This window comes from Micromonospora sp. CA-248260, assembly GCF_050942205.1.
In the GTDB taxonomy this organism is placed as follows: domain Bacteria; phylum Actinomycetota; class Actinomycetes; order Mycobacteriales; family Micromonosporaceae; genus Micromonospora; species Micromonospora antibiotica.
Genome location: NZ_CP192021.1, coordinates 4,520,428 through 4,578,098 on the forward strand (window position 1 = coordinate 4,520,428; position 57,671 = coordinate 4,578,098).

The window sequence follows — 57,671 nt, forward strand, 5'->3', positions numbered from 1 at the left end:
GTGAGCCCGAGCTGGTAGGCGACGCGTCCGGAGGCGACGCTCGCGGTGTTACCGGTGAGCAGGTGACCCTGCACCTCGGGCGGGGCCTCGTGCAGGCGGGGGCCGTAGTCCTGGTCGGTGGCCCCGACGAACACGCCGGTCGGGGTGCCACGCAGCGTCGACGGGTCGATGCCGGCCCGTTCCACCGCCTCCCAGGACAGTTCGAGCAGCAGCCGCTGCTGCGGGTCCATGCCGAGCGCCTCACGGGGTGAGATGCCGAAGAACTCGGCGTCGAAGTCCCCCGCGTCGTGCAGGAAACCACCGGTGCGGGTGTACGTGGTGCCGGGGTGGTCCGGGTCGGGGTGGTAGAGCCGGTCGACGTCCCAGCCCCGGTCGGTGGGCAGCGGGGACGTCACGTCCACCCCGTCGGCGACCACCCGCCACAGGTCCTCCGGGCTGCGTACGCCGCCGGGGAACCGGCAGGCCATGCCCACGATGGCGATCGGCTCGGTGGCGCGTTCCTCCCATTCGCGCAGCCGGCCGCGCGCCTCGCGGGCGTCGGCGATGGCCCGTCGGAGGTACTCGCGCAGTTTGTCCTCGTCCGCCACGTCAGTCCACTCCCAGTCAGGCAGGGTCGGGTGTCAGTTCTGTTCGTCGACGAGCGCGAACAGTTCGTCGTCGGTCGCGGTGTCCAGATCCACGTCGGGAACGGCCGCCGGGGTCGGACCACACATCGCCAGCAGGTCCCGCAGCCGGTCGGCGACGGCACCGGTGGGTCGGTCGGTGAGTTGACGCATCGCCTGTTCCAGCCGGTCCAGTTCGGCCAGGACGCCGGTGGGACTGCCGTCCGGTCGGGGCGGGGCGTCCAGGGTCAACTGGCCGCGCAGGTGGGTGACCAGTTCGGTCAGGGTGGGATGGTCGAAGACCACCCCGGCGGCCAGGCGCAGCCCGGTGGCGGTGCCGAGCCGGTTGCGCAGTTCGAGGGCGGTGAGCGAGTCGAAGCCGAGGTCGCGGAAGGCCCGGTCGGGGTCGACGACGCCGTCGCCGCCGTGGCCGAGCACCGCGGTCACCTGGGCGCGGACCAGGTCGGTCAGGGCGGTCGTCCGGTCCGCCTCGGTGAGCGGGGCGAGCCGGTCGGCGAGGGTGCCGGCCGTCGCCTGGCCGGTGGCGGTCTGCCGGCGGGAGGTCCGGGTGACCAGGCCGCGGAGCAGGGCGGGCAGCGCGTCACCCTGGGCGCGCAGCGCGGGCAGGCCGAGTTTGGTAGGCGCGACCACGGGCAGGCCGGCGGCCAGACTGTCGTCGAGCAGGCTCATCCCCTCCCCTGCCTCCAGGGGGCGCAGCCCTTCGCGGGCCATCCGGGCCAGGTCCGTCTCCGACAGGTGCCCGGTCATGCCGCTGGCCTGCGCCCACAGTCCCCAGGCCAGGGAGACGGCGGGCAGCCCGGCGGCGCGGCGCAGCGCGGCGAGGCCGTCGAGGAAACCGTTGGCGGCGGCGTAGTTGGCTTGTCCCGGGGTGCCCAGCAGCCCGGCGAACGAGGAGAACAGCACGAACGCGGACAGGTCCCGGTGTGCGGTCAGCTCGTGCAGGTGCCAGGCGGCGTCCACCTTGGCCGCCAGGACGGTGTCGAACTGGGCGGTGGTCAGGGCGGTGAACAGCCCGTCGTCGAGGACCCCGGCGGTGTGGAACACGGCGGTCAGCGGGTGCGCGGCGGGGATGTCGGCGAGCAGCGCGGCGAGGGCGTCGCGGTCGGCGACGTCGCAGGCGACCACCCGGGCCCGCGCGCCGAGGTCGGCCAGGTCGGCGACCAGGTCGGCCGCGCCGGGGGCGTCCGGTCCGCGCCGGCTGACCAGCAGCAGTTCGCGTACGCCGTGGGTGGCGGCCAGGTGCCGGGCGGTGAGCCCGCCGAGGGTGCCGGTGGCCCCGGTCACCAGGACGGTGCCCGCCGGGTCCAGCGGCCTCGGCACGGTGAGTACGACCTTGCCGATGGTGCGGGCCTGTTGCAGGGCCCGGAACGCCTCCCGGGCGCGGCGCACGTCCCAGGTGGTGACGGGCAGTGGGGCGAGCACCCCGGCGGCGAAGAGGTCCAGCACCTCGGCGAGGATCGTCCGCAGCCGCTCCGGTTCGGCCCCTTCGGCGTCGGGTGCGGTGACCGCCAGGGCCGTGAGGTCGTACGGCCGGTAGTCGACGGTGGGGTACGCGGCGTGCACCTCGGCGCGGTCCCGGATGTCGGTCTTGCCCATCTCCAGGAAGCGTCCCCCGTCGGCGAGCAGGCCGAGTGAGGCGTCGACGAAGTCGTCGGCAAGCGAGTTGAGCACCACGTCCATCCCTCGTCCGCCGGTGGTGGCGCGGAACGCCGTCGCGAAGTCGAGGGTGCGCGAGTTGGCGATGTGGTCGTCGTCGAGGCCGAGCGCGCGCAGCGTGTCCCACTTGCCGGGGCTGGCGGTGCCGAACACCTCGGCCCCGAGGTGGCGGGCGAGCTGCACGGCGGCGATGCCGACCCCACCGGCGGCGGCGTGGACGAGCACCCGGTCACCGGGGCGGACGCGGCCGAGGTCCACCAGGCCGTAGTAGGCGGTCAGGAACACCACCGGCACGGTGGCCGCGCGGGCGTACGGCCAGTCGTCGGGCATCCGGGCCAGCAGCCGCCGGTCGGCGACGGCGACCGGGGCGAACGCGCCGTCGAAGTAGCCGAACACGCGGTCGCCGGGGGTGAGGTCGGTGACGGCGGACCCGACGGCGAGGACCTCGCCCGCGCCCTCGGCGCCCATCAGCGCGTGCTGCTGCGGGACCAGCCCGAGGGCGATGAGCACGTCGCGGAAGTTCAGGCCACCGGCCCGCACGGCGAGCCGGACCTCGGTGGGGCCGAGTGGCTGCCACACCTGCGGGCAGGGTTCGAAGGCCAGGCTGTCCAGGGTGCCGGGGCGGGTGACGACCATCCGGTGCGCCTCGTCGGTGGGCAGTGGCACCAGGTCGGGCCAGGCGGCGGCGAGCCGGGGCACGGACGCCGTCGCGGCCCGGACCGCCACCTGCGGTTCCCCGCTGGCCAGTACCGGGCCGAGCAGGTCGTCGAGCACCGCGGTGGCGTCGACGTCGAGCAGGACGACCTGGTCGGGGTTCTCGGTCTGGGCGGTGCGCAGCAGACCCCAGACGGCGGCGGCCGGCAGGTCGGTGCCGGTGGGGCCGGCGCCGGTGGTGACCACGACCAGGCGCGCGTCGTCCGGGTGGTCGGCGGCGAGCCAGGTCCGGACGTCGTCGCGGACCCGGCTCAGGGTGGCCCGGATGTCGGCGGGGACGTCCCCGGTGGTGGCCGGGCGGACCACGAGCACCTCGGTGCCGGCCGGGACGGGTGCGGCGGCGGGCAGGTCGAGGGGTGTCCACTCCACCCGGTACAGGGGGTCGCGGGACGGTGCGGGGGCGGCGGCCGGCCGCAGCACGACCGTGTCGAGGACGGCGACGACGGTGCCGCCGGGGTCGGCGGCGACGACCCGCGCGGTGCCGTCCGCCGGGTTGCCCGTCGACAGGTGTACGCGCAGCGCGGTCGCCCCGGTGGCGGTCACCCGCACGCCCGACAGGCTGAACGGCAGACCCGCCGGCCGGTCGCCGACCACCCCCGGCAGCATCGGGTGCAGCGCCGCGTCGAGCAGTGCCGGGTGGACGAGGAACCGGTCGTCGTCGGCGGTGGGGAGCGCCACCTCGGCGTAGACGTCACCGTCGGGTCCGGTCCACGCGGCGCGCAGGCCACGGAACGACGGCCCGTAGTCGTAGCCGTGCGCGGCGAGCCGGTCGTACACGCCGTCCAGGTCGACCGGTTGCGTGCCGGCCGGCGGCCACACCAGCGGGAACGGTGGGGTGTCCGGGGTGGCGGGCGCGACGCTGCCGGTGGCGTGCAGGGTCCACGGGTCGTCCTCGGCGGCCCGGCCGTGCACGGTGACCTGCCGGACGCCGTCGGCCTCCGGCGTGCCGACCCGGACCTGCACCCGCACCGGCGTCCGGTCGGGCACCGCGAGCGGGGCCACCAGGGTCAGTTCGCGCACCTCACCGCAGCCGACCTCGTCACCGGCGCGTAGCGCCAGCTCCACCAGGGCGGTGCCGGGCACCAGGACCGTGCCGGAGAAGACGTGGTCGGCCAGCCAGGGCTGGGTGCGGTGGGACACGCTGCCGGTGAGCAGGACCGTGCCATCGGGCAGGGCGGTCACCGCGCCGAGCAGCGGGTGCGCGGCCGGGTCGAGGCCGGCTCCGGAGACCTCGCCGCGGGGTTGCCGGGTCAGCCAGTACCTGTCGCGTTGGAACGGGTAGGTGGGCAGGTCCACGCTCCGGGCCCCGGGGAACAGCGCGGTGAGGTCCACCGGCACCCCCCAGGTGTAGGCGGTCGCGGCGGCGGTGAGGAACTGGTCGAGGCCGCCCCGGTCGCGGCGCAGCGAGCCGGCGACGCGGGCGTCCGGTGCCGTCTCGGTGAGCCCGACGGCGAGCACGGGGTGCGGGCTGATCTCGACGAAGACGCCGTGCCCGTGGCCGGTCAGTTCGGTGACGGCGTCGTGGAACAGCACGGTGTGCCGCAGGTTGCGGTACCAGTAGTCGGCGTCCATCGGTTCGGTCAGCGGACGGCCGGTGACGGTGGAGTACAGCGGCACCCGGGGCGGCTGCGGTGTCACGTCGGCGAGGAGCGCGGTGAGCGACCCGGCGAGGGGTTCGATGTGCGCGGAGTGGGAGGCGTAGTCCACGTTGACCATGCGGGAGCGGACGTCCTCGGCGGCGAAGCGGGCGTGCAGGTCGGCGAGCGCGTCGGCGTCGCCGGAGACCACGGTGGAGCGTGGCCCGTTGAGCGCGGCGATGGACAGCCGTCCACCATGGCCGGCGAGCCGGTCGGCGACGTCCTCGGCCGGCAGGGCGACGGAGAGCATCCCCCCGCCGCCGGCGATGTCGCGCAGGGCCCGGCTGCGCAGCGCCACCACCCTTGCCCCGTCGTCGAGGGTGAGCGCCCCGGCGACGACGGCGGCGGCGATCTCGCCCTGCGAGTGTCCGACGACGGCGTCGGGTTCCACCCCCAGCGAGCGCCACAGCGCGGCCAACGACACCATCACCGCCCACAGCGCGGGCTGCACCACGTCGACCCGGTCGAGGGCCAGGTCCGGGTCGGTGACGTCGACGTCGAGGTACGGGGCCAGGGCGGTGGCGCAGGCCCGCATCGACGCGGCGAAGACCGGTGACTGTGCCATCAGCGGCGCGGCCATCCCCGTCCACTGGCCGCCCTGGCCGGGGAAGACGAACACGACGCCACCGTGGTCGCCGGCGGTGCCGACCACCAGGGCGGATTCGGCGTCACCGCCCGGTCCGGGCTGCGGGTCGTGGCCGGCGAGGGCGCGCAGGGCGATGGCGTGGTCGGCCAGCACGACCGCACGTTCGGGCAGGTCGGCGCGGGTGGCCGCGAGTGACCAGCCCAGGTCGGCGCTCGGGGCGTTGCCGTCGAGGAGGTCGGCGAGCTGGTCGGCGCGGGCCCGCAGCCCGGCGGCGGTGACGGCGGAGAGCACCAGCGGCACGATGGCCGGTGCGGTGCCGGGGTCGGGCGCGGTGGGCGTCGGCTCCGGTGGGGCGGCCTCGATGACGACGTGCGCGTTGGTGCCGCTGATCCCGAACGAGGAGACGGCGGCGCGGCGTACCCGGCCGGTGTCGGGCCAGTCCCGGGGTTCGGTGAGCAGCCGCACCGCGCCCGCGGACCAGTCCACGAACGGCGACGGCGCGCAGACGTGCAGGGTCGCCGGCAGTGTGCCGTGACGCATCGCCTCGATCATCTTGATGATGCCGCCGACGCCGGCGGCGGCCTGGGTGTGCCCGACGTTGGATTTCAGGGACCCGAGGTAGAGCGGTTCGACCCGGTCGTGGCCGTAGGTGGCCAGGACGGCCTCCGCCTCGATCGGATCGCCGAGGCGGGTGCCGGTGCCGTGCGCCTCCACCGCGTCGACGTCGCCGGGGGTCAGTCCGGCGTCGGCGAGCGCCGCTCGGATCACCGCCCGCTGGGAGCCGCCGTTGGGGGCGGTCAGCCCGTTGGACGCGCCGTCGGAGTTGACGGCGGTCCCGCGCAGCACGGCCAGCACCGGGTGCCCGTACCGGCGGGCGTCGGAGAGCCGTTCCAGCAGCAGCACGCCCACGCCCTCGCCCCAGCCGGTGCCGTCGGCGTCCGCCGAGAAGGACTTGCACCGCCCGTCCGGCGACAGGCCCCGCTGCCTGCTGAACTCGACGAACGTGCCGGGCGTCGACATGACGGTGACCCCACCGGCGAGGGCCAGCGAGCACTCACCGGCGCGCAGCGCCCGGACGGCCAGGTGGGTGGCGACCAGCGACGACGAGCACGCCGTGTCGACGGTGACGGCGGGACCGGTGAGCCCGAGCACGTACGCCAGCCGGCCGCTGAGCACGCTGCCGGTGTTGCCGGTGAGCAGGATGCCCTCCAGATCGCCGGGCATCGCGTCGACCGGCGGCGCGTAGTCGTGGTACATCTGCCCGGCGAACACACCGGTGGTGCTGCCGCGCAGCGAGTACGGGTCGATGCGGGCGCGTTCCACCGCCTCCCACGCCGTCTCCAGCAGCAGCCGCTGCTGGGGGTCCATCGCCAGCGCCTCGCGGGGCGAGATGCCGAAGAACGCCGGGTCGAACTCGTCCGCCCGGTGCAGGAAGCCACCCTCCCGGACGTAGCTGTGCCCGGGGCGGCCCGGGTCGGGGTCGTAGAGGTCCTCCGGCCAGTCGCGGTTGACCGGGAACTCGGAGATCGCGTCCCGCCCCTCGGCCACCAGCCGCCACAGGTCCTGCGGGGAGTCGACCCCGCCGGGGTAGCGGCAGGCCATGCCGATGACGGCGATCGGGTCGTGGGCGTCGGTGACGGTGCCGGTGCCGGTCGCCGGGCCGTCCGGGTCGGTCTCGCCGGTCAGCTCCCGCAGATGGTCGGCGAGCGCCGTGACCGTGGGATGGTCGAACACCACCGTCGCCGACAGCGCCAGCCCGGTGACCGAGACGAGCCGGTTGCGCAGCTCGACGGAGGTGAGCGAGTCGACACCGAGGTCGGTGAGCGCGGCCCGCGCCCCGACCTTCGTCCGGTCGGTGTGACCGAGGACGGCCGCCACCTCGGCACGGACCACCTCCACCAGGTCCCGGTGCGACGGGCCGTCGGTGACCGGCCGGGGGTGGGCGGCCCGGGGGCGGACCAGGCCGCGCCACACGGCGGGCAGGGCGGCCGGGTCGTTCGTCGTGGCCAGCGCGACGGTGTCCAGCAGCATCGGGACCAGTAGCGGGCCGGGCAACCCGAGGGCCCGGTCGAACAGGGCCAGGCCGTCGTCGTGCCGCAGCGGGGCCACCCCGTTACGGGCCATCCGGGCCAGGTCGGCCGTGCCGAGCGTTTCGGCCATGCCACCCTCGGCGGCCCACAGCCCCCAGGCCAGCGAGGTGGCGGGCAGGCCGGCGGCGTGCCGGTGGGCGGCGAGCGCGTCGAGGAAGGCGTTGCCGGCGGCGTAACTGGCCTGGCCGGCCGCGCCGATCTGCTGGGAGATCGACGAGTACAGCACGAACGCGACCAGGTCGAGGTCGGCGGTGAGCCGGTGCAGGTGCCACGCCGCGTCCACCTTGGGCCGCAGCACGGTGTGCAACGCCTGCGGGGTGAGGGTGGCGACGAGACCGTCGTCGAGCACACCGGCCGCGTGCACCACGGCGGTGAGCGGCAGGTCGGCGGGAATCAGGGAGAACGCGGCGGCCAACTGCTCCGGGTCGGCCGCGTCGCCGGCGGCCACGGTCACCACCGCGCCGTACGCCCGCAGTTCGTCGGCGAGTTCGTCGGCGCCGGGGGCGTCCGCACCCCGGCGGCTGAGCAGTAGCAGCCCCCGTACGCCCAGGTCGCGTACCAGGTGGCGGGCGAGTCCGGTGCCGAGCGCGCCACTGGCGCCGGTGATCAGGACGGTGCCGTCGCCGAGGTCGACCGGGGCGCTCGGGGTGTGGTCGTCGCGGCGCAGCCGGGGGACGGTCAGCGCGCCACCGGCGAGGCGTACCTCCGGTTCGTCGAGGGCGGCCACCCGCGCCAGGTCCGCCGCGTCGACCTCGGTGTCGTGGTGCAGGAGGACGAACCGGCCCGGGTGTTCGGTGCGGGCGCAGCGGACGAGCCCGGCGGCGACGGCCAGGGCCGGTGCGTCGTCGGCGACGGTGAAGACCACGGTGGGTCCGTCGTCGGTGGCGAGCGCGGCGTGGATCTCGTCGAGGACGTCCTCGGCGACGGCGTGTGCGGCGGCGGCCTGGTCCGTGCCCCGGGCGGCCAGCGCCACGGCGGTGACCGGGCGGGACGTGCCGGTGGGGGCGGCTGCCGGCACCCAGCCCCGGGTCAGCACCTCACCGCGCCGTACCGCGCCCACCGGCCGCCAGACCAGGGAGGCGACCTCGGCGACCAGCGTGCCGTCGTCGGCCACGGCCGTCATCGACAGCGTCTGCGGCCCCGTCCAGGTGTACGCCACCCGGAGCCGGCGGACGCCGGTGGCGTGCACCTGGACACCGGACCAGGCGAACGGCAACGCGGCCGGGCGGGCGTCGTCGGCCACGCCGGGCAGCGCCGGGTGCAGCGCGCCGTCGAGCAGGGCGGGATGCAGCAGGTACGGCTCCACCGGCTCGCCCGCGTCGAGGGCCACCTCGGCGAACAGACCGTCGGGGGTGCGCCATAGGCGGCGGAGTCCCTGGAACGCCGGGCCGTAGTGGTAGCCGTGTGCGGCGACGGACTCGTAGACCCCGGTCAGGTCCAGTTCCTGCGCGTCGGCCGGCAGCCGGGGGACGGCCGACGCCGGCCGGTCGGGTGTCAGGGTGCCGACGGCGTGCCGGGTCCAGTCGGTCGAGTCGGCCGCGCGGGCGTACACGGTGACGGTGCGGTGGCCGTCGTCCGTCGGCGGCCCGACGGTCACCTGGAGGGTGACGGCGGTGGGGCCGACCGGGAGGGGGGTGAGCAGCGTGAGGTCCTGGACGCGGGGGCAGCCGCATTCGACGCCGGCGCGCAGCGCGGCCTCGAGGAACGCGGTGCCCGGCAGCAGCGTCCGCCCGTCGACGACGTGGTCGGCGAGCCAGCGGTGGCTGCGGGTGGAGACGCGGCCGGTCAGCAGCACTCCCGTGTCGTCGGCGAGGTCGACCGAGGTGGACAGCAGACCGTGCCGGGTGCCGGTGGTCCCGACCGCCGGCTGGTTGTCGAGCCAGTACCGCTGCCGTTGGAACGGGTACGTCGGCAGGTCGACGGTCTTGCCGCCGCCGTAGTACCCCCGCCAGTCGACCTCGTGCCCCCGCACCCACACCTGCGCCAACCCGCTCACCGCCGACCTGGCCTCGTCCACGCCCGGCCGCAGCATCGGGACACCGTCGGCCAACAGAGACGACAAACCACCATCCGCGCTCAACTCCCACCACGAGCGAGGACCAGCCGCCTCGATCGCGTCATGAAACCGCACCGGCTCACGCACCTGCCGCACCCAGTAGTCCGGCTCCCCCAGACCACCGACCTGACCCGTCACCGTCGACACCACCGGGATCTGTGCCGGATGGAACGACAACCCCTCCACCACCGTGCGGAACTCGTCGAGCATCGGCTCCATCAACGGCGAATGAAACGCATGACTCACCGACAACCGCCGCTGCCGCACACCCAACACAGCAGCCACCGCCTCCGCCGCTTCCAAGGTCTGCTGCTCCGGGCCGGCGATCACCACCGCCGACGGACCATTCACCGCCGCAACAACCACGTCGTCGGACAGAAACGGTTGCACCGCATCAGCGGAGGCCCGCAAGGACACCATCACCCCACCCACCGGCAACGCCGCCATCAAACGAGCCCGCGCCGACACCAACGTCACCGCATCCGGCAACGACAACACCCCCGACACATGCGCCGCCGCGATCTCCCCGATCGAATGACCCACCAGAACCGCCGGACGCACACCCCACGACTCGACCAGCCGGAACAGCGCCACCTCCACCGCGAACAACGCCCGCTGCGCCACACCCGTGTCGTCCAAACCCACCCCGGAGGTCACCGCCTCCCGCACCTCCCCACCCAACAGGTCGCACACCTCATCGAAAACCGACGCGAACACCGGAAACGCCCGATACAGACCCGAGCCCATCCCCACCCGCTGACCACCCTGACCCCCGAACACCACACCCAACCCACCCGACGCCAACGCCCGGACCCCCGGAGCCAGCGACGCCCCGTCCGCGATCACCACACCGTCGAGCAGCACCGCCCGCTCGTCGAACACCGACCGCGTCGACGCCAACGACCACCCCACATCCACCGCCGACGAACCACCGACCACCCCCGCCCCGTCACCCGAACCCACAGCCAACCCGCCGAGCCGCCCGACCAACTCCCACACCCCGGCGACCGACCGCGCCGACACCGGCCACGGCGTCACCCTCGACGGCGCGGCCACCACCTCGGCGGACGACCCCACGCCGCCGACCGGCGTACCCACCCCCGGGGTGTGTCCCGACGACACGGGCGAACCGCCGCCGGCCGGCATCTCCGGCTCGTCCGGCGCTTCCTCCACGATCACGTGTGCGTTCGTCCCACTGATCCCGAACGACGACACCCCCGCCCGCCGACGACCCCCCTCAGCCACCACCCACTCCCGCGACTCCCGCACCACCTCCACCGCACCCGACGACCAATCCACCAACCCCGACGGCTCACCCACATGCAACGACCCCGGCACCATCGCGTGCCGCATCGCCAACACCACCTTCATCACCCCAGCAACACCCGCCGCATGCTGCGTATGACCAAGGTTCGACTTCACCGACCCCAACCACAACGGCACCGACCGACCCCGCCCATACGTCGCCAACAACGCCTCCGCCTCGATCGGATCACCCAACCGCGTACCCGTCCCATGACCCTCCACCACCTGCACGTCAGACACCGACACACCCGCCACCGCCAACGCCCGACGAATCACCCGCTCCTGCGACGGACCACTCGGCGCCGTCAAACCATTCGACGCACCATCCGAATTCACCGCACTACCCCGCACCACCGCCAACACCCGGTGACCCTGGCGACGCGCATCCGACAGGCGCTCCAGCACCAGCATCCCGGCGCCCTCGGCCCATCCCGTGCCGTCCGCGTCGGCCGAGAACGCCTTGCACCGGCCGTCCGGCGACAGCCCGCCCTGCCGGCTGAACTCGACGAACATGCCCGGCGTGGACATCACGGTGACGCCCCCGGCCAACGCCAGCGAACACTCGCCGTTGCGCAGCGCCGATGCCGCCAGGTCTACGGCGACCAGCGACGACGAGCAGGCCGTGTCGACCGTCAGTGCCGGCCCGGTGAGCCCGAGGGTGTACGCGATGCGGCCGGAGGCGACGCTGGGGCTGATGCCGGTGAGCAGGTAGCCCTCGGCGTCGGGGTGGGCCTCGTGCATCCGGGGGCCGTAGTCGCCCCCGGTCGCGCCGGCGAAGACGCCGACCCGGCTGTTCCGCAGGGAGGTGGGGGCGATTCCCGCGCGTTCCAGCGCCTCCCAGGAGACCTCCAGCAGCAGCCGTTGCTGTGGATCCATGCCCAGCGCCTCACGGGGTGAGATGCCGAAGAACGCGGCGTCGAAGCCGGCGGCGTCGGCGAGGAACCCGCCCGAGCCGGTGCCGAGCCGGCCGGAGTCGCGCAGCGCCGTCAGGTCCCAACCCCGGTCGTCGGGGAACTCTCCAATGACGTCGGTGCCGCCGACGAGCAGTGTCCACAGGTCTTCCGGTGACGCCACCCCGCCCGGGAAGCGGCAGGCCATCCCGACGATGGCGACGGGTTCGTCCACGACGGTCGCGGTGTCGTCGTCGGCTTCGTCGTCGGGGGCCGGGTCGCTGTCGGCCAGCAGCACGGTGAGCCGTTCGGCGAGCGCGGCGGGGGTGGGATGGTCGAACAGCAGCCCGCTGGGGAGGACCAGACCGGTGGCGGCGGCGAGTTCGTCGCGTAGCTCGACCGCCAGCAGCGAGGTGAAGCCCAGGTCGTGGAACGTGGTGGTGGGCGCGATGACGGCGGGCGCGCGTCCGCCGAGCACCCGGCGGACGAGGACGTCGATCTCGGCGGTGAGGTCGCGGTCGGCAGCCGGCCGGTCGGTCCGGATGGGTTCCGGCCGGGCACCGACCCAGTGCCGGGTGCGTTGGAACGGGTAGGTGGGCAGGTCGACGACGCGGCCCGCCCCGCCGAGCAGGCTGCGCCAGTCCACCCGGTGACCACGGGTCCACACCGTCGCGGCGGCGGTGACGATGCTGGTGGCCTCGTCGTGGTCGACGCGCAGGGTGGGGACGCCGCCGTCGATCAGGGTGGACAGTGAGCCGTCCGGTCCGAGTTCCAGCCAGGTGCCGACGTGGTACGCGGTGCCGGCCCCGGTGACGGCGGCGTGGAAGAGCACCGGTTCGCGTACCTGGCGTACCCAGTGTTCGGGGTCGGTCAGGTCGGCGGGCGCACCGGTCACGGTGGAGACGACGGGCAGGGTGGCCGGCCGGAACGTCACCGTCGACAGGACCCGGCGGAACCGGTCGCACATCGGGTCCATCAGGGGGGAGTGGAAGGCGTGGCTGACCCGCAGGTGCCGTACCCGGGCCCGGGTCGCCGCCGCGATCTCCCCGGTGACCGCGCGCAGCGGCCCGGCGGGTCCGGCGAGCACCGTCGCGTCGGGGCCGTTGACGGCCGCGACGACCACGCCGTCGCGTAGGAACGGGCGTACGACGGAGTCGGCGGCGCGGACGTTCGCCATGGCCCCACCGGCGGGCAGCGCCTGCATCAGTTCGCCGCGTGCGGACACCAGGCGCACCGCGTCCGGCAGGTCGAGCACGCCGGCGACGTGCGCGGCGGCGATCTCGCCGATCGAGTGGCCGACGAGCACGTCGGGGTGGACGCCCCACGACTCCAGCAGCCGGAACAGCGCCACCTCGACGGCGAACAGGGCGGGTTGGGTGGTGCCGGTGGCGTCGAGCCCGTCGCCGGTGCTGATCGCCGTGCGTAGGTCCACCCGGGCCAGCGCGCACACCTCGTCGAAGGCGGCGGCGAAGACCGGGTGGGCCGCGTGCAGGCGCAGTCCCATGCCGACCCGTTGGGCACCCTGACCGGCGAACACGAATCCCAGGGCGGTGTCGCCCGCCTGGCCGGTGAGCACCCGGTCGCCGACCACGACGGCCCGGTGGGTCAGCTCAGCCCGGGTGGTGGCCAGGGACCAGGCCACCGCCGCCGGGTCGGCGTCGCCCTCCCGCAGGCGCGTCACGGCGGCGTCCCGGGCCTGGTCGGACTTCGCGGACACCGGCCAGGCAACGACCGGCACGTCCGGCGTCACCGGGGCGGCCGGCGGCGCGTCGGTGGGGGCCTCGCCGAGGACCACGTGACAGTTCGTCCCGCCCATGCCGAACGAGCTGACCCCCGCCACCAGGGGCCGGTCCGGGCGCGGCCAGGGCGTCGGGTCGGTGACCACCGTCAGGCCGAGCCGGGGCAGGTCGATGTCGGGGTTCGGGGTGGCGAAGTGCAGGCTCGGGGGGAGTTGGCGGTGCCGTACGGCCAGCGCGGTCTTGATCAGTCCGGCGATGCCGGCGGCACCCTCCAGGTGGCCGATGTTGGTCTTTACCGAGCCGACCGCCAGCGGCGCGGCCGGGTCGCCGAGCGCCCGGCCCAGCGCGGCGGCTTCGATCGGGTCGCCGACCCGGGTGCCCGTGCCGTGCAGTTCGACGTACTGGACGTCGGCGGCGGTGGTGCCCGCGCGGCGGTGGGCGGCCCGCAGCGTCGCCTCCTGGGCGGCCGGGTCGGGGGTGGTGGGGGTGCTGCCCGCACCGGCGGAGACCGCGCTGCCCCGGATCACGCAGTAGATCCGGTCGCCGTCGGCGAGCGCCCGGTCGAGCGGTTTGAGCAGGACCGCTCCCCCGCCCTCGCCCCGGGCGTAGCCGTTGGCGCGGGCGTCGAAGGTGTGGCAGCGACCGTCGGGGGACAACCCGCCCCAGTCGTCGGAGATGTGGCTGCTCTCCAGTAGCAGGGCCAGGCTCACCCCGGCGGCGAGCGCGGTCGTCGACTCGCCGCTGCGCAGGCTGGCGCAGGCCAGGTGGACGGCCACCAGCGAGGACGACTGGCCGGTGTCGACGGTGACGCTCGGCCCGTTGGCGCGCAGAAAGTACGACAGCCGGTTGGCGATCATGCTGCGGTGCAGGCCGGTCATCGCGTGGCCGGAGCGCAGCGCGGTGCGGTGGCGGTGTGCCACCTGGGCGTAGTCGTCCCAGGTGGTGCCGACGAACACGCCCAACGGGGTGCCGGCCACGGTGTCGGCGGGCACCCGGCCGTCTTCCAGTGCCTCCCAGCCGAGTTCGAGCAGGAGACGTTGCCTCGGGTCGAGCAGTGCGGCCTCGCGGGCGCCGATGTCGAAGAAGGGCGCGTCGAAGGTGTCGACCTCGGTCAGGAAGGCACCCCAGCGGGCGGCCCCGGTGGCGGCGGGCCAGCGGTCCCGGACGTCCCGCACGGTGCTGCGGCCCGCCACGAGCAATTCCCAGAATCGGGCAGGGTCCGGTGCTTCGGGAAAACGGCACGCGATGCCGGTGATCGCGATGTCCGCCGTGGAATCAGTCGACTCGTATCCGTGCAGGACAGCCACGTATTTCCCCCGGGTTCGACGCGGTGGGCCCAGTGACGCGAAGCGCGTGGGAATTGCAGGTGATCGAGAGAGGTGCTTCGATCCGCTCCGCCAACGACCCGTCCAGAGTCGATCAGTGATCGATTGCCTTCAACCCCTAGATTTCCCCTAGAATCGTCAACTCTCCGTTTAATCGATGTTTATCGGCAACGCATTCTGCTCCCTTTTCGGTCACCTCCCCGCGCTGGACCCGGCCGACCCAGCGCCGCCACCGCAGCGTGCGACGACGGGCGGCAACTGACCGGTCGCCACCTGACGAACCCGGCCGCGCCGGGCGGCGATGCCGATCCAAAAGGGCCGCCGTAGTGCACTTTCCGGCCGGCGCGACTCTGGGCGGCGGCGGGGCCGGCACCCGCCCGGCCACACCGGCGGGGCGGCCGCCGCCACATCGACCACGGGCACCGGAGCACCGATACGCATGCTGATCAGAACCGGACTCGTATTGTTTCGTCATCGGCTGGCCAGTGGCGTACGACACCACGACCCTGCGGCGCGCAATTACCACGCTGGGAAAATGCTCGAAAGTGGATCAGCGGCCACCGACAATGGGGGTGGCGGCGGAAACAAGACCGTTCCCCGGCGGAAACAATTCACCGCGCCGGCGTCGACGCTCCGGGAGAACGCGAACAATCAGAGAGGGAAAGCACGCCACCGGTCGTGGACGCAGCGGACGACCGGCGCGGAAACAGGGCACGCGACCGGCACGACGATCCGACGCGCGCCCGGCCCTCCGCGCAGCAGGACGGGGGCTGCCCCGCGCGGGGCCACGCCCCGGCGAGCAGAACGGGCCAACTCCGGGCGACGAGCGACCGGGTCCGGGGCACGGCAGACGGTCGATCCGAGGAGACCCGGGGTCACGTACCCCACGCGCGGGATACCTCCGGCGGGCCAGCGGCCAGCGGCCAGCGGCCAGCGGCCAGCGGCCAGCGAATCTACCCTCCAGCCATGGGCGGACCGCTGTGCCGTGCCGAATGCCAGAGCCGGGACCAGGAACCAGGCGCGGCGGCGGCCGAGGCGGTGGATGTCGGCGGTGCCGTTGGCCGCGGCCGGCGGTTTCCCAGCCGCAGGCCCGGTAGCCGGGCACTCCGGTCGACCTGCCGCCCTGTCATGCTGCGGCCGCCGCCACCGGCTACCCCTCGCACCGGGGGCCGGTGGCGGAGGCCGCAGCCGGCCCGGGCTTCAGTCCTGTGCCGGCACAGGGGTGGGTCCGTCGTGGACGGTCGACCCCGGTCACGGGACCCCCGGGCCACCCGCCCGGTCGGCTGCCGCGCCCATTGCGGGCAGCCGACCGGGCGGGTTCCGGCCCGCGTCCAGGCGGCCGGGCGGGCGACGCCCCGCGCCGGCTACCACTCGTGCCGGCCCGGACGCGGCGTTCCGGGCCGACGGTCAGGACGCGGTGTGCTCCGCGCCGGAGCTCAGTAGGCGACGGCGAAGTGCGTGCGCGGGTGTGCGCCCTGCTCGGCCTCGTCGAGGACGGCGATGGCGAAGTCGCGGTAGGAGATGCGGCTGGCACCGTCGGCGTCGGCAAGCATGCCGGTGTCGCCCGCGCGGTACGCCCCGGTCCGCTCGCCCTCCGGGTCGAACTCCATCGCCGGCACCACCACCGACCACTCGACCGTCGCCGGCGCCTCCCGCAGCACGTCGAGCGCCGCCGCGTGGGCCTTGGCGAAGTCCTGGAACTGCGCCGGGAAGCCGGGGGTGTCCATGACCCGGACGCCGGGCGCGGCGTCGAGGTAGGCCGACAGGCCGATGGCGACCAGGCGGCCCCCGCCGGTCTCGGCGACGGCGTTGACGAGCGCGCCGGCGGCGGCGGCGAAGAACGTCGCCATGTTGTCCCCGGCACCGGGGGCGACCGCGTTCACCACCGCGCCCGCGCCCTTGACCAGGGCGGCGACCTGCGACTGGTCGGTGACGTCGCCGGCGACCACCTCGACGCCGGAGCCGGAGAGGTCGGCGTACCGGGTGGTGTCCCGGACGACCGCGACGACCTCGTGCCCACGGCTGGCGGCCTCGGCCACGATCGCCCTGCCCGCCTTGCCGCCTGCGCCGAACACTACGATCTTGGTCACTGGTCGTCCCTCTCTCGCGATGCCGATGTTCCGGTTTGCCGCCCACGCGTACGGGCTGTACGGCTGCGAACGGCGCCGGCGTGCCACGGTAACGAGCACCGAGGTTTCTTCCGGGAAACCTCGTTAGGCTGGATCGGTGACGGACTCCACCTCGCGCTTCGATCCGGTCTGCCCGTCCGGCATCGCGCCGATCCACATCGGCGACAAGTGGACGGCGATGGTGATCTCCCTGTTGGCCGAGGGACCGATGCGGTACTCCGACATCCGGGCGCAGATCGGCCCGGTCACGGCGAAGGTGCTGACGGCGGCGCTCCGCGGCCTGGAACGGGACGGCTTCGTCGCCCGGATGGAGCAGCCCGGCCCGCCGCGCAGCGTCCACTATGGCCTGACCGAGCTGGGTCGGACCCTGCTGCCCGCCATCGAGCTGGCCGTCCAGTGGGCGCACGACCACCTCGGCGCGATGCTCGACGCGCAGGAGGCATACGACCGCGAACATGCCCGACAGGGCCGGGTGGAACTGCGCTGATCAGGCATTTCTGCATTGATTCGGGGTGCCGGCCGGATAGCTCAGCGTATCCATTACCGTCGACTCAGGTGATCCAGGACACAATTCCCCTAGGGGAGATCTAGGGGTTCTGGCGAGCGCTTCGACCGTTGGCTGCGGCGAAATTCCCATAGTAAGGTTACGGTCCGTTCGACAGGTGGCGAGCGCATCGCCGCGCGCCCCCATTGACGTTTCTTCGCCGGGCCTCGACGCATCGGGCGCGGTGTCCACCCCACATTCACTCAATTCCAGGGGGAAGCTTGTCCCGGTTGAGCCGTAGGCGGTTGATGTCCGGTGTCGGCACCGTCATCGCCGGCGCAGGTGCGAGCACGCTGATCGGCGACCACGTGGTCGCCGCGCCCGCCCAGGTCGACAGCCTGGCCGGTGGGCAGAAGACTCCCGGGCCGGTGACGATCGGCCCCACCGACCGCCGTTACGCCGACGCCCTCCAGCGCGGGTTCAACCGCCGCTTCGTGGGCAGCCCGGAGGCGGTGCGGATCGTCAGTACCACCAAGCAGGTCGTCGCCGCGGTGCAGGCGGCCGTGACGGCCGGCAAGAAGGTCGTGGTCCGCAGCGGCGGGCACTGCCTGGAGAACTTCGTCGACGACCCGGCGGCGAAGGTCGTTATCGACCTGGTCGAGATGCGCTCGGTCACCTTCGACACCACCCGTAACGCCTTCTGCGTGCAGGGCGGGGTCACCCTCGGCGACCTGTACCGGCGGCTGGACTGGGGGTGGGGCGTCACCGTCCCCGGTGGCTCCTGCCAGAGCGTCGGCATCGGCGGGCACGCCACCGGCGGCGGGTTCGGCATGCTGTCCCGGCAGCACGGCGTCGTCGCCGACTACATCGACGCGGTCGAGGTCGTCATCGTCGACGCGACCGGCACGGCGAAGTCCGTCGTGGCAACCCGGGCCACCGGGGACCCGAACCGCGAGCTGTGGTGGGCACACACCGGCGGCGGGGGCGGCAACTTCGGCATCGTCACCCGGTTCTGGCTGCGCAGCGCCACGGCCACCGGCACCAACCCGAGCACGCTGCTGCCGACGCCGCCCGGTGCGGTCGCCAACACCATCCTCACCTGGAACTGGGCCGACGTGTCCCGGGCGGACTTCGTCCGGATTATGGCCAACTACGGCACCTGGCACGAGCTGAACAGCGCCCCCGGGGCCACCGGCACCAAGCTGTTCTCCGCGCTGACCGCCAACCGCAGCGAGTACGGCCGGCTGTCGGTCGTCGCCCAGGTCGACCCTACGGTCAGCGGCAACAACACGCTGCGCAGCTCCTACGTCAGCGCGATCACCGCGGGCGTCACCGCGACGCCGACGATCCTCGACACCGGCACCCGGCCGTGGCTGACCACCACGCTGAACCTGCCGACCACGGCCGCCGCGTTCGGCATCACCGGCCCACTGCGCTCCAAGAGCAAGGGTGGCCTGCTCAAGCAGCGCTACACCGACGCCCAGGCGGGGCGGGTGTTCGACCGGCTCACGGCGAGCGGCTACACCAACCCGGCGTCCGGCCTGACGCTGCTGTCGTACGGCGGGGCGATCAACGCCACCGCTCCCACCGCGACGGCGACGGCGCACCGCTCGTCGGTGATGGCCGCGTCGTTCACCAGCTACTGGGACGACCCGAGCGCCGACGCGACGAACATCGACTGGCTGCGCGGGCTCTACCGGGACGTGTACGCCGAGACCGGTGGGGTGCCGGCGCCGGACGCCCGCAACGAGGGGTCCTACATCAACTGGCCCGACATCGACTTCCTCGACAGCACCCAGAACACCTCCGGCGTGTCGTGGTCGACGCTGTTCTACGGCGACAACTACCCGCGCCTGCAACTGGCCAAGGCGGCCTACGACCCGCTCAACGTGTTCAGCCACGTCCTGGGCGTGGCGGCTCCGTGACCGGACAGGTCCTGGTGGTCACTGCGGGTGCCGGTGGGATCGGCTCCGCAGTGGCCCACCGCTTCCGGTCCCGGGGTTGGCAAGTGGTGATCGTGGACCGTGACGCCGGGCGGGGGCGCGCGGTGGCCGGCGGGTGCGACGGGCTGTTCGTGCACACCGACGCGACCACCATGGCCGGCTGCCAGGAGTACGTCGAGGCGACCCTGACCCGGCACGGGACACTGGACCTGCTGCACCTCAACGTGGGCGTGCTCGCCGGCACGGCGGTCGGCGACGGGTTCGACCCGCAGGCGTACCAGTCGATGATGCGGACCAACGTCGACTCCGTCGTGTTCGGCGTGCAGGCCGCGTACGCGCCGATGCGGGCGCACGGCGGTGGCGCGGTGCTGGTCACGGCCAGCACCACCGGGGTGCGTCCGTCGCCGGACGCCCTGTACTCGGCGAGCAAGCACGCGGTGGTCGGGCTGGCCCGGTCCCTCGCGGGCCCGCTCGGGCAGGTGAACATCCGGATCAACGCGCTCTGCCCGGGCGCGGTGGACACCCCGATGCTCGCCGACCGGCGCGACGCGCTGGTGCGTGCGGGTGTCGGGTTGGTGACACCGGAGGAGGTGGCCGCCGCCGCCGAGCAGGCGCACACGACGGGACGTACCGGCGAGGCGTGGATCGTCAACGCCGGGCACCCGGTCGCCCCGCATCCGTTCACGGAGGTCGTCATCGCGGGAGAGGAACGGATCTCCCGCTGACGGCCGTACCGCCGGCACGTCCCGGTAAAGATCAGTGCCGGTAAAGATCAGCGGTCGAACAGACAGGAGTGCTTTCATAGGGGCCGGTCACGCAATTCGGAACGACTTGCACGGCAGGGGGACCAATGATAACCGAACCCTTATTCGGCGATTACCCGGAAGAGTTCCCGGGGACGTGGTTGCGGCCCGATGTCGATTCCGCGCGACGGCCGATCAGGCAGGTCGTTGGTTACGACCGGGTGTTCCGGAGAATCGAGGCGAGCCTCGAACCGCTCGCCGGCCACCCCGAGGCACGTGAATCCGACCGGTGGAAGTCGCTGGTGCTGGCCTCCTGCGATTTCCCCGGCGCCCTCGACCGGCTCACCGACCTCTATCCCTGCGGTGAGGCCCGGCACGGCACGTCCCTTGAGGACATGAGCCGCGAGCAGTTGATGACCCTCGGGTTGGTCAACGCGATGACCGCCACCTGGCCCGGCCTGGACCACGTCACCATGGCCCGTGACTACCTGGAGAACCAGGACGCCCAGATCCCCACCGGCGTCGAGTGGCTGGTGAGTTGCGCGATCCGCATCCTGCTGCTGTCCGGGGATCCGAACGCCGCCGCCTGCGCGGCGGCGGCCCGGCAGCGTCTCGGCGGGCAGAACCCGATCGGTTGGCGGGCCCGGCTCACCAGCCTGCACGCCGTCTGCGCGCTGCTCGACGGCGACGTGCAGGGCGGCGTCGAGTGGGGTGAGCAGGCGCTGCGGATGATGCAGCCGAGGCGTTGGGCGCACCGGATCGGTGAGCCGCTGGCCACCGTGGTCCTGGGCAACCTGGCCCTGGGCCGGATCGGCGCGGCGGTGCACCACCTGCGTACCACCCCGTCGGCGTTGATGGACGAGTCCAGCTACAGCCTCTGGTACCGGCACGGCTTCGGGCACTTCTGTCTGGGCACCGGTGACCCACGCGGCGCGGTGACCCGGTTCATGAGCTGCGGGCGGAGCATGGCCGAGTGGGGCATGGCGCTGGAGCACCTCTTCCCGTGGCGGCTGGCGGCGGCGGCCGGCTACCAGATGCTCGGCGAGCAGGACGTCGCCGTACACCTGGTGGATGCGGCGTTGCAGGCCCGCGGCGACGAGATACGGGCCCGGGCCATGCAGACCACGGACAGCGTCGGGGTGGTCTTCGGCGGTGCCCGCGAGGCGATCCTCACGACGCTGGAGCGGTTCTCGTCGAGCCCCGACTTCTTCCTGATCCTGCGCCGGTTGCAGACCGAACCGCTCGACTTCGGACGCGGGGACTACGCTACCGTCACGGTGCTGGAGCGGCGTCCGCCGGCGTTCCTGTCGACGCTCACCGACAGCGAGTTGAAGGTCGCCACACTGGCCGGCCGGGGCAAGCAGAACAAGATGATCGCCCGGGATCTCAGCATCACGATCAGCACGGTGGAGCAGCACCTGACCCATGTGTACAAGAAGCTCGGCATCGGCAACCGCAAGGAACTCCGCCTGATCATGGGCTGACCCACCGCGTCGCCGGGGCGACGCCCTCCCGACCTGATCGCCCTCACCACGGACCCCGGACGCCGGGGCCCACACCTCTAACGGAACCTCATGTCTAGTCACCTCTCCGCACCGGATTCCGCCGGGGCGCAGGAGCACCGGGACCGGCCGACCCGCCGGGCACAGGTCCACGCGGTGGCCGTGCTGCTGGCCACCACGGTCCTCCCGCTGACCATCACCGGGGCGTCGGTCGCGTTGCCCGGCATCCAACACGACCTCCAGACCAGCACCGTCGCCGCGCAGTGGGTGGTCAACGCCTACAACGCGACGTTCGCCGCGTTCCTCGTGCTGGGCGGCGCGGTCACCGACCGGTGGAGCCCCTACCGGGTGTTCCTGTCGGGGGTGGCGGTCTTCGCGGTCGCCTCCGCCGCTTCGGCGTTCGCACCGACGGTGCTGGTGCTGAACCTGACCCGCGCCGTCACGGGCGTCGGCGCGGCGGCCACCGTGACCGGCGGGGTGGCGCTGCTGTCGGTCGTGTTGACCGGCCGGGCGCAGGCCCGCGCCTTCGGCCTGCTGGGCACCCTGCTCGGCGTGGGGTTGGCGTTCGGACCGCAGCTCAGCGGCGTGGCGTTGGAGACGCTGGGGTGGCAGGCCGTGTTCGGGGTACCCGCCGCGGTGGGCGTGCTGGTGATCGGTCTCGCCCTGGCCGCCCGCCCGCCCGCCGCCGCACGCCGGACGTCGGCCCACCCGCCGTTCGACTGGGCCGGGGCGCTGCTGTTCACCGGGGCCTCGCTGATCGGCATCGCGACCCTGGTGGAGGCGCCCCGGCTCGGGGCGACGCATCCGCTGCTGTGGGGCGGGGCGGCCCTGTCCGCCGTGCTGCTGCTGTCGTTCGTCGGTGTGGAGCGTCGGGTGGCGCACCCGGTGACCGACCTGACGCTGCTGCGCAATCCCCGGTACACGGCGATCGCGATCACCGCGGGCACCCTGATGGTGGTGCTGGTGCCGATCCTGGTCTACCTGCCGTCGTACCTGATCAACGTGGTGGGCCTGTCCCCCACCGAGGCGGGCGCCTGGATGCTGGTGCTCACCGCCCCGACGATCGCGTTGCCGCCGGTGGGCGGCATCCTGATCAGGAGCGTCGGGATGACCCCGGTCCTGGTCACGTCGGTGGTGCTCTGCGGGCTCGGCGCGCTAGGGCTGGTGACCCTGTCGCCGGGCAGCACGTTGCCCACCATGGCGCTGCCCCTGCTCGCCATCGGGGCGGGGGCCGGACTGCCCTCCGGTCACATCGACCGGCTCGCCGTCTCCGAGGCGGACGAGAGCCGACGGGGGGCGGCGGCCGGGCTGTTCAACACCATCCGACTCTCCACCGAGAACGTGAGCATCGCGGCGGCCGGGGCGTTCATCGCCGCCGCGAGCCCCGTCGGCCTGCGCGGACGGCACTTCACCGACGCGCTGCACACGGTGGCGCTGGTGCTGGCGGCGGTAGCGATCGCCGTCGCGATGCTGCTCGTGGTCGTCGACCGTCGGGCCCGGGGCGCGGCCCGGGTGGAACACGCCCCGGGCCCAATACGGTCGGCAGTGAACGAGTAGCCCGGGCGGCGGCCGGTGGGCCGTCGCTCAGCCCAGGCTGATCACCGGTCGGGTCAGGGTCTCGTCGGCGTACCCGTCGTCGGAGGCGAGCCACCGGCCGAAGTCCCCGTCCCGGTAGGCCGTCGCGAGGGTCAGCCAGCCCAGGAAGAAGCCGCTACCGCCGCAGGTGACGACACCGCCGTCACCGCCGCACACCACCGTCGGTTCGGTCGTCACCTCGTACCGGTAGGAGTCCTGACCGATCGCCAACCCCCACAGGTTCGGCGTGCGGTGCACCCCGGTCACCTGCTCGACCGGGTAGCCGTCGTCGGGGGTGTCGTCGCCCCAGCGGAACAGGGTGGTCGCGCCCGCGCCGCAGGCCCACTCCCACTCGTCCGGGCTGGTGGTCCGCAGGCCGAGGTCGGTGAGGGCGGCCATCGCCTCGTCGTGGTCGAACTCCTCGACCAGCACCGCGCGGGTCACCCGGCCGGTCGAGTCCAGCTCGACGGTCAGCCCGTCGGCGGAGCTCACCGTGCCCGCCCCGTCGCTCCGGCGGCCGAGGGACGCGACGAGTTCACCGACCCGGGGGTCGTCCGGCGGCACCGGCATCTCGCCGGGTTCGAACGCCTCCACCGCGACCAGCATCGCCGGCAGGTCGACGTCGCGCACGGGCGAGGTCATCGCGTCGAGGTGCTCGGTCAGCGGCGGCAGGCCGTACTCCTCGGCGCTGTCGGCGTAGCTGGCCGCCTGGGCCGCGCCGGGGTGGAACCGGGCCGCGTCGTAGCCGAGCGTCGGCCGACCGCCGGGTACCAGCGCGAACCGCAGCCCGCCCCGGTCGAACACCGCCGTGCGGTGCCGGCGTCCCGCGTAGGTGGTGTCCCGTAGGCCCACCACGGTCAGGTCGTGCCGTGCCGCGATCTCCCGGGCCAGTCGGCCGGCGGCCTCCTCGGACCGGTCGTTCCACTGGTCGACACGGAGTTCGGCGTACGACATCGGGCCAGGATAGGGCCGGACGCGCCGGCACCGACGGGCGGGTTCGGCGTCCGCCGGTGTGCCGGGTGTGGTCAGTAGCCGATCCGGAAGGTGGCGTCCTGCCGGTCGGTGGCCGGTGAGCTGCTGGTGAGCGGGTCGATGCGCAGCAGGTAGTCGTAGTGGCGCAGGTAACGGTCGGGGAAGTTGTACGACCGGAACGACGTCCACGACGAGTCGGCGAGGCCGGCCGTGCGGTAGAACGTGGCGTCGCCCCGGAACGCGCTGGTGCCGTCGTTGGCCGCCAACCGGATCGTGTAGTCGTAGTGGCGCAGGTACCGGTCGGGGTAGTTCACCGAGCGGAACGACACCCCGGCCGGGTCGGCCAGGCCGGGCACCAGGGTCCACAGTTGGTCCTGGTACGGCTCGAACGGGTACGGGTCGATGCGCGCGACGTTGTTGCCGTGCCGCAGGTAGCGGTCGGGGAAGTTGTACGACTTGATCCGGTTCCAGGTGGGCAGCCCCCAGGCGGCGGTGAGCGCGGTCAGCTCGGCCGAGGTCACCGGGGCGATCCCGGGGTGCTTGGAGTTCAGCGGCTGGGTGTACGCCCGGTCGTTGAGCAGGCTCCACGTGCCGCCTGCCACGTTGCTGGTCTGCCAGCAGAAGAACCGGCCGTTGGGGCTCCACGTGTCGCCCCACAGGTACCAGGTGTTCGCGGTGTGGGACTTGACGATCTGCGGGGCCTCGACGCCCCGACCGGGGCTGACGGCGGCGGTGTGGATGCTGAAGCTGCCCGGGTTGAGGGTGGTGGAGCGGGTGCCGAGCAGGGTGCTGTTGGTGTTGTTCTTGAAGTACATGTAGTTGACCCCGTTGACGGTGACGAAGCTGCCGTCGATGGCGTCGTAGCCGGGGTCGAAGAACGTCTGCGGGGCGGAGGCGGTCACGAAGTCGCTGGTGTAGTTCACCATCAGCACGTTGCGGCCGCCGGTGACGGCGGAGTAGACCACGGCGTACTGCCCGCGCCCGGCGTCCCAGTACGCCTCGGGCGCCCAGGCGTGGGTGGCCAGCGAGTGCACCTTGAGCAGCCGGTAGCCGGTGAAGGTGCGCAGGTCGGCCGAGTCCCAGACGTGCAGGTACTGGCTCTGGTAGTTCCAGTCGGTGCCGTTGAGGTCGGTGGCGAGCACCACGAAGCCGCCGTTCTGCTTGCGCAGGACGAACGGGTCGCGCAGGCCACGGCTGCCCAGCGTCGGGGTGGCGACGGGGCGGTTCTGGTTGAGCGGGGTCCAGTTCAGGCCGTCGCTGCTGACGGCGAGGTGCAGCCCGTAGTTGGCGGCGGTCATGCTCGGCGACTCGGTGAAGTACGCCATGACGTAACCGTCCCCGGGGGCGGCGGACGCGGTCGCGGGGCGCAGCAGGGTCGCCCCGGCCAGGGCGGCACCGGTGGCGGACAGGAGGGTGCGACGCTTCAACTGATCACCTCGGGTGGCGGGCGGCAGGGCGGCACTGACCCTCGTACGTTATCGCTAACATCGATGACGTCAAGTGTTAACACGAGCCGGAGCAGCCTGCGCAGGTTGCCGCCCACCGGACCCACGGGGGCAGGTTGCCGTCGGAGACACCGGCAGCCTCGACGGCGGAGAGCCCGTCGAGGCGGCACGGGTGCAGAGTCCGTGCGATCGATCCGTGGTCGAGGCTGCGGCGGGGCCCGGCCCCCGCCGCAGCCGTGGCGACGACGGGCCGGCCGCCGGCGGAGTCAGTCCTCCAGCCACCCGTGCGAGCGGGCGAACTGGGTGAGGTGCTGCCGGATCTGGCTGATCTGGCCACCGGTGAGCGTCGGGACCTGCTCCACCAGGAGATCGGTGATGTCGGCGCGGAAGGCGGCGGCGGTCAGCACGTCGCACTCGTCGTCGTCGGCGCGGTCGGCCGGCACGCCCGTCGCGGCCGGCACGCTGCGCGCGACGGTCGCGCGCGGTGTCACCGGGCCCGGGTTGAGCAGCCGCGCGTAGAGCGCCTTGACCCCCCGGTTCCCCTCCACCGACTCGAACTCCACCCGCATGCCCGGGGCCACGTTCGGCCGCTGATCGCCGAAGTCGTTCGCGTGGACGAAGACATCCTCGCCACCGCCCTCCGGGCTGATGAAGCCGTACCCCTTCACGTCGTCGAAGCTGAGAATCGTTCCGACCGCCACCGCGACCACCACCCCAATAACAGGAACCACCAGAACAGGAAAAAACCACCGCATCGGATGCCACCGCAAGGGTACCGCCCCCGAAGCGACACCCATGGTAAGCGACGGGTGCCCGATCTGGGGGGCACCGAGCCGCCGGGACGCGGCCCGCACCGAGCCGCCGCGTGCGTCCCGCACCGAGTTACCGCGTGTGGCCCGCACCGAGCCGCCGCGTGCGGCCCGCCTGCCGCCGCGCGGGCGGCGACGGGACGCGGTCACCCGGGACGACGGTGGGCGGTGGCGGCGGGCGGAGCCGCCCGACGCATTCCCCGCCCAAAATCAATTGTCGCCGGGCACGGGCACGGCCCGCTCCGGCAGATGTTCCCGGCCCCATGCCCCCAGGGGCTTGAGCGCCTGATTCAGCGCCTGACCGCGATCGGTGAGTGAGTATTGCACCCGCAGCGGCAGGCCCGGGGAGGTCTCCCGGTGGACGATGCCGTCGGCTTCCAACTCGCGCAGATGCTGGAACAACACCTTTTCGCTCACTCCGATGAGCCTTCTCAGCTCACCGAACCGTCGGTGCCGGTCGCTGAGGGCCCACAGGATCACGACCTTCCACTTGCCACTGATCACCTCGATCGCGGCGTCGAGTCCGCAATGCGTCGGCCGCACCCTGACACTCAATTCGCCCACTCCCCGAACGGCCGGGACGCCTTCCCCACGCGCTCCGGTGTGCCGCAGAGTCTAGCGCGCGAGGTCGCCCGGTCCCCCGTTTCGTGGGACGCCCGCCACAGGTGATCCCGGCTGCGGCGGGGGCACCCGTCATGGCCGGGGCCAGGTGCACCCGGGCCCACGGCACCAACCGTCGGGCCGACGCACGGCACGGGTCCACCCCAGTCCGGTCGCCGTCGGAATTGACTCCTGATGATCTCGAAAGTTCGCACGACGGGGGCACGGTGTGCGTCTGCTCCGGTGTCCCGGAATGCGGGCCGATTCCGGCCCCGCGCCTGGCGGCTACACCTGGTCGGCTGCCCTTTTCCGCGATCACGGAAAGGCCGGCACCACCCGACGGGCCCGGCGTCCGGAAACCCCATTCCAGCCACCCCGGGCTGGGGGAACGGCCATCGTCCGCGGCCGGCTCCGCCGGGTGGGGTGATCGGCGACCGCTCACATACCTTGCAGTAAGTGGTTGAGGGCTCATCTGCCCGCGTCTAGGCTCACCACTGTCGAATCGGCGGCGGCACCTGCTTTCTGTGTGCCGGCACCTAATCCCTTTCCTGCCTTTTCAGGAACACAGAGGAGCGTGACACCGGTGTCCGGTGACAATGGCGTACGCGTGTCGGTCGTCGGCCTCGGAATGATGGGTTCGGCCCTGGCGGGCGCATATCTCAGGGCCGGCCACCCCACGACGGTGTGGAACCGCTCCGCCAGCAGGGCGGACCCGCTTGTCGAGCAGGGCGCGCGCCGCGCGGACACGATCGCCGACGCGGTCGCCGCGAGCGACCTCCTGGTGGTCTGCGTGGTCGACTACCGGGCCCTGTACGAGATCTTCGAACCGGTGCGGGAGGCACTCGACGGCAAGACCATCGTCAACCTCACCTCCGGGGTGCCGCAGGACGCCCGGGGGGCCGCGCGGTGGGCGCAGTCCCTGGGGGCGAGCTATCTCGACGGTTGCCTCCTGACGGTGCCGCCGGCCGTCGGGCTCCCCCAGACCCTGCTGTTCTACGGCGGCCCGGCGGAGGTCTTCGACACGTACGAGTCGACCCTGAAGGTCCTCGGCGGCAACAGCGTCCTCCTGGGTGCGGACCCGGGGGTCGCCAGTCTCTACGACCTGTCGCTGCTGGGCATCCTCTGGTCGTCGCTCGCCGGCGCGCTGCACGGCTTCGCGATGCTCACCGCCGAGGGCGTCCCCGCGGCGGCGCTGACGCCGTTCGTCGGGTCCTGGATCACCCACGTGGTGCTGCCCAGCATCACGGGTGCCGCCCGGCAGGTCGACGCGGGCCGGTACGCCACCGACATCTCCACGGTGGGCCTGAACGCGGCCGGTCTGGCCAAGCTGGTGGAGGCCAGCAGGGGCCAGGGAATCCGGCCGGACGTGATGGTCCCGATCCGGGACATGCTCCGGGAGCGGGCCGGCAGCGGGCACGGCGACGAGGCGCTGGCCAGCATGATCGAGGTCATCAGGAGGCCCCGGGCCACCGCGTCGTGATCCGCCCACCCGGCCTGCACCCGCCCGACCTCCGGTCCGTCGTACGCCCACCGTGGCGGGGGTACGACGGACCGGAGGTGACGGGCTAGCGGATGGTGAAGGTCAGCGGGTTCGAGATGCCGACACCGCCGTGGGAGTCGTGGACCCGCACGGTGAAGGTCGACGACGTGCCGGCGGACAGGGGCACCTGGAACTGGTAGCGCTGCCCGCTGTTGGTGGGCGTCACGGCCAGCTTGGTCGTGCCGAGATACAACTCCACCCGACTGACGGGGTCCCCGGCGTCGGCGTCGGTGGCGTCGGCGACCAGGGTGACCGTCGTGGGTTCGAGGAAGTACGTCTGCCCACCGGGGGTGCTCAGCGCCACCGCCGGCGGGTGGTTGGTGCCGGAGGACGGGGGCGTGACGACCGTGACCAGCAGCGGAGGCGCACCACCGGACAGCGACTGGTCGGTGCCGGCCGAGACGTTGAGCACGTAGGTCGTGCTGGTCCCGGGGGCGCCGGTCGGGGGTGTCCACTGTGCGTCGAACCGGTCGCCGGTCGTCCGCACACCCTGGGCCACCGTGACGCCGTTGACCCGGAACGACACCCCGGTGATGTAGTGGCCGCCGCCCACGGTCGCGGTCGCGGCCAGCGGGACGGGGCCCGGTGCGGTGTAGACCGCGCCGACGGTCGGACTGACCCAGTTGACGTACGCCGGGTAGTCGGCGACCGGCGGCGAGGTGGTCGGCCCGGCCGTCGTCCTGCTGGGCAGGACCCCGCCGGTGCAGGCGACGCCGTTGAGCGTGAACGCCGCCGGCACGGGGTTGCTACCGAACCAGGCACCGACGAAACCGATGTTCGCGGCGCCGTTGGTGCCCAGGGTCGCGTTCCAGTTGAGGTTGGTCGCGCTGACCTGCTGGCCGGACTGGGCCCAGGTGGCGCTCCAGCCCTGGGCGAACTGCTGGTCGACAGCGGGGAACGCGAACCGCAGCGTCCAGCCGTTGACCGGCTCGCCCAGGTTGGTGACCGCGACGTCGGCGTGGAAGCCGCCGGTCCACTGGCTGGTGACGACGTAGTCCACCCGGCAACCGGCAGCCGCGTTCGCCGCACTGGCGTGCGAGACCGCGGCCATCATCGCGACGATGGCAACAACGACGGCGGCCACAGCCGTCAGCGACTTACGCATGGCACCCCTCGCCCATAGATCGTTAATCATCGATAAGTACGACGACTGTCCTGCCGTTCGGTCCTGCTGTCAAGGCACTCCGGCAGTCCTGCCGCCGGCAGGACATCAGCGCATTCACCGCATCAGCCCGCAGCGACGCGAGGGCCGGCGACGACCCCCCGTAGGTAGCGCAGACCGTCCGTGGCGAGCCGGTCCTGCGACGGGGCCAACGGACGCCAGATCGCCGCGGCGGTGGCGATGGTCTCGTTCTCCGCCGTGAACGACTCGATGCAGACCGCACCCCGGTAACCGGTCTGCCCCAGCACCGCGAAGAAGCGCGGCCAGTCGAAGTGGTCCGCCCCGGGTGAGCCCCGGTGGGTGCCGCTGACCTGGACGTGCTTGATGTACGGGCCGGCAGCGGCGAGGGCCGCGTACGGATCGGACTCCTCGATGTTCATGTGATAAGTGTCGATCATGATGCCGACGCTCGACGGCAGTCCATCGATCAGCTCGACCGTCTGCGCCACGGTGTTGACCACGCTGGTCTCGTAGCGGTTCAACGCCTCCACCCCGATGCTCACGCCACATTCACCGGCCTGCTCGGCCACCGGCGACAGGGCCCGCCGGAACTCCGCATAGCAGTCCGCCCGGGCCGCCGGTGACATCCGCCAGGTGCGCCCGACCGAGGCGTACACCGGACCACCGACGCAGGGGGCGCCGACGGCCGCCGCAGCCGCCACGCACCCCCGCAGGTACGCGACGGTCGACGCCACGACCGCCGGGGACGCGTTCACCAGGTCCCGCCCCGGCGGGGTGACCGCACAGACGCCGGCCGCGACGAGGCCGTGCGCGGCCAGCAGGTCCCGGGTCCGCACCGGGTCCCAGTCGCCGGGCTGCTCGATCGGCAACTCGACCGCGTCGAAGCCGAACGCGGCGATCCGGGGGATCAGCTCGGCGAGGGCGTCGTCGTCGACGGGCGACGCCCACACCCAGGGGTTGACGCCGACGGCGTACACCGGGCCTACTTCCAGCGCTGCGGGTAACCGGGCAGGTCGGTGCAGCCGCACATCGCGTAGTGCAGCGGCGGCATGTCCGCGTCGAGGTACCGGTCCAGGTTGTCCTGGGTGATGGTCGGCTGGGGCAGCTTCCACGGGCTGGGCACCTGCTGGCCGTCGAGGATCCGCAACGCCGCGATGATCGGGGTACGCCACTGGTAGGTCGGGTAGGTCGGCGCGATCGCGGTGAGGTTCTTGTCCTTCCACACCTTCAGGAAGTCGAGCTGGTCCTCGCCGTTGATCGGCGGCACCGGCTTGCCCGCGTCCTGGAACGCCTCGACCGCGGCGACGGCGACCGCACCCGCGTCCATCCAGACACCGTCGATGGTGCCGTACCGCTGGAGGTAGTCGTCGACGATCTTCTTGGTCTTGGCCGGGTCGCCGTCGGTGAACTCCACCCCCACCACGTCGACCTTCGCCTTGTCGAACGCCACCTTCGCGGCCGACCAGCGGGTCTCCAGGACGTCGACCCCGGGCAGGATGCGCAGGGCGAGGACCTTGCCGCCGGGCTTCATCTTCTGGCTGACGAACTCGGCGCCGGCGTGACCGAAGCCGTACCCACCGATGGGGTTGATGAACGTCACCGGGCACTTCGTGTTGACCCCACGGTCGAAGACGATCACCGGCAGGCCGGCCTTGCAGGCCGCCTCGACCGCCGGGGTGAGCGTGGCGGTGGTGTTCGGCGAGACGATCAGCGCGTCACAGCCCTTGCCGAGCAGATCGTTGATGTCGGCGATCTGCTTCTGGTCCTTGCCCTCGGCGTCGACGTGCACGAACTCCTTGATGCGGCTCTTCTGTGCCTCCACCTCGGCCTGCATCGTCTTGAACCCGACCTGCCGCCACGGGTTGTTCAGCGCGGCGTTCGAGAAGCAGATCTTGTGCGGACCAGCCTTCTTGAACGTCGCCGTGTCCACCATGGTCGGGTTGAGCATCTGCTCCCACGGCTTGTCCGCCGGCCCGGTCGGGGTCGCACCGAGCAACGCCAACTCGGCGTCGTAGTCGGCCTGGACGAAGAACTTCGACTGTTCCCCGGTCCCCGACCCGGCGGCCGAGGAGGAGGAACCGCCCGACGGGCCCGCGCCCGGTTCGTCGGTGGCGCAGGCGGTGAGGGACAGCAGGGTGACGGCGGCCAGCGCCGCCATGCAACGTCGCACTATGGATTCCCCTTATCGTGACGAAGAACGGGTTGCCGAAACCGCCACGGCGAGCAGGATGATCGCGCCCTGGACGGTGGACCGGAGGGCGCCGGAGACGCCGTAGAAGTTCATCAGGGCGAACAGCAGTTCGAGGGTCAGCGCGCCGAGCATCGCGCCGACGACCGAGCCGCGGCCCCCGCCCAGCGCGACGCCGCCGAGGACGACCGCGGTGATCGCCCCGAACTCCAGGCCCGCGCCCGCCTGGAACGACACCCCGCTGTAGCCACCCAGCAGGATCGCCGCCACGGCCGCCGCCAGCCCGCTGAGGATGAAGGCGACGGTCCGGGTACGCCAGACCCGTACCCCGCTCAGCTGCGCGGTGCGCGGATTGTCCCCGACGGCGACCAGGGTCCGACCGAAGTCCGACCGCATCAACGCCACCGCGAGCACCGCGACGACCACCAGGACCAGCAGCGCATACGGCACCCGACCGAGCAGCGGCACGTCCTCGATCGCCCGCCGGCCGAACCGCCGGAACTCCTCGGAGAGGCCACCCTTCGGTGCGCCGTCGGACCACAGGTAGACCGCGCCGACCAGGATCAGGAACATGCCCAGGGTGGTGATGAACGACGGCACCCGCAGGCGGGTCGTGATCAGGCCGTTGACCAGCCCGACCAGCGCGCCGAAGGCGAGCAGGAGCAGCACCACCGGCCAGGTCCGGGCCGGGTCGCTGTCGATCAGCCGGGCTGCGACCACCACCTGCGCGGTGACCAACGAGCCGACGGAGAGGTCGAACTCGCCGGAGACGATCACGAAGTACTGCCCGGCGGCGAGCAGGATGACCGGCGCCGAACGGCCGAGGAAGGACATCAACGACGGCGGGTCGAGGAAACTGGGCTGCCGGATGCCGACGAGCACCAGCAGCACCGCGAGGATCGCCAGGATCGGCAGCACCCCGCCGGGGCGGAGCCGGACGCGGCGCAGGGACAGCGGACGACGCTGGACGATCTGCATGGTCAGGACGCCGCCTTTCGCAGGGCCCGACGGGCGTAGACGGCGACCGCGGCGATGATGATGACGCCCCTGATCACCTGCTTGAAGAAGGCGTCCACCTCGAGCTGGTTGAAGATCGCATCGATGCTGGCCAGCAGCAGCACTCCCCCGACCGTGCCGACCACACCGCCGCGTCCACCGGCCAGCGCGGTCCCGCCGATCACCACCGCGGCGATCGACTCCAGGTCGTAGAGGCCCTCGGTGCCCACCCGGGGTGCGCCCGAGCCGAGCCGACTGGCCAGGTAGACCCCGGCGAGCCCGGCACACAACGAGCACAGCACGTGGGCGGCGACCAGGACCCGGTCGTTGCGGACGCCGGAGAGCCGGGCGACCTCCGGATCGCCGCCGACGGCGACCAGATGGTGACCGAACCGGGTCCGGGACAGCACGAACCAGGCGGCCCCGGTCACGGCGAGCAACAACAGGAACGACAGCGGCACCGGGCCGACCCGCTGATAGCCGAGGGACTGCACGAGGCCGGGCGAGGTGGCGCCGGCCGGACCGTCATAGTTGCTGTCGAGATACCCCTTGAGCAGCAACCCGACGCCGAGCGTGGCGATGAACGCGTTGATCCGCAGCCTGGTCACCAGCAGCCCGTTGAACAACCCGACACCAGCGCTGACCGCGAGCGCCAAGCCGACCGCCGGCAGCAGCGCCCCGTCGCTGCCGTTCATCGTCTCGGCCGCGACGAGGGTGCTCAGACTGATCACGTACGCCACGGAGAGGTCGAGCGACCCACCGAGAATGACAAGCGTCTGACCGACGGCGACGAACCCGAGACCGGCGGCCACGTGCAGCAGGCTGACCGTCGTGGACTGGTTGAACAGCTGACCGCCGTCGACCAGGACGACCAGCCAACCGATCGCGAGGGTGAGGGTCAGGGCCACGAACACGCCCGGCACCCGACGTCGCACCGGCAACAGCGACAGGACGCTCACTGATCGGTCTCCGTTCGCGACTGCGGGGCTCGCAAAACCGGCTCACTCCTCGCACTCACGTGGCTGCCTTTCGTTCGCGACTGCGGGGCTCGCAAAACCGGCTCACTCCTCGCACTCACCGGCCGGTCTCCGTTCGCGACTGCGGGGCGTGGCCGACGGCAAGGGCCACGACGTCCTCCTCGGTGGCGGCGGCGGGCAGTTCGCCGGCGATCCGGCCGTCGCGCATGACGACGATCCGGTCGCTCATCCCCAGCAACTCGGGCAGGTCCGAGGAGATCATCAGGACGGCCGCGCCGTCGCGGGCGAGGCGGCGGACGAGGTCGTGGATGGCCGACTTGGCACCCACGTCGATGCCCCGGGTCGGCTCGTCGAAGAGCAGGACCTGCGGGTCGAGCGCGAGCCAGCGGGCCAGCACGACCTTCTGCTGGTTGCCCCCCGACAGGAAGCGGATCTCCTGGTCGTCACCGGCGGCACGGACCTCGACGGTGGCGAGCAGTTCCCGCACGCGTCGGGTGCGGGCGGCACGACCGGAACGGGCCGCGCCGACGGCCCGGGTGGCGAGCAGCGCGTTGTCGAGCACCGACTGCCGGGGCACGATCCCCTCGCCCTTGCGGTCCTCGGTGACGTAGACGATGCCGGCCCGCATCGCGCTACGGGGTGAGCGCAGCCGGACCGGCCGGCCGTCCAGGGTCACCTCGCCGGTGGTGAACGGGGTGACGCCGAAGAGCGCCCGGGCCAGCGCGGACCGTCCGGAGCCCTGTAGGCCGCCGACGCCGAGCACCTCGCCGGCCCGCAGCTGAAGGTCGACGGCGTGCAGTTTCCGGTTGCCCGCGTCGCGGACGGCCAGCCGTACCGGCCCGAGGTCGTCGGAGGTGGCCCGGTCGGGGTAGTAGCTGGACAGCTCCCGGCCGACCATGTGTCGGACCAGGTCGTCGGTGTTGGTGTCGGCGGTGTTCACGGTGGTGACCCGGCGGCCGTCCTTGAGCACGGTGATCCGCCCGGACAGGTCGAAGACCTCGGTGAGCCGGTGCGAGACGTAGAGCAGGCCGATGCCCCGCTGTTGGAGTCGGCGCACCAACCCGTAGAGCAGTTCCACCTCGTGGTCGGCCAGCGCCGCGGTGGGCTCGTCCATGATGAGCACCCGGGCGTCCAGGGCGAGCGCCTTGGCGATCTCGACGACCTGCTGCTGGGCGACGCCGAGCCCGCCGACCATGGCGTCGGGCGCGAGGGTGGTCTCGCCGATCGAGGCGAGCAGCTGGCCGGTGCGCTCGCGCATCGCCCGACGGTCCACCAGTCCCCGGCGTACCGGCTCGTGTCCCAGGTGGACGTTCTCCGCGACGGTACGGTCCGGGAGCAGGTTGAACTCCTGGTGGATGATGCCGATCCCGGCCCGCTGGGCGTCGCGCGGGCCACGGAAGACCTGCGGTGCGCCGTCCACCTCGACGGTGCCCCCGTCGGGGGCGTACCCGCCCGAGACGATCTTCATGAGGGTGGACTTCCCGGCGCCGTTCTCGCCGACGACGGCGTGCACCTCACCGGGCGCGACGTCGAGGTCGACGCCGTCGAGGACGCGTACCCCGAGGAAGGACTTCCTGATGCCCCGCAGGGTGAGCAGCGACGCCGGTGGCGGATCTGGCATTCCGGGAACCCTCACAGAAAGTAGTCATCGACGTGGTCCGCGCCGCGCCGCCGGATCGTGCGGAGGGCTGGTAGGGCCGGCTTTTGCCTGCTGCCGCAGGTGCTTACGTCTCGACGACGCAAACTTTCCTTGACATCGACGAAACATCACACGTATGAAGATAGATGTTTCGATGCGTGTCCACAATCCTCCTCCCGACGCAATTCCCAGGCCGACCCCTTCCACTCGGCACCGAAGCCGGGTCGCAGCACCCCCGGGCGACCACCGTCAACCCGTCGAAACATCGAACCTCTTCGAAGCCATTGACACGTATCGATGACTGAACCATCCTGACGTCGCGGCCCACGGGACGAGAACACGAGCCATGTCACTTTCTGTGACCTCTGCGGGGCGGACGGCCGTTACGGCGGACGGCACGACGACCCGAGCAGCACACCCGTGCCCTCGTGCGCCCAGCTGACACCTGGGTGCCGACGGACCACGGCCACCACCGGAGTTGCCCGCCGAAAACTAGGAGACGGCATGCGTCGCACCACACTGCTCATCGCCATGATCGCCGGCCTGTTACTCTCGCTCGGCCTCGCCCCACCCGCGTCGGCGGCCCCGGCCTTCCGCGCCCTGTTGTTCACCAAGACGGTGGGCTACCGGCACGACTCGATCCCCGCCGGGATCAGCATGTTCCAGCAGCAGGCGGCGGCCAACAACTTCGAGCTGGTGCAGACCGAGGACTCCAGCGTCTTCACCGCGGCCAACCTCGCGACCTTCGACGTCATCATCATGTTCCAGACCTCCGGCATGGTCTGGACCTCGGCCGCCCAACGGCAAGCCGTGGAGGGCTACCTCGCCAGCGGCAAGGGCATCGTCGGCATCCACAACGCCCTGGACATGGGCATCGAGGGCGAGTACCCCTGGTGGGACCAGACCCTCAACGGCGGCGCCCACATGCCCGAGCACTCCCCCGGCGTGCTGCCCGGCACCGCCATCGTCGCCGACAAGCAGCACCCGTCGACCACGGGCCTGCCGGACCGGTGGAACCGCAGCGAGGAGTGGTACAACTTCGACGCCAACCCGCGCGGCAACGTGCACGTGCTGGTGACCGCCGACGAGCGCACCTACAACCCCGGCTCCCGGGCGATGGGCCCGGACCACCCGATCTCCTGGTGCCGCAACGCCGCCGGCGGACGGGTGTGGGCCACCGCGATGGGCCACGCGATCGCCTCCTACAGCGAGACGAACTTCCGCGACCACGTCCTCGGCGGCGTGAAGTGGGCCGCCGGCAACCAGCCCGGCGACTGCGGCGGCACCGTCTGGAGCAACTTCGAGAAGCGCACCCTGGACGACAACACGGTCGACCCGATGGCGCTGAACGTGCTGCCCGACGGCCGGGTGATGTACGTCCAGCGCGGCGGCCAGGTCAAGATCTTCAAGCCGACCACCAACAGCACCGTGACCGCCGCCACGCTGAGCGTCTACACCGGCGGCGAGGACGGTCTCACCGGCATGGCGATCGACCCGAACTTCGCCACCAACGGCTACGTGTACCTGTACCACTCACCGGCGAGCAGCAGCACCGACGTCAACCGCGTCTCCCGCTACACGCTGTCCGGTGACACCCTCAACCTGTCCACCGAGGCGCGGATCATCGACATCCCGGCGTACCGGGACCGCACCTTCCCCGAGCCCGGCCACACCGGCGGTTACATCGACTTCGGCCCGGACGGCAACCTCTACATCGGCACCGGTGACGACACCCCGCCGAACCTCGACCCCAACTGGCAGGGCTACGCGCCGCTGGACTGGCGCTCCGGCAAGTCCAACCTCGACGCCGCCCGCAGCGCCGGCAACACCAACGACCTGCGAGGCAAGCTGCTGCGCATCCGTCCCTCGGACAGCGGCGGCTACACCGTCCCGACCGGCAACCTCTACCCCCAGGGCACGGCGCAGACCCGGCCGGAGATCTACGCGATGGGTTTCCGCAACCCGTTCCGCTTCTCGATCGACCCGGCCAACGGCTGGGTCTACCTGGCCGACTACGGGCCGGACCGTAACCCGCCCACCACCAACCGCGGCCCCGAGGGCCTGGTCGAACTCAACGTGATCAAGCAACCCGGCAACTACGGGTGGCCGTTCTGCCACGGCGACAACCAGCCCTACGCGCCGTTCAACCCGGACACCGGCGTGGTCGGTGCCAAGTTCAACTGCAACGCCCCGGTCAACAACTCGCCCAACAACACCGGCCTGACCAGCCTGAAGCCGATCGTCGCCCCCAACATGTGGTACGGCTACGGCACCTCGTCGAACTTCCCGGAGCTGGGTTCCGGCGGCTCCGGCCCGATGGGCGGGCCGGTCTACCGGTACGACCCGGCGAACCCGTCGGCCACCAAGTTCCCGCCCTACTACGACGGCGTGCACTTCTTCTACGAGTGGTCGCGCAGCTACATCAAGGAGGTGCACTTCGACTCCGCGACGGCGGTGACCCGCACCAACACGTTCCTGCCCGGCGGGCGGTTCAACAAGCCGATGGACCTGGAGTTCGGCAAGGACGGCTCGCTCTACGTGCTGGAGTGGGGCACCAACTTCGGTGGCGGCAACAGCGACTCCGGGCTCTACCGGATCGACTACATCCAGGGCGGCCGGTCCCCGATCGCCAAGGCCGTCGGGACGCCCACCAGCGGCCTCGCCCCGCTGAACGTCCAGTTCAGCAGCGCCGGCACAGCCGACCCGGACCCGGGCAACACGCTCAGCTACCAGTGGACGTTCGGCGACGGCACCACCTCGACGGCGGCCAACCCGTCGCACGTCTACACCACCAACGGCAACTACACGGCGCAGTTGAAGGTCACCGACAACACCGGAAAGACGGGCTTCGCCAACGTCCAGATCACCGTCGGCAACTCCGCGCCGGTGGTCACCATCACCACACCGGCCAGCGGCGGCATGCTCACCTTCGGTGACAAGGTGTCGTACCAGATCAGCGTCACCGACCCGGACGGCGGCACGGTCGACTGCACCAAGGTGCTCCTGAACCCGGCGTTGGGTCACGACGACCACGCGCACGAGACCACCGAGTACCCGGGTTGCTCGGGCACCATCTCCACCGACCTGCTCGGTGGGCACCCGGACGGCGCCAACCTGTTCTACGTGCTCAACGCGCGCTACACCGACAGTGGTGGCCCGGGCGGCTCGTCCCCGCTCACCGGCACCGCGCAGGCGATCCTCCAGCCGAAGCACAAGCAGGCCGAGTACTTCAGCAGCCAGTCCGGCATCCGGGTCGTCGACGAGGCCAGTGCGGAGAGCACCAAGCGGGTCGGGGACATCTCCAACAACGACTGGATCGCGTTCACCCCGATGAGCCTGGCGGGTATCTCGACGGTCAGCTACCGGCTGTCGTCGCCCTCCGGTGGCGGCACCATCGAGTTGCGGGCCGGCTCGCCGACCGGCACCCTGCTGGCCACCACCCCGGTGCCCAGCACTGGCGGCTGGAACAACTACCAGTCAACCGCACCGGTGAGCGTGTCCGCGCTGTCCGGTACGCAGACGCTCTACATGGTGTTCAAGGGCAGCACCAACAACTGGTTCGACCTCGACTCGCACACCTTCGGCGGGGCGGGGGTCGGCGTTCCCGGCACCGGCACCGGCACCGGCGTGGCGGGGAAGACCTGGACGCTCACCGCCCTGCACAGTGGGAAGCTGATGGACGTCAGTGGCGTCTCCACCGCCGACGGCGCCCAGCTCACCCAGTGGGCGGCCACTGGTGGCAACAACCAGAAGTGGCAGGCCGTGGACGCCGGTAGCGGCGCGGTCTACCTGAAGGCGGTGCACAGCAACAAGTGCGCCGAGGTGATCGGCGGCTCCACCACCGCGGGTGCGTTCCTCCAGCAGGCCACCTGCAACAACAGTGACCGGCAGAAGTTCACCGCGACGGCGACCACGACCGCCGGGGTCTACACGGTGCGCAACGTGCAGAGCGGGCTCTGCATGGACGTCAACGGTGCTTCCACCGCCGACGGCGCCCGCCTGTTGCAGTGGACCTGCCACAGCGCCAGCAACCAGCAGTGGCGGTTCACCCAGGTGTGACGCACCACCCGCCGCCGTTACTGCGGCGGTGGGCTGAGGGGGCCGGCTCCGGATACTAGGAGCCGGCCCTCGCTGGCTGTGCTGACGGCCCCGGCCGGGGCGGCGGGTGGCGGACGCCACCGGGTGGCTCCACCTGCTGGTCGACCCCGCGGCGCCCGGATCTGGCCGATGTGCGGGCGTCGAGCTGAAGTGATCGACGTAGCGATGCGCGACCCCCGCCGTTCGTCTCGGGTGCCCGACCCAACTGTGCGGTTAGGCGTATACGCCTATAGACTGTTCGGGTGCCTTCGAACGCGACGCAGAACAGCCTGGTGTTGCCGATGCTCGGGCTCCTCGTCGAGGAGCCGGCGCATGGTTACGACATCACGACACGCCTACGCCAGCGGTACGGGCACCTCTCGGTCACCCGCAGCACGGTCACGTCCCTGCTGAAGACGCTCGAGAAGGCAGGCCTGATCTCCTCCCGGCTCCCCGAACGAGTGGGCAACCGGCCACCGCGTACGGCCTACGAGTTGACCTCTGCGGGCCTCGCCGACTTCCGCCACAGGGTCGAGGCCGGGGTGCGCGACACGGTAGCCGCGTCCGTGGACTTCGTCATGGCGGTCGCCTACGTCGGAGTTCTCCCGATCGACCAGGCGGCGTCCATCCTGGATGGTCGCGCCGACCGGCTCGACCAGGAACTGGCTGCCCTTTCGGGGCTGCCCGACGGTGACGTACTCGAAGTGCACATGCTCGAAGTCGCCTACTGGCGCACCATCGTCGCTGCCGAAGCCGCCTGGATCAGGAGCCTGGTACGGCGGATCCGGTCACACGAGATCAGCTGGCCAGCCCAGCAAACCGACCAACATCGGAGTGCGGAAGCGTGAAGTTCGGTATCTATCCGGGCGGGCGGGCCGGCACGGTCTGCTCCCACCCACCCGATGTCGCCGCGATCCGCCACCTCGTCGACGACATCGCGGGCGGCCGCCCCTTCGTCGTCCGCGAGTACGTGCACTTCTTCGGCGACGCGACACCGCCGGACGTGGTCACCTCACTCGGAGCCGAACACGAACTTGCACACCTCACGATGCCCGACGGATGGTACGTCGAGGGAAACCGCGAACTGGACCTCGTGCTCAGCTACCTCCCCCGGGCCGCCGACCTCTCCGGATGGCTGGCCTTCCTCGACACTGTCATCGACCGCTACGGTCACCTGACGCGGTACCTCCAGGTGACGCTTGAGCCTAACTTCCCCATCCCACTCATCGACGGAAGCGCACCCGGCGTGCTCGAAGCCCTGACCCTCGGCGTCCCGCACGCCCGCACCGCACTGGACCGGCGGGGTCTCCAGCACGTGCGGATCGGCTTCTCCGTCGCCGAACCAGCGGAATGGTTGGGCGGCGACGACCAGTTCTGGTCATCTCTGTCCTCGGTGCCATACCAGGACTTCGCGGCCCACGTCGACTACGTCGGCCTGGGCCTGTACCCCGACGCCTTCTCGCCCGTCGCGCCGCGGGGCAACCCGGGAGACACCGCATCCCTCACCACCCACGCCCTGCACCACTTGCGGGGCAGGTCGCTGCCCCGCGCGCACATCCCGCCCACCACTCCCCTCCACATCGTCGAGAACGGCACCCCGAGCGGGTCACCCCGCACCGAGCAGGCACAGCGCGACTCACTGTCGGACATGCTCGGCGTCATCCTCACCGAACAGGAGTCTCTGAACATCACCCACTACGAACTGTTCAGCCTCAGGGACGCCGACAGCAGTTCCACGGAACCCATCGGGACACTGGGCATCGTCACCGACACCTACCGGCCCAAGCCCGCTCTCGCCGTCTACCGCGACATCGTCCGCAGCACCGGCCAGCCGCCTGCTACCCAACACCCCTGAGCGGCGGACCGAGACGCAGCGAGCATTCGCCCGCGCCAGACCCGAGCGAGCATGCAGCCCTGCCAGAATGTCCACGCCGCCGTGCCGAGAACGGAAGGTCGAACAGTCGCTCAAATGCAACTGGGCCTGATTGGCACAGGGATCGGCAGGGCCCGCACAGCGGGCCCTGCCGACCGGTGGTGCAGGTGCTGTTCAGTTGATCGCTCTGGGCGACCTACGTCGGGCCACCCCGGAGGTCGGGAACCTCCGTGGCCCGCCGGCGGGCCGTCAGCGCTGCCGCGTCAACAGCCCCGGCCGGTACGGCAGCAGGCCGTAGTCGACGCCGCTGGAGCTGGGGGAACGGCCCTGGTAGAGCAGTTGCAGGTTGCACGGGTCGATGGTCATGGTCTGGTCGGCGCTGGTCCGCAGCAGCTCACCGTGGCTGATGTCGTTGGTCCAGGTCGCGCCGCTGTTGGCCTTGCCCGCGAACGGGTTGTTGTAGGTCGTCGCGTTCGGCGTCCAGGTGCCGTTCAGGCTGGTCGCCGTGAACGAGCGGAAGTAGCGCTCCCAGGAGCTGGTCCTGGCCTCGACGATCATCAGGTACTGGTTCTGGCCCTGCACCTTGTAGACCTGCGGCGCCTCGAACAGGTTTTCCGAGGTGTCGCTCATGATGGTCGTGTAGCTGGAGCCGAAGTTGCCGGGGAAGTTCCCGATCGGCATGCTGGCCCGGTAGATCTTGCCGTTGTCGCCGGCGAAGAACAGGTACATGTTCTGGCCGTCACCGATCACCGTCTGGTCGATCGGGCCGGTGCCCGAGCCGGTGATGCTCCCGGTGAACATGGCCTGCGCCGCCGACCACCCGTTGGGGTTCGTCGGGTCGTTCGACGTCCGGTAGAAGAAGGCGGCGCCCGCACCCCACTGGTACGTCAACACCCAGATGTTCTTCGGCGCGAAGTAGAACAACGACGGCGCGACAGTGCCGGAGTTCATCCCGTTCTGCGACGCCGACGCCATCTCCGACCAGTTCGTGAAGAGGCCGAAGTTCATCGAGCCCCAGGTGTTGCCGAAGTCGTGCGTGGTGGCGTAGACGAGCTGCTTGCCGTTGTACGGGGCGACGGTGAAGTCCTTCAGCGACACCCAGCCCGACTTCGGGGTGGCCAGCGGACCCGTCGACGACCACCGGTACGTCGACGGCAGCGTGCAGTTGCCGCCCGGCGGCGGGGTCGTGGGCGGCGGGGTGGTCGGGGTGGTGCCGCCGAGCTTGACGAGCTGCCACTGCTGGTTGGTGCCGTTCCAGTCGGCGTACTGGACGATGTTGGCCCCGTCGGTGGTGGCCGCGCCCTGCACCTCGATGGCCTTGCCGCTGTTGCGGTTGATCAGCTGAATGTAGCCGTCGATGTCCTGGATGCTGAACTGCTGGTTGGTGCCGTTGTTGTCAGTCCACTGCACGATCGCCCCGCCGTCGGCGGTCGACTTGCCGGAGACGTCGAGCACCTTGCCGGACAGCTTCGACTTCAGCCGGTAGTAGCCGCCGCCGGAGTCGACGAACTGCCACTGCTGCTGGCTGCCGTCGTTGCGGGTCCACTGGGTGATCCGGGCCCCGTCGGTGGTGGCCAGGTTGTACACGTCGAGGGCCTTGCCGCTGTTGCGGTTGACCAGCACGTACGAGGCGCCGGTGTCGATCGTTGCGGCAGCGGCCTCGGTCGCGCTGGCGGCGACGAGGACACCGCCGCTGAGGGCGGTCAGGATCGCCGTGGCCGTCGGCAGCAGCCATCGCCGCCGCCGGGGGCCGGGCCGGCGGGGAGCCGGGCCGGGTCGGTCAGCCTGGAGATGCATGGGGGTGCTCCTTCATGGGGGACGGGTGGTGCCTTTCCGGGGATCCCGGTGCGGTGGCCTGCGGTGACGGGGTCACCGAGACCGGGTGGTGTGGTCGGCCCGTGCGCGCCCGGTGTTCCTTGGTCGGGGCCGGAACCGGCCAGGCAATGTGAACGCTCACATTGGCGGACGACCGGCGAACACTGTGTGGACGGACAGGAAGGGGCGAACGGGCCGGCCGGGGTCCCATTCAGATCCGGCGATGTTACCAGAGCGTTTCGGGCGGCTCAAGAGCTGCTCACAGTAGGTGACCACACCGCCGCCACCGCAGCCAACCGGTGCAGCGGCGATCACCACGGAATTGGATGTTAACGCTAACGAGAGTGCCGGCCGTCAATGACGACCCCCGTCCGTTCGGGCGGGTCCACCACCCTGGAGGAGATCCGGATCCCTTCCGCTCCGGTGGGCGATGTGTCATCTTCGATGGATGGGGGTCGGTGGCCGCGCGGGCGGACGAGGGCGCGTCCGGGCACGCGGGCACGGGGCGGAAGCACGGTGCCGTTGAGCGGCGGGGTGCGGTCGGCCCCCCGGACCCGCCCTCGCACCGGGCTCGCCGTCGGCCTGCTGGTCGTCGCCCTGCTGGCACTGGTCGGGGGCCTCGCGTACGCCGCCCTGCTGCACGTCCAGGGCGCGAAGATCCGCCACGAGCTGGACTGGGCGATGGTGCACGGCCGCCCGGCCGACCCGTCCGGCTGCACCTGGATCTTCGGCGGCGCGAGCGACACCGGGCACGCGGGTGCGCCGCCGGCCGGTTTCCCACAGCACGCGGCCATCCATGCCGTGGCCCGCACCGGCCGGCCGCAGGTCGACCAGGTGGCCCGCAACGGCACCGTCTACCACGTCCGCACGCAACTGCGCGGCGACGAGGTCGTCCAGGTGGTCTTCGACGCCCGTTTCCAGCTCGCCGAGCGGCGACACCTGCTCTGGGGGGTGTCGGCCGCCGCGGTGGCGGTCCTGGTCGCGGCGACCGCAACCGACCTGCGGCTGCGCCGCCGGTCGGTGCGGCCGCTGACCGAGGCGCTCGACCGGCAACGCCGCTTCGTCGCCGACGCCAGCCACGAGCTGCGGGCCCCGATCACCCGGGTGCACACCGCCGCCCAGTTGCTGGCGCAGCGGTCGACCTGCGCCGACAGCGGAGCCGACCGGCGGGACCTGGACCGGCTGCTGCGCACCACCCGACTGCTCGGGGAGATCGTCGACGAGCTGCTCCTGTCGGCCCGGCTGGCCGACCCGTCGGCGGTGACCCGGCCGCTGACCCCGGTCGACCTGGCGGCACTGGTCGCCGAGGCGGTCGAGGCCGACGCGCCACGCGCCGCCGCGGACGGCGTGACGTTCACCGTGGCCGGCGCGGACGCTCCGGTCCTGGTCTGCGGCGTCGGGTCGGCGCTGCGCCGGGTGGTGACGGAGCTGCTGACGAACGCCCTGCACCACACCCCGCCCGGCGGCCGCGTCGAGGTGCGGTTGCGACCGGCGTCCGCAGACCACGTCGAGCTGGTGGTCAGCGACTCCGGTCAGGGCCTCGACCCCCGACACACCGACCGGATCTTCGACCGGTTCCACCGTGGCCCCGGGGCCGGGGACCGCCGGGTCGGGCTCGGTCTGGCCCTGATCCGCGAGGTGGTCACCGCGCACGGCGGCACGATCAGCGCGGCCGGCCGACCGGGGACGGGAGCGACCTTCACCGTACGGCTGCCGACGGGTGGTGGGCAGCAGGACGGTCCGCCGCCGGGTGTCGATCCCACCGGGACCCGGTGGCCGTTCTGCTGGTGGGGGGCGTACCGCGAGCGGTCGGGTCAGCGCGACGAGCTGAGCAGATTCTGATCGGCGAGATATTCCGCCGGTCAACCTTCTCCCGTTTCGGTGCGACCATGAACGGATGACCGACCCGTCACCCCCGGCGCACGGCCCGTTGCTCCTCGTCGAGGACGACGTGGAACTCGCCGACATGCTCGTCGAGCTGTTCCGTCGGGCGGGCTACCGGATCGATCTGGCCCGCGACGGCCAGCGGGGTCTGCACCTGGCGCTACGTGGCCCGTACCAGGTGATCATGTTGGACCGGCGGCTGCCGGCCATCGACGGGGTCGACCTGCTCATCCGGCTGCGGCGACGCTCCGTCGCCGCCCGGGTGCTGATGCTCAGCGCGCTCGGCGACCTCGACGAACGCATCCGGGGCCTCGACGCGGGCGCCGACGACTACCTACCGAAACCGTTCGAGGTGCCGGAGCTGATGGCCCGGGTACGGGCGTTGACCCGCCGCCGCTTCGACGGGGCCGAGCTGATCCCGATCGGGGCCGGGCAGCTCGACCTGGCCCAGCGCGGGGTGCGGCTGCCCGACGGTCGGGAGGTGACGCTCAGCGGGCGGGAGTTCGAACTGATCCGGCTGCTCGCCAGCCAACCCCGGATGGTGCACAGCCGCAGCCAGCTGCGCGGGCGGGTGTTCGGCGCGGACCGGACCGAGGCGGTGGTCGACACGTACGTGCACTACCTGCGGCGCAAGCTCGGCGACCGGGTGGTCCGCACGGTGCACGGGCTCGGTTACCAGATCGGCGCGCTGTGAGCCGGCCGTCCGGGACCCGTCTGGTCCCGGACGGCCGGAGGGCTCAGCGACCCGCGAACCGGGCCGGGCGCTTCTCCAGGAAGGCGGCCATGCCCTCCCGCTGGTCCTCGGTGGCGAACAGGGCGTGGAAGGCCCGCCGTTCGAACAGCACCCCGGCCTGCACGCCGACCTCCTCGGCCTGCCGTACCGCCTCCCGGGCCAGCATCGTCGCCAGCTTGGGGTGCCCGGCGACCACCGCCGCCGCGGCCTTCGCCTCGGCCAACAGCCGGTCCGTCGGCACCACCCGGGACACCAGACCCCACCGGTACGCCTGCTCCGCGTCGAGCTGCCGCCCGGTGAGGACCAGGTCCATCGCCCGCGCCGGACCGATCAGCCGGGTCAGCCGCTGGGTGCCGCCGATGCCGGGCATCACCCCCAGCCGCAGCTCCGGCTGGCCGAACCGGGCGTTGTCCGCCGCGAAGATCAGGTCGCACATCATCGCCAGCTCGCAACCGCCGCCGAGGGCGTAGCCGGCCACGGCGGCGATCTTCGGGGTACGCAACGCGGCGAACGCGTCCCACCCGGCGAAGTGGTCCTCCAACGCCACGTCCAGGAAGGACTTGCCGGCCATCTCCCGGATGTCCGCCCCGGCCGCGAAGACCTCGTCGGAGCCGGTGAGCACGAAGCAGCCCACCCCCGGATCGCGGTCCAGCGGTCGCAACGTCTCGACCAGTTCCGTCAGCAGCGCCGTGTCCAGCGCGTTGCGCACCTCGGGCCGGCACAGCCGCACCGTGACCACCCGGTCGTCCTTCTCCACGGTGATCCTCATCGTCGCCTCCATGTCGTCAGGAATCCCAGATGGCGCCGTACGCGGGCACCCCGCGTTCCTCCATGCCCCGCACCACCTGCCAGGTCAGCGGGCGGTTCGAGATGCAGATGACCGCCTCCGCGTCGAATGCGCGGTACGCCTGCCAGGCCAGCCGCAGCATGTCGGGCTTGCCGTCGCGGGCGGTGTCCCACAGCAGCGCGTCGGGCTGGTGGGCGAGGATCTCGTCGACCAGCCCGTCGCCGAAGGTATCCCGGTGCCGGCGGGCCACCCAGACCAGGCGGGCCGGCACCTGCCCGGCCAGCAGGTGCGGCAGCACCGGGCCGATCCCGCTGCCGGTCGCCACGTACACCACCCGCCGGAACAGGGTCTCGATGTTCGCCACCCCGGCGGTGCTGATCCCCTTCACCCAGACCCGCTGCGGCGCGTCGTCGATGAACCGCCCGGTCCAGTCGCCGGCCCGGGAGACGGTCAGCCGGAACCCGCTGCGGCCCGGCGCCGGCACGTTGGCGAAGGAGTGCCACTCCCACAGCGGGCTGCGGCTGACCGCGGTCGACGAGCCGGGGAACGGGGTCACCCCGTGGTCGAAGTGGACCAGCGCCACGTGCGACGAGGGGCGTTCGACCACGACCGGCACCCGGCGCAGCCGCAGCCAGGGCAGGGCGATGCTGGCGGTCAGCACCGCGAGCACCCCGCCCTGCGGGGAGGTGGCCAGCGCGGCCGGCCCGCCGGCCAGGAAACCGGCCTGCGCCCAGAGCAGCAGCAGGACCGCCCAGCCGCCGAGCCGGTGGGTGCGTTCGAACAGGTCGTGTCGGCGCGACCGCACCGGCGGCAGCGCGGTACCGACGACCGCCAGCAGCCCGACGGCGGCGGCGTACCCGGTGACCAGTGCCCCGGCCGGCGCGTCGCCGACGGTCAGCGCGCCGAGTTGCGCCAGGTACCAGGTGGTCCCGGCCAGTGCCGCGCCGACGTGCAACCCGCCGAAGTGGTAGACCTTGCCCAACGTCGCGCGGATCCGCAGCGGCCAGTGGGTGGGCGCCCGGGTGGCCAGCCAGAAGAGCAGGTTGACCACGTACTGCTGACGCACCAGCACCGCCAGTGCCACGTTGGCCAGTGCGGCGGCACCCAGCGCGCCGGGCGTGGCGGGGCCACGCCACCAGCCGGCGGTCAGCCCGTACCCCAGCAGGGCGAGATTGGTCGCGACGACCGCCGCGACCAGGCGGTGGTGGTGCATGAACCGGGGATGGGCCAGCAGCCGGCGCAGCGTCGAGCCCGGCGGTGGCGGCGCGTCGCCGGTCGTGGCCGCCGCCGCGGTACGCGGACGCGCCGCAGGAACCGGCGGGGGTCGCAGTCCGGTGGTGCTCACGCCGCCGCCTCCTCGATGTGCGCCCACTGCCACCGCAGGTCGAGGGCGATCCGGCGTAACGCGTCCCGGTCGACCTTGCCCCGCCCGGTCATCGGCAGTTCCGGCAGCGGGTGCACGGCCGCCGGCACGCAGTAGTAGGGCAGCGCGGCGGCCACCGTGTCCCGGCACCGCTGCGGATCCAACTCCGCCGGGGCGACGAAGGAGACCAGGTCCCGGTCGGTCAGCCGGAGCGTGACCGCCAACCGGCAGCCGGGCACCGTCTCCAGCACGGTGGAGACCGCGTCCAGTTCGACCCGGAACCCCCGGACCTTGACCTGGTCGTCGGTGCGGCCCAGGTGCTCCAGTTCCCCGTCGGCACGCCAGCGCCCCCGGTCCCGGGTGCGGAACATCCGCCGGCCACCGCCCAGGAACGGGTCGGGGGCGTACCGCTCGGCGTTGAGCGCGTCGTTGTCCAGGTAACCGGCGGAGACGCAGTCACCGCCGGCCCACATCTCCCCGGTCTCGCCGATGCGGCAGGGCCGGCCGTCGGCGTCGAGGACGTAGACGGTGTTGTTCGGGGTCGGCCGGCCGATGGTGAGCGCCCCGCCGGGCCGGTGGCGGTGCATGGTGTTGACGATGGTGGTCTCGGTCGGCCCACAGCAGTTGTAGAAGACCCGGCCGACCGCCCACCGGTCCGCCAGCGGACGCGGACAGGGCTCCCCCGCCACGGCGACCACCCGCACCCCGTCGCACCGGTCCAGGTCGATGCGGCCGAGCACCGACGGGGTGGCGATCACCACGTCGGCGCGCGCGGCGGTGGCGGTGAGGTCCCGGTCGCGTACGAGCAGGGTGCCGCCGTTGGCGAGGCAGCCGAGGATCTCCCAGGCCGCCATGTCGAAGGCGACGTTGAGCAGTTGGGCGACCGTCCGTCCGGGCCGGATCCCCAGGTCGCCGGGGGCGGTGAGCAGGATGTTGGCCACGTTGCCGTGGGTGACGGTGACCCCGTTGGGGGTGCCCGTGGTGCCGGAGGTGAACAGCACGTAGCAGCCGTCGTCGGCGCGGACCGGCCGGTCCGGGACGGGGGCGGTCAGGTGCTGCCCCGGGGGCAGTGGTTCGGCCATCAGCTCGTCGACCGCGAGCCGGGGCACCCCGGGCAGTTGCGGCACCGCATCCAGGGTGGCCGCGGTGGTCAGCACCACCCGGCACCGGGCCGCCGAGGTGACCTGCCGCAGCTGCGCGGTGGGCGCGACCCGGACGTCCTGTGGGACGTAGGCCGCCCCCGCCTTCAGCGTCGCCAGGATCCCCACCAGCATCGGCAGGGACCGGCTGGCGAAGACGCCCACGGTGTCCCCGGTCCGTACGCCGAGGGCGGTGAGCCGGGCGGCCAGCCGGTTGGCCTGGCGGTCCAGTTCGCGGTAGCCGATCCGTACCCCGAGGTGCTCGGCGGCGACGGCGTCCGGGACGGCGGCGGCCCAACGGGCAAAAGCCTGGTGGACGCGCAGTTCGGGGGCGGGCACCCGGGGGCCCTGACCGAACCGGTGGAAGAGCCGACGTTCGCGGGGTGGCAGGTGGTCCAGCAGGGGGCCCCGCCACCCGTCCGGTGCGGTGGGCAGGGTGCCGACCGGGCGCGTGGCCGGGTCGTCGAGCGTGCGGGACTGTCGTACGGACATGGCTGCTCCTGTTCTGACCAGCCGCCCTGCGCGGCGATCGAGATCGATGCTCGCCACTGCAAATGGGAAATCTCTTAGATCCGGCGCGCGACAGCCGGCCCGGGACGGCACACATGCTGGACGTCCACCGGCGACCCGGAACCGGGCAGACCGGGGAGCCGTGCGGGGTGGCGGGGCGGGAGGCGGGGCCGGAGCGGCCAACTCACCTCGACAGGAGCAGGAAAAAGAGAGCCTTCGATGTTAGCGTTCGTTTCTGCACCGGGACGGGAGCGTCCCCGCCTCGCCACCGAGGCTCACCAGCCGGGGCGGCCGCTCGGCCCGACCGCTCAGCCCGGCCACGGGCGCGGCGACGCGATTGGTATGACGCCTGCCCGCCGCACCTCGCCGAGGACGCCCGGATTGCTGGCATATTCAGCGCCGTTCTCGACAGCCGAGGCATTGACGTTACACACTGGAAACTCTAACGTCTGATGTCTCGGTCGAGCGTGCAGGTAATCACCCCGCACCCCACCCGCCGTCAGGAGGGATCTCCGTGTCCCGTCCCGCGTCCGTCGCCATCCCCGGCCCCGGCAGCCGCACCGAGAGCCGGGCGTCGGTCGGCCGACGCCCAGCGGCCGCCGCCCCGGCGTACCTGCTGGAGCTGACCTCCGGCGGCGACTGCGCCGCCGCCGGCTCGCCGCTGAGGCAGTGGCGCTTCGACCGCAGCACCAACCTGCCGTGGACCGTCGCTCCCGGCTGATCCGCGCGGCGCACCAGCCGGGGCGGGTGTCGCCGCGATCCCCCAGGTCGCGGCGACACCCGCGCCGGACCACTCCCCCGAGGAACGGAGCGAACACGATGAACCACCGACATCTGGTGAGCGCTGGACTGACCGTGCTGCTCGGGGTGACGGCCACCCTCGCCGCCGGCTGCGGTGACCGGTCGGGCGGCGGGACCGGAACGGGCAGCGGCAAGCCGCTGATCGGGGTCGACTATCCCCGCTCGGACACCGACTTCTGGAACTCCTACATCAGGTACGTGCCGCAGTCCGCCGACGGGTTGGGGATCGAACTCAAGACCACCAACTCGCAGAACGACATCGCGAACCTCATCTCCAACGCCCAGACCTTCATGAGCCAGGGCGTCAAGGCGGTGGTGATGGCCCCGCAGGACACCGCCGCCATCGCGCCCACCCTGACCCAGCTGGAAGGTCGCAAGATCCCGGTGGTCACCATCGACACCCGACCCGACAGCGGCAAGGTGTTCATGGTGGTCCGCGCCGACAACCGCGCGTACGGCACCAAGGCGTGCCAGTTCCTGGGCGCCAAGCTGGGCGGCAAGGGCAAGGTGGTCATGCTCCAGGGCGGCCTGGACTCGATCAACGGGCGGGACCGCACCGAGGCGTTCAACGAGTGCATGGGCCGGGACTTCCCCGGCATCAAGGTGTTCGGCGAGGCGACCGACTGGAAGGCCGACGTGGCAGCGTCGAAGTTGCAGACCCGCTTCGCGTCCGACCCGGACATCAAGGGCGTCTACATGCAGTCCTCGTTCGCGCTGTCGGGCACCCTGCAGATCCTCAAGCAGCGGGGCCTCCAGGTGCCGCCGACCGACCCGAAGCACGTCTTCGTCGTGTCCAACGACGGCATCCCCGAGGAGCTGAAGGACATCGGCGAGGGGTTGATCGATGCCACCGTCAGCCAACCCGCCGACCTCTACGCCCGCTACGGGCTGGAGTACGCCAAGGCGGCGATCGAGGGCAAGACGTTCCAGCCCGGCCCCACCGACCACGGCAGCACCATCATCCAGGTACGCGACGGCCTGCTGGAGGACCAACTGCCCGCGCCCCTGGTGACCCTGGACGGCGCACCGATCGGGGGGCAGCCGACCGTGAAGTTCGACGACGCCTCGCTGTGGGGCCGCAACGCATGAGTGTCACCCCGCACCGCCCCGGCGGCGGGCCGGTCGGCCAGGACCGACCCGTCGTCGAGGCGGTCGACGTCACCAAACGGTTCGGTTCCACGGTCGCCCTGTCCGGGGCTGGGATCATGGTCCGGCCCGGTGAGACCCACGCCCTGGTGGGCCGCAACGGCGCCGGCAAGTCGACGCTTGTCGGCATCCTGACCGGGTTGCTGGCCGCCGACGGCGGGGCGGTCGCCTTCGACGGGCGTCCCGCCCCACCACTGGCCGACCGGGACGCCTGGCGGCAACGGGTGGCGTGCGTCTACCAGAAGTCGACGATCATCCCGACCCTCACCGTGGCGGAGAACCTGTTCCTCAACCGGCACGCGCGCTCCCGCAGCGGACTGATCCGCTGGTCGACCCTGCGACGGGAGGCCGAACAGCTGCTGGCGGCCTGGTCGGTCGAGGTCGACGTACGCCAGCCGGCCGCGACGCTCTCGGTCGAGCAGCGGCAGTTCGTGGAGATCGCCCGCGCGTTGTCCTTCGGTGCCCGGTTCATCATCCTCGACGAACCGACCGCCCAGCTCGACGCCGCCGGCATCAGCCGCCTGTTCACCCGGATCAGGGACCTGCGGGCGCACGGCGTGACGTTCCTGTTCATCAGCCACCACCTCCAGGAGATCTACGAGTTGTGCGACCGGGTCACGGTCTTCCGCGACGCCCGGCACGTCGTCACCGCCCCGGTCGCCGAGTTGAGCCGGCAGGCGCTGGTCGCCGCGATGACCGGGGAGGACGTGACGATGCCGGAGGCCGGCCGTCGGCCCCTGACGTCCGACGCGCCGGTGCTGCTGTCGGTACGGGACCTGGTCACCTCGTCCGGCGCCGAGATGTCGATGCAGGCCCGGGCGGGCGAGGTCGTCGGCCTCGCCGGGGGCGGCGGCAGCGGCAAGGTCGAGGTCGCCGAGGCGATGGTCGGCCTCGCCCGCCCGGTGGGCGGGACGGTCAGCCTGGCCGGCCGGGTGTTACGACCGGGCAGTGTGCCCGACGCCCTCGCCGCCGGGGTGGGGCTGGTGCCGCAGGACCGGCACCGGGAGGGTCTGGTGCCGTCGCTGTCGATCGCGGAGAACGTCACGATGACAGTGCCGGACCGGATCGGACGGTACGGCCTCATCTCGCCGGCCCGTCGCGACGCCCTGGCCCGGGACACGATCGCCGACCTGACGATCAAGGCGGCCGGGCCGCAGGTGCCGGTCGCCGAGTTGTCCGGCGGCAACCAGCAGAAGGTCGTCATGGGCCGGGCGCTGGCCAACGACCCGCGGCTGCTGGTGCTGATCACACCCACCGCCGGGGTCGACGTGCGGTCCAAGCAGACCCTCCTCGGGGTCGTCGAGGACGTACGGCGGCGCGGCGCTGCGGTGCTGGTGGTCTCCGACGAACTCGACGACCTGCGCATCTGCGACCGGGTGCTGGTGATGTTCCAGGGGCGGGTCGTCGGCGAGATGGCCCACGGCTGGAGTGACAACGATCTGGTAGCCGCCATGGAAGGGGTGGACATCCACCATGTCTGAGACGCTGTCCACCGGCAAGGCGTCGCCTCCGGCGCCGCCACCGAGCCGACCGCCGTCGCGGCACCTGACTCTCGCCCGGTTGCGGGACCTGGCGCTGGTGCCGGCGATCGTCGCGGTGGCGATCGTCGGGTGGATCATCAGCCCGGTCTTCCTGAGTTCCGACAACGTCATCAACGTGCTGCAGAGCATGTCGGAGATCGCCATCCTGGTGCTGGCCCAGACGATCGTGCTGATCACCGGCAAGATGGACCTGTCGCTGGAGAGCACCTTCGGGCTCGCCCCGGGCATCGCCGCCTGGCTGGTCGTCGATCCGGCCCTCACCCGGGGGCTGGGGCTCGGCCTGCTGCCGGACGCCTGGGCGGTGCCGGTGGTGCTGCTGGTCGGGGCGCTGGTCGGGGCGTTCAACGGGCTGCTCATCGTCCGGTTCGGGCTCAACGGCTTCATCGTGACGCTGGGCATGCTCATCATCCTGCGGGGACTGCTCACCGGCATCTCCGGCGGCCAGACCTTCTTCGCGCTGCCCGGGTCGATGACTTACCTCGGTTCGACGAGCTGGTTGGGGGTGCCGGCCTCGATCTGGGTGTCGCTGCTGCTGTTCGCCGTGGGGATCGTGGTGCTCGGTCACACCCGTGCCGGGCGGGCCTTGTACGCCATCGGCGGCAACGCCGACGCGGCCCGGGCCGCGGGCATCCGCACCGACCGGGTGCTGTGGATCGCGCTCATCGTGGCCAGCGTGCTCGCCGCCCTCGCCGGGCTGCTGATCAGCGGCCGGCTGGCGGCGGTGCCGGCGGCCCAGGGTGACGGCGCGATCTTCCAGGTCTTCGCGGCGGCGGTGATCGGCGGGGTCAGCCTCAACGGCGGCAAGGGCAGCGTCTTCGGCGCGTTCACCGGTGTCCTGCTGCTCTTCATGATCATTAATGTGCTGACCCTGGCCGGGGTACCGGCACAGTGGACGAACTTCCTCAACGGCGCGGTCATCCTGGTCGCCCTGGTGGTCTCCCGCATCACCGGCGGCAAGGCACAGACCTGACCCACCCCGATCCCGCGCGCCACGCCCACGAAGCGGGCCGCAGACCCAGCACCGTTCCCCCCTCCAGGAGTTCCGTTGACTGAACGCATCACCTCGGTGGACACGATCGACGTCCGCTTCCCCACCTCCGTGCACCGCGACGGGTCGGACGCGATGAACCCGTTCCCCGACTACTCCGCCGCCTACGTCGTCCTGCGGACCTCGGCGGACGCCGAGGGGCACGGGCTGGTCTTCACGGTGGGACGCGGCACCGAGATCCAGGTCGCCGCCGTCCGGTCGCTGGCCGCGATGGTGATCGGCCAGCCGGTCGACGAGCTGGTCGCCGACCCGGGGGCCCTCGCCCGCCGGCTCGTCGGCGACAGTCAGATCCGTTGGCTCGGCCCGGCCAAGGGGGTCGTGCACATGGCCGCCGGTGGCCTGGTCAACGCGGTCTGGGACCTCGCCGCCCGGCGGGCGGGCAAGCCACTGTGGAAGCTGCTGGCCGACCTCACCCCCGAACAGCTCGTCGCCCAGGTCGACTTCCGTTACCTGCGCGACGCCCTCACCGAGGACGAGGCGCTCGCGTTGCTGCGGCGGGCGGGCGACGGTCGGGTCGAGCGGGAACAGCGGCTACTGGCCGAGGGGTATCCGGCGTACACCACCACCCCGGGGTGGTTGGGCTACGACGACGAGAAACTGGCCCGGCTCTGCGCGGAGGCGGTCCGCGACGGCTACCAGCTGATCAAGCTCAAGGTCGGCGGGGACCTGACCGACGACGTACGCCGGATGGGCATCGCCCGGCAGGCCGTCGGGCCGCAGATCCGCCTCGCCGTCGACGCCAACCAGATCTGGGGGGTGCCCGAGGCGATCGGGTGGATGCGGCAGTTGGCCGCGTACGACCCGTACTGGATCGAGGAGCCGACGTCGCCGGACGACATCCTCGGGCACGCCGCCGTACGCAAGGCGCTCAGCCCGGTCCGGGTGGCCACCGGTGAGCACGTGCACAACGCGGTGATGTTCAAGCAGCTGCTCCAGGCCGACGCCGTCGACGTGGTGCAGATCGACGCCTGCCGGGTCGCCGGGGTCAACGAGAACCTGGCGGTCCTGCTGCTCGCCGCGCACTTCGGGGTGCCGGTCTGCCCGCACGCCGGTGGGGTCGGGCTGTGTGAGCTGGTGCAGCACCTGGCGATGTTCGACTTCGTGGCGGTCAGTGGCAGCACCGACGACCGGGCCATCGAGTACGTCGACCACCTGCACGAACACTTCGTCGACCCGGTCCGGGTCACCGGCGGGCGGTACCTGGCACCCACCACCCCGGGGATGAGCGCGGAGATCCTGCCGGCCTCGCTGGCCGCGTTCCGGTTCCCGGACGGCCCGCAGTGGGTCGACGCGTCGGTGCCGGCGGAAGCGCCCATCCCATGATCATCGACGCGCACCACCACCTGTGGCGACCGGAACGCGGGTACACCTGGCTCGACGCGCCGGAACTCGCCACCATCCGGCGGCCGTTCACCCCGGCGGACCTGACCACCGAGCTGGCCGCCGCCGGGGTGGCCGGCACCGTGCTGGTCGAGGGCGGTCGCTGCCATTCCGACGAGGCGGCCGAGTTCCTCGGCTACGCCGCCGACACCGCACCGATCCTGGCGGTGGTGGCCTGGTTGGACGTCGCCGCCGACGACGTGCCCGCCACCGTCGGGCGGTACCGCCGGCTGCGCGGCGGCGAATACCTGGCCGGGGTGCGTTCACAGGTGCAGGGCGAGGCGGACCCGGACTACCTCGACCGGCCCGACGTGCGTCGCGGGCTCGCCGCGCTCGCCGCCGCCGGGCTGGCGTTCGACCTGGTGATCCGCGCCGACCAGCTCCCGGCGGCGGCACGGGCGGCCCGGGCGGTGCCGCAGCTCCGGTTCGTCCTGGACCACCTCGGCAAACCCCGGATCGACGAGGGTACGGCCGGGCTGCGGCGCTGGCGCGGCCCGCTGGCCGCGTTGGCCGCCCAACCCAACGTCACCGCCAAGCTGTCCGGCCTGGTCACCGAGGCCGGCCCGGACTGGTCACCGGACGAGCTGCGCCCCTTCGTCGAGGTGGCGGTCGCCGAGTTCGGTGCCGAGCGTCTGATGTTCGGGTCGGACTGGCCGGTATGCCTACTCAGGTCGGACTACGCCGGGGTGGGGCGGGCGTTGACCGCGGCGCTGCCCCCGCTGTCGGACCGGGAACGGCACGAGATCCTCGCCGGCACCGCCGTACGCACCTACCGGTTGGCCGACCGGGTCGCGGCGCTGCTCCCGGCGCGGCCCGCATGATCCCGGCCGGTGGGCTCACCCGTTCGCCACCTTGGCGGCCAGCACCGTCCGCAGCCATGCCTCGGAGGTGTTGACGTGCAGCAACGCACTAGCCTGCGCGAGCAGTTGGTCGCGCGAGCGCAGCGCGAGGTAGATCGCGTGGTGCTCGTCGATCGTCGTGTGCGCGGAGTTGCTCTCGATCAGCCCCCGCCACACCCGGGCCCGCAGCGTACGGCTGGACAACCCGTCCAGCAGCGAGGTGAGGGTCTCGTTGCCGGTGGTCGCGACGACGGTGTGGTGGAAGGCCGTGTCGAAGCGGATCAGCTGCTCCGCGTCGTCGGCCGCCGCCCGCATCTGCTCCAGGATGGCGCTGAGGTCGTCGAGTTGGGCGTCGGTCATCCGCAGCGCCGCCAGGCCGGTCGCCATCGGTTCCAGCAGCCGCCGCACCTCCATGACCTCCAACAGGGTGTCGTCGCGCAGCAACTCCACCGCAACCCCCAGCCCCTCCAGCAACAGCCGGGGGGCGAGGCTGGTGACGTACGTCCCGTCGCCGCGTCGTACGTCGAGCACCCGGGCCGATTCGAGGACCTTGACCGCCTCCCGGACCCCGCTGCGCGACAGGCCCATCTGTTCGGCCAGCTGCGGCTCGGGGGGCAGCCGGGCCCCCGGCGGCAGCTCACCACTCTGGACCATGCTCCGGATCTTCGCGATCGCGTCGTCGGTCAGTGCCATCCGCGTCCCCTTCTGGCCGGTCCGTCGGGCGTCGTCACGACGGTCCGTGCGCGGCAGGCGACGACAACCCACCCCAATATAGAGACATCGGATGTTTTCCCCGGCTCCGGTCACCCCCGGGTGCCGCACACCCGGCCGGCCGGAGAACGCCACCGCAACCGGAAGGGTACGACGTGCAACGCTACGGCTGGCTGATCCGGCTCCGACCGGAGCAACGCGAGACCTACCTTCGGCTGCACGCCGCCGTGTGGCCCGACGTCGAGCAGACGCTCCGCGCGGCGAACATCCGCAACTACAGCATCTTCCTGCACCACGACCTGCTGTTCGGCTACTACGAGTACGTCGGTGCCGACCACGACGCCGACCAGCGCCGCATCGCCGACGACCCCCGTACCCGGCAGTGGTGGACGTTGACCGATCCATGCCAGGAATCGCTCGCCGAACCCGGCTCGGGGCACTGGTGGGCCCCGATGCGCGAGGTCTGGCACCTGACCGAGGAGGCGTCATGAACCACAGCGCACACTACGTCGGCGACAACACCTTCGTCGTCGAGCCGACCGCGGTCGTGCCGCCCGGCCCCGGCCAGGTACGCATCGACGTCGCGTACACCGGGATCTGCGGCACCGACCTGCACATCGCGCACGGTGCGATGGACCAGCGGGTGCGGGTGCCGGCGGTGATCGGCCACGAGATGTCCGGTCGGATCGCCGAGACCGGCCCGGGGGTCGAGGGCCACCGGGTGGGCGATCCGGTGAC

37 protein-coding genes (2 of these 37 only partly in view) are annotated in these 57,671 nt (G+C 72.0%); 19 read left to right on the forward strand and 18 right to left on the reverse strand.

What is annotated here, in order from left to right:
* From ACQP2H_RS19495 to ACQP2H_RS19505, 3 genes are all read right to left on the reverse strand, one after another.
* Positions 1-587, reverse strand: partial view of a type I polyketide synthase gene (locus ACQP2H_RS19495; RefSeq protein WP_433228388.1) — the 5' portion only. 8,599 nt of this gene lie to the left of the window's left edge; 587 of the gene's 9,186 nt are visible here — the first part of the coding sequence; its start codon is at positions 585-587; its stop codon lies beyond the left edge, outside the window.
* 33 nt (positions 588-620) lie between these two features.
* Complete coding sequence (locus ACQP2H_RS19500) at positions 621-14,603, reverse strand: SDR family NAD(P)-dependent oxidoreductase (protein WP_433228390.1); 13,983 nt, start codon at positions 14,601-14,603, stop codon at positions 621-623.
* A gap of 1,454 nt (positions 14,604-16,057) precedes the next feature.
* Positions 16,058-16,711, reverse strand: a complete 654-nt coding sequence (locus ACQP2H_RS19505) for an NAD(P)-dependent oxidoreductase (protein WP_433228392.1) — start codon at positions 16,709-16,711, stop codon at positions 16,058-16,060.
* 136 nt (positions 16,712-16,847) lie between these two features.
* Here ACQP2H_RS19505 and ACQP2H_RS19510 point away from each other — a divergent pair, with 136 nt between their 5' ends.
* The 5 genes from ACQP2H_RS19510 (at position 16,848) to ACQP2H_RS19530 (ending at position 22,979) form a co-directional block, all read left to right on the forward strand.
* Positions 16,848-17,237 (forward strand): winged helix-turn-helix transcriptional regulator, encoded by a 390-nt coding sequence (locus ACQP2H_RS19510; RefSeq protein WP_307799254.1) that lies wholly within the window; start codon positions 16,848-16,850, stop codon positions 17,235-17,237.
* Between the two features lie 287 nt (positions 17,238-17,524).
* Positions 17,525-19,159, forward strand: coding sequence for an FAD-binding protein (locus ACQP2H_RS19515; RefSeq protein ID WP_433228395.1), 1,635 nt, complete (start codon positions 17,525-17,527; stop codon positions 19,157-19,159).
* 14 nt (positions 19,160-19,173) lie between these two features.
* Complete coding sequence (locus ACQP2H_RS19520; protein ID WP_433233596.1) at positions 19,174-19,902, forward strand: SDR family NAD(P)-dependent oxidoreductase; 729 nt, start codon at positions 19,174-19,176, stop codon at positions 19,900-19,902.
* 239 nt (positions 19,903-20,141) lie between these two features.
* Positions 20,142-21,404 carry a helix-turn-helix transcriptional regulator gene (locus ACQP2H_RS19525; RefSeq protein WP_219463264.1) on the forward strand — a complete coding sequence of 421 codons (1,263 nt, stop codon included), beginning with the start codon at positions 20,142-20,144 and terminating at the stop codon, positions 21,402-21,404.
* Between the two features lie 90 nt (positions 21,405-21,494).
* Positions 21,495-22,979 carry an MFS transporter gene (locus ACQP2H_RS19530; RefSeq protein ID WP_363820854.1) on the forward strand — a complete coding sequence of 495 codons (1,485 nt, stop codon included), beginning with the start codon at positions 21,495-21,497 and terminating at the stop codon, positions 22,977-22,979.
* Positions 22,980-23,006: 27 nt separating this feature from the next.
* Here ACQP2H_RS19530 and ACQP2H_RS19535 read toward each other — a convergent pair whose 3' ends face one another.
* The 4 genes from ACQP2H_RS19535 to ACQP2H_RS19550 form a co-directional block, all read right to left on the reverse strand.
* Entirely contained in the window at positions 23,007-23,951 is a 945-nt protein-coding gene (locus ACQP2H_RS19535; protein WP_219463267.1) for a hypothetical protein, read from the reverse strand.
* Positions 23,952-24,022: 71 nt separating this feature from the next.
* Positions 24,023-25,396, reverse strand: coding sequence for a glycoside hydrolase family 43 protein (locus ACQP2H_RS19540; protein WP_219463269.1), 1,374 nt, complete (start codon positions 25,394-25,396; stop codon positions 24,023-24,025).
* A 284-nt stretch (positions 25,397-25,680) separates the two neighbouring features.
* Positions 25,681-26,115 (reverse strand): cold-shock protein, encoded by a 435-nt coding sequence (locus ACQP2H_RS19545; RefSeq protein WP_308291102.1) that lies wholly within the window; start codon positions 26,113-26,115, stop codon positions 25,681-25,683.
* 318 nt (positions 26,116-26,433) lie between these two features.
* A complete protein-coding gene (locus ACQP2H_RS19550; protein WP_208567666.1) occupies positions 26,434-26,778 on the reverse strand; it encodes a winged helix-turn-helix transcriptional regulator in 345 nt (114 codons plus the stop codon).
* Positions 26,779-27,406: 628 nt separating this feature from the next.
* On the opposite strand from ACQP2H_RS19550, the gene ACQP2H_RS19555 reads away from it, so the two are divergent.
* Positions 27,407-28,303 (forward strand): NAD(P)-dependent oxidoreductase, encoded by an 897-nt coding sequence (locus ACQP2H_RS19555; RefSeq protein WP_219463273.1) that lies wholly within the window; start codon positions 27,407-27,409, stop codon positions 28,301-28,303.
* 85 nt (positions 28,304-28,388) lie between these two features.
* Here the strand turns inward: ACQP2H_RS19555 and ACQP2H_RS19560 are convergent, their stop codons facing one another.
* The 6 genes from ACQP2H_RS19560 to ACQP2H_RS19585 all read right to left on the reverse strand — a co-directional run bounded on the left by ACQP2H_RS19560 (position 28,389) and on the right by ACQP2H_RS19585 (position 35,268).
* Complete coding sequence (locus ACQP2H_RS19560) at positions 28,389-29,468, reverse strand: cellulose binding domain-containing protein (protein ID WP_357537382.1); 1,080 nt, start codon at positions 29,466-29,468, stop codon at positions 28,389-28,391.
* 122 nt (positions 29,469-29,590) lie between these two features.
* A complete protein-coding gene (locus tag ACQP2H_RS19565; RefSeq protein WP_219463277.1) occupies positions 29,591-30,463 on the reverse strand; it encodes a sugar phosphate isomerase/epimerase family protein in 873 nt (290 codons plus the stop codon).
* Between the two features lie 5 nt (positions 30,464-30,468).
* On the reverse strand, positions 30,469-31,656 hold the full coding sequence (locus ACQP2H_RS19570; protein ID WP_308290820.1) for an ABC transporter substrate-binding protein: 1,188 nt from the start codon (positions 31,654-31,656) through the stop codon (positions 30,469-30,471).
* Positions 31,657-31,668: 12 nt separating this feature from the next.
* Positions 31,669-32,652 (reverse strand): ABC transporter permease, encoded by a 984-nt coding sequence (locus tag ACQP2H_RS19575; RefSeq protein ID WP_219463278.1) that lies wholly within the window; start codon positions 32,650-32,652, stop codon positions 31,669-31,671.
* Between the two features lie 2 nt (positions 32,653-32,654).
* A complete protein-coding gene (locus tag ACQP2H_RS19580; protein WP_219463281.1) occupies positions 32,655-33,629 on the reverse strand; it encodes an ABC transporter permease in 975 nt (324 codons plus the stop codon).
* Positions 33,630-33,744: 115 nt separating this feature from the next.
* Positions 33,745-35,268 carry a sugar ABC transporter ATP-binding protein gene (locus tag ACQP2H_RS19585; RefSeq protein WP_357537386.1) on the reverse strand — a complete coding sequence of 508 codons (1,524 nt, stop codon included), beginning with the start codon at positions 35,266-35,268 and terminating at the stop codon, positions 33,745-33,747.
* A 522-nt stretch (positions 35,269-35,790) separates the two neighbouring features.
* Here ACQP2H_RS19585 and ACQP2H_RS19590 point away from each other — a divergent pair.
* From ACQP2H_RS19590 to ACQP2H_RS19600, 3 genes are all read left to right on the forward strand, one after another.
* Positions 35,791-39,345, forward strand: coding sequence for a ThuA domain-containing protein (locus ACQP2H_RS19590; protein WP_433228401.1), 3,555 nt, complete (start codon positions 35,791-35,793; stop codon positions 39,343-39,345).
* A 281-nt stretch (positions 39,346-39,626) separates the two neighbouring features.
* Positions 39,627-40,211: a PadR family transcriptional regulator gene (locus ACQP2H_RS19595; RefSeq protein ID WP_219463286.1), complete on the forward strand. Its 585-nt coding sequence runs from the start codon at positions 39,627-39,629 to the stop codon at positions 40,209-40,211.
* Positions 40,208-41,218 carry a hypothetical protein gene (locus ACQP2H_RS19600; RefSeq protein ID WP_433228403.1) on the forward strand — a complete coding sequence of 337 codons (1,011 nt, stop codon included), beginning with the start codon at positions 40,208-40,210 and terminating at the stop codon, positions 41,216-41,218. The genes ACQP2H_RS19595 and ACQP2H_RS19600 overlap by 4 nt, the downstream gene beginning before the upstream one ends.
* Before the next feature lie 267 nt (positions 41,219-41,485).
* On the opposite strand, the gene ACQP2H_RS19605 is transcribed toward ACQP2H_RS19600, so the two are convergent.
* Positions 41,486-43,033 (reverse strand): non-reducing end alpha-L-arabinofuranosidase family hydrolase, encoded by a 1,548-nt coding sequence (locus ACQP2H_RS19605; RefSeq protein ID WP_219463290.1) that lies wholly within the window; start codon positions 43,031-43,033, stop codon positions 41,486-41,488.
* Between the two features lie 534 nt (positions 43,034-43,567).
* On the opposite strand from ACQP2H_RS19605, the gene ACQP2H_RS19610 reads away from it, so the two are divergent.
* On the forward strand, positions 43,568-44,893 hold the full coding sequence (locus ACQP2H_RS19610) for a sensor histidine kinase (RefSeq protein WP_433228405.1): 1,326 nt from the start codon (positions 43,568-43,570) through the stop codon (positions 44,891-44,893).
* A gap of 55 nt (positions 44,894-44,948) precedes the next feature.
* A complete protein-coding gene (locus ACQP2H_RS19615; protein ID WP_208567550.1) occupies positions 44,949-45,629 on the forward strand; it encodes a response regulator transcription factor in 681 nt (226 codons plus the stop codon).
* 43 nt (positions 45,630-45,672) lie between these two features.
* Here ACQP2H_RS19615 and ACQP2H_RS19620 read toward each other — a convergent pair whose 3' ends face one another.
* From ACQP2H_RS19620 to ACQP2H_RS19630, 3 genes are read right to left on the reverse strand one after another with little or no spacing between them, the layout of a single operon-like run.
* Entirely contained in the window at positions 45,673-46,437 is a 765-nt protein-coding gene (locus ACQP2H_RS19620) for an enoyl-CoA hydratase-related protein (protein WP_219463294.1), read from the reverse strand.
* 16 nt (positions 46,438-46,453) lie between these two features.
* Positions 46,454-47,800 carry a hypothetical protein gene (locus tag ACQP2H_RS19625; protein WP_433228407.1) on the reverse strand — a complete coding sequence of 449 codons (1,347 nt, stop codon included), beginning with the start codon at positions 47,798-47,800 and terminating at the stop codon, positions 46,454-46,456.
* The gene (locus ACQP2H_RS19630; protein WP_433228408.1) at positions 47,797-49,449 is read right to left on the reverse strand and encodes an amino acid adenylation domain-containing protein; all 1,653 of its coding nucleotides are present in this window, start codon (positions 49,447-49,449) and stop codon (positions 47,797-47,799) included. The genes ACQP2H_RS19625 and ACQP2H_RS19630 overlap by 4 nt, the downstream gene beginning before the upstream one ends.
* 532 nt (positions 49,450-49,981) lie before the next feature.
* Here ACQP2H_RS19630 and ACQP2H_RS19635 point away from each other — a divergent pair.
* The 6 genes from ACQP2H_RS19635 (at position 49,982) to ACQP2H_RS19660 (ending at position 56,204) form a co-directional block, all read left to right on the forward strand.
* The gene (locus ACQP2H_RS19635) at positions 49,982-50,188 is read left to right on the forward strand and encodes a hypothetical protein (protein WP_219463298.1); all 207 of its coding nucleotides are present in this window, start codon (positions 49,982-49,984) and stop codon (positions 50,186-50,188) included.
* A 116-nt stretch (positions 50,189-50,304) separates the two neighbouring features.
* Entirely contained in the window at positions 50,305-51,357 is a 1,053-nt protein-coding gene (locus ACQP2H_RS19640) for a sugar ABC transporter substrate-binding protein (RefSeq protein ID WP_308290821.1), read from the forward strand.
* Positions 51,354-52,895: a sugar ABC transporter ATP-binding protein gene (locus ACQP2H_RS19645; protein ID WP_433228410.1), complete on the forward strand. Its 1,542-nt coding sequence runs from the start codon at positions 51,354-51,356 to the stop codon at positions 52,893-52,895. Before ACQP2H_RS19640 ends, ACQP2H_RS19645 begins: the two co-directional genes overlap by 4 nt.
* On the forward strand, positions 52,888-53,925 hold the full coding sequence (locus ACQP2H_RS19650; RefSeq protein ID WP_219463304.1) for an ABC transporter permease: 1,038 nt from the start codon (positions 52,888-52,890) through the stop codon (positions 53,923-53,925). The genes ACQP2H_RS19645 and ACQP2H_RS19650 overlap by 8 nt, the downstream gene beginning before the upstream one ends.
* Positions 53,926-54,000: 75 nt before the next feature.
* Positions 54,001-55,326: an enolase C-terminal domain-like protein gene (locus tag ACQP2H_RS19655; protein WP_219463306.1), complete on the forward strand. Its 1,326-nt coding sequence runs from the start codon at positions 54,001-54,003 to the stop codon at positions 55,324-55,326.
* Entirely contained in the window at positions 55,323-56,204 is an 882-nt protein-coding gene (locus ACQP2H_RS19660) for an amidohydrolase family protein (RefSeq protein WP_433228413.1), read from the forward strand. Before ACQP2H_RS19655 ends, ACQP2H_RS19660 begins: the two co-directional genes overlap by 4 nt.
* A 15-nt stretch (positions 56,205-56,219) precedes the next feature.
* On the opposite strand, the gene ACQP2H_RS19665 is transcribed toward ACQP2H_RS19660, so the two are convergent.
* Entirely contained in the window at positions 56,220-56,915 is a 696-nt protein-coding gene (locus ACQP2H_RS19665; RefSeq protein WP_219463310.1) for a FadR/GntR family transcriptional regulator, read from the reverse strand.
* 173 nt (positions 56,916-57,088) lie between these two features.
* Here ACQP2H_RS19665 and ACQP2H_RS19670 point away from each other — a divergent pair, with 173 nt between their 5' ends.
* Together ACQP2H_RS19670 and ACQP2H_RS19675 are read left to right on the forward strand one after the other, a co-directional pair.
* The gene (locus tag ACQP2H_RS19670) at positions 57,089-57,424 is read left to right on the forward strand and encodes an L-rhamnose mutarotase (RefSeq protein ID WP_208567559.1); all 336 of its coding nucleotides are present in this window, start codon (positions 57,089-57,091) and stop codon (positions 57,422-57,424) included.
* Positions 57,421-57,671, forward strand: partial view of a zinc-dependent alcohol dehydrogenase gene (locus ACQP2H_RS19675; protein ID WP_357537399.1) — the beginning only. The gene runs 775 nt beyond the window's last position; 251 of the gene's 1,026 nt are visible here — the first part of the coding sequence; its start codon is at positions 57,421-57,423; its stop codon lies beyond the right edge, outside the window. The genes ACQP2H_RS19670 and ACQP2H_RS19675 overlap by 4 nt, the downstream gene beginning before the upstream one ends.

Bases quoted from the DNA above. Each gene is read 5' to 3' on its own strand.
- ACQP2H_RS19530 (WP_363820854.1), top strand. From the start codon at position 21,495: ATGTCTAGTCACCTCTCCGCACCGGATTCCGCCGGGGCGCAGGAGCAC.
- ACQP2H_RS19590 (WP_433228401.1), top strand. From the start codon at position 35,791: ATGCGTCGCACCACACTGCTCATCGCCATGATCGCCGGCCTGTTACTC.
- ACQP2H_RS19585 (WP_357537386.1), bottom strand. From the start codon at position 35,268: ATGCCAGATCCGCCACCGGCGTCGCTGCTCACCCTGCGGGGCATCAGG.
- ACQP2H_RS19615 (WP_208567550.1), top strand. From the start codon at position 44,949: ATGACCGACCCGTCACCCCCGGCGCACGGCCCGTTGCTCCTCGTCGAG.
- ACQP2H_RS19630 (WP_433228408.1), bottom strand. From the start codon at position 49,449: ATGTCCGTACGACAGTCCCGCACGCTCGACGACCCGGCCACGCGCCCG.
- ACQP2H_RS19660 (WP_433228413.1), top strand. From the start codon at position 55,323: ATGATCATCGACGCGCACCACCACCTGTGGCGACCGGAACGCGGGTAC.
- ACQP2H_RS19620 (WP_219463294.1), bottom strand. From the start codon at position 46,437: ATGAGGATCACCGTGGAGAAGGACGACCGGGTGGTCACGGTGCGGCTG.
- ACQP2H_RS19535 (WP_219463267.1), bottom strand. From the start codon at position 23,951: ATGTCGTACGCCGAACTCCGTGTCGACCAGTGGAACGACCGGTCCGAG.
- ACQP2H_RS19560 (WP_357537382.1), bottom strand. From the start codon at position 29,468: ATGCGTAAGTCGCTGACGGCTGTGGCCGCCGTCGTTGTTGCCATCGTC.
- ACQP2H_RS19665 (WP_219463310.1), bottom strand. From the start codon at position 56,915: ATGGCACTGACCGACGACGCGATCGCGAAGATCCGGAGCATGGTCCAG.
- ACQP2H_RS19605 (WP_219463290.1), bottom strand. From the start codon at position 43,033: ATGCATCTCCAGGCTGACCGACCCGGCCCGGCTCCCCGCCGGCCCGGC.
- ACQP2H_RS19645 (WP_433228410.1), top strand. From the start codon at position 51,354: ATGAGTGTCACCCCGCACCGCCCCGGCGGCGGGCCGGTCGGCCAGGAC.
- ACQP2H_RS19650 (WP_219463304.1), top strand. From the start codon at position 52,888: ATGTCTGAGACGCTGTCCACCGGCAAGGCGTCGCCTCCGGCGCCGCCA.
- ACQP2H_RS19575 (WP_219463278.1), bottom strand. From the start codon at position 32,652: ATGCAGATCGTCCAGCGTCGTCCGCTGTCCCTGCGCCGCGTCCGGCTC.